Annotated in this window: 40 protein-coding genes (1 of these 40 cut by a window edge); 25 read left to right on the plus strand and 15 right to left on the minus strand. The window is 72.4% G+C overall.

From position 1 onward, the window contains the following. The 4 genes from OERS_RS04675 to OERS_RS04690 form a co-directional block, all read left to right on the plus strand. A protein-coding gene (locus tag OERS_RS04675) for a bifunctional acetate--CoA ligase family protein/GNAT family N-acetyltransferase (RefSeq protein WP_068624816.1) crosses the window boundary here: on the plus strand, positions 1-551 show its 3' end. The gene continues 2,320 nt to the left of window position 1, outside the view; the window shows 551 of its 2,871 coding nt (coding positions 2,321-2,871); its start codon lies beyond the left edge, outside the window; it ends in the stop codon at positions 549-551. A gap of 87 nt (positions 552-638) precedes the next feature. Then, entirely contained in the window at positions 639-1,241 is a 603-nt protein-coding gene (locus OERS_RS04680; RefSeq protein ID WP_056650182.1) for a DUF5998 family protein, read from the plus strand. Then, entirely contained in the window at positions 1,238-2,410 is a 1,173-nt protein-coding gene (locus tag OERS_RS04685; protein ID WP_068624818.1) for an alkaline phosphatase family protein, read from the plus strand. Before OERS_RS04680 ends, OERS_RS04685 begins: the two co-directional genes overlap by 4 nt. Before the next feature lie 84 nt (positions 2,411-2,494). After that, complete coding sequence (locus OERS_RS04690) at positions 2,495-3,157, plus strand: thymidine kinase (protein WP_068624820.1); 663 nt, start codon at positions 2,495-2,497, stop codon at positions 3,155-3,157. 89 nt (positions 3,158-3,246) lie between these two features. On the opposite strand, the gene sepH is transcribed toward OERS_RS04690, so the two are convergent. Beyond that, positions 3,247-4,548, minus strand: coding sequence for a septation protein SepH (gene sepH, locus OERS_RS04695; RefSeq protein ID WP_068624822.1), 1,302 nt, complete (start codon positions 4,546-4,548; stop codon positions 3,247-3,249). Between the two features lie 134 nt (positions 4,549-4,682). On the opposite strand from sepH, the gene OERS_RS04700 reads away from it, so the two are divergent. The 3 genes from OERS_RS04700 to OERS_RS04710 all read left to right on the plus strand — a co-directional run bounded on the left by OERS_RS04700 (position 4,683) and on the right by OERS_RS04710 (position 6,722). Beyond that, positions 4,683-5,333, plus strand: coding sequence for a trimeric intracellular cation channel family protein (locus OERS_RS04700; protein ID WP_322788279.1), 651 nt, complete (start codon positions 4,683-4,685; stop codon positions 5,331-5,333). Positions 5,334-5,336: 3 nt separating this feature from the next. Beyond that, positions 5,337-6,188 (plus strand): inositol monophosphatase family protein, encoded by an 852-nt coding sequence (locus OERS_RS04705; protein ID WP_282956061.1) that lies wholly within the window; start codon positions 5,337-5,339, stop codon positions 6,186-6,188. Positions 6,189-6,422: 234 nt separating this feature from the next. Then, positions 6,423-6,722, plus strand: a complete 300-nt coding sequence (locus tag OERS_RS04710; RefSeq protein ID WP_056650168.1) for a DUF4193 domain-containing protein — start codon at positions 6,423-6,425, stop codon at positions 6,720-6,722. Between the two features lie 100 nt (positions 6,723-6,822). Here the strand turns inward: OERS_RS04710 and OERS_RS04715 are convergent, their stop codons facing one another. Beyond that, entirely contained in the window at positions 6,823-7,302 is a 480-nt protein-coding gene (locus OERS_RS04715; protein WP_068624826.1) for a DUF3093 domain-containing protein, read from the minus strand. Positions 7,303-7,385: 83 nt separating this feature from the next. Between OERS_RS04715 and dut the strand changes: the two genes are divergently transcribed. The 4 genes from dut (at position 7,386) to OERS_RS04735 (ending at position 10,101) form a co-directional block, all read left to right on the plus strand. Further along, a complete protein-coding gene (dut, locus tag OERS_RS04720; RefSeq protein WP_248948353.1) occupies positions 7,386-7,889 on the plus strand; it encodes a dUTP diphosphatase in 504 nt (167 codons plus the stop codon). A 150-nt stretch (positions 7,890-8,039) separates the two neighbouring features. Next, positions 8,040-8,792, plus strand: a complete 753-nt coding sequence (locus OERS_RS04725) for a DUF3710 domain-containing protein (protein ID WP_068624829.1) — start codon at positions 8,040-8,042, stop codon at positions 8,790-8,792. 6 nt (positions 8,793-8,798) lie between these two features. After that, positions 8,799-9,167, plus strand: a complete 369-nt coding sequence (locus OERS_RS04730) for an OB-fold nucleic acid binding domain-containing protein (RefSeq protein ID WP_056763556.1) — start codon at positions 8,799-8,801, stop codon at positions 9,165-9,167. Positions 9,168-9,201: 34 nt separating this feature from the next. Then, positions 9,202-10,101 (plus strand): DUF3159 domain-containing protein, encoded by a 900-nt coding sequence (locus OERS_RS04735; protein WP_083201221.1) that lies wholly within the window; start codon positions 9,202-9,204, stop codon positions 10,099-10,101. 95 nt (positions 10,102-10,196) lie between these two features. Here the strand turns inward: OERS_RS04735 and OERS_RS04740 are convergent, their stop codons facing one another. Together OERS_RS04740 and OERS_RS04745 are read right to left on the minus strand one after the other, a co-directional pair. Beyond that, the gene (locus OERS_RS04740; protein ID WP_056650156.1) at positions 10,197-10,910 is read right to left on the minus strand and encodes a potassium channel family protein; all 714 of its coding nucleotides are present in this window, start codon (positions 10,908-10,910) and stop codon (positions 10,197-10,199) included. Further along, positions 10,910-11,563: a potassium channel family protein gene (locus OERS_RS04745; protein ID WP_068624903.1), complete on the minus strand. Its 654-nt coding sequence runs from the start codon at positions 11,561-11,563 to the stop codon at positions 10,910-10,912. The genes OERS_RS04740 and OERS_RS04745 overlap by 1 nt, the downstream gene beginning before the upstream one ends. Before the next feature lie 125 nt (positions 11,564-11,688). On the opposite strand from OERS_RS04745, the gene OERS_RS04750 reads away from it, so the two are divergent. The 6 genes from OERS_RS04750 (at position 11,689) to acnA (ending at position 23,005) form a co-directional block, all read left to right on the plus strand. Then, positions 11,689-13,701 carry an APC family permease gene (locus OERS_RS04750; protein WP_068624832.1) on the plus strand — a complete coding sequence of 671 codons (2,013 nt, stop codon included), beginning with the start codon at positions 11,689-11,691 and terminating at the stop codon, positions 13,699-13,701. 78 nt (positions 13,702-13,779) lie between these two features. Next, positions 13,780-15,057, plus strand: a complete 1,278-nt coding sequence (locus OERS_RS04755; protein WP_068624839.1) for a class I SAM-dependent RNA methyltransferase — start codon at positions 13,780-13,782, stop codon at positions 15,055-15,057. A 163-nt stretch (positions 15,058-15,220) separates the two neighbouring features. Next, on the plus strand, positions 15,221-16,354 hold the full coding sequence (locus tag OERS_RS04760; RefSeq protein ID WP_068624842.1) for a glycosyltransferase: 1,134 nt from the start codon (positions 15,221-15,223) through the stop codon (positions 16,352-16,354). Positions 16,355-16,486: 132 nt separating this feature from the next. Beyond that, positions 16,487-17,503: a magnesium and cobalt transport protein CorA gene (locus OERS_RS04765; RefSeq protein WP_056650144.1), complete on the plus strand. Its 1,017-nt coding sequence runs from the start codon at positions 16,487-16,489 to the stop codon at positions 17,501-17,503. A gap of 66 nt (positions 17,504-17,569) precedes the next feature. After that, complete coding sequence (locus OERS_RS04770; RefSeq protein WP_248948347.1) at positions 17,570-20,023, plus strand: HAD-IC family P-type ATPase; 2,454 nt, start codon at positions 17,570-17,572, stop codon at positions 20,021-20,023. Positions 20,024-20,236: 213 nt separating this feature from the next. Then, positions 20,237-23,005: an aconitate hydratase AcnA gene (gene acnA / locus OERS_RS04775; RefSeq protein WP_068624844.1), complete on the plus strand. Its 2,769-nt coding sequence runs from the start codon at positions 20,237-20,239 to the stop codon at positions 23,003-23,005. Positions 23,006-23,141: 136 nt separating this feature from the next. On the opposite strand, the gene OERS_RS04780 is transcribed toward acnA, so the two are convergent. The 5 genes from OERS_RS04780 to guaB1 form a co-directional block, all read right to left on the minus strand. Then, the gene (locus OERS_RS04780; protein WP_068624846.1) at positions 23,142-23,588 is read right to left on the minus strand and encodes a DUF1801 domain-containing protein; all 447 of its coding nucleotides are present in this window, start codon (positions 23,586-23,588) and stop codon (positions 23,142-23,144) included. A 49-nt stretch (positions 23,589-23,637) separates the two neighbouring features. Then, positions 23,638-24,336, minus strand: a complete 699-nt coding sequence (locus OERS_RS04785; RefSeq protein WP_068624849.1) for a DUF4241 domain-containing protein — start codon at positions 24,334-24,336, stop codon at positions 23,638-23,640. Between the two features lie 63 nt (positions 24,337-24,399). Beyond that, positions 24,400-25,308, minus strand: a complete 909-nt coding sequence (locus OERS_RS04790; RefSeq protein WP_068624851.1) for an aminoglycoside phosphotransferase family protein — start codon at positions 25,306-25,308, stop codon at positions 24,400-24,402. Continuing rightward, positions 25,308-26,045: an NUDIX hydrolase gene (locus tag OERS_RS04795; protein ID WP_248948349.1), complete on the minus strand. Its 738-nt coding sequence runs from the start codon at positions 26,043-26,045 to the stop codon at positions 25,308-25,310. The genes OERS_RS04790 and OERS_RS04795 overlap by 1 nt, the downstream gene beginning before the upstream one ends. Next, a complete protein-coding gene (gene guaB1 / locus OERS_RS04800; protein ID WP_068624853.1) occupies positions 26,042-27,490 on the minus strand; it encodes a GMP reductase in 1,449 nt (482 codons plus the stop codon). The genes OERS_RS04795 and guaB1 overlap by 4 nt, the downstream gene beginning before the upstream one ends. Before the next feature lie 152 nt (positions 27,491-27,642). Between guaB1 and dxs the strand changes: the two genes are divergently transcribed. Beyond that, the gene (gene dxs / locus OERS_RS04805) at positions 27,643-29,550 is read left to right on the plus strand and encodes a 1-deoxy-D-xylulose-5-phosphate synthase (RefSeq protein WP_056763569.1); all 1,908 of its coding nucleotides are present in this window, start codon (positions 27,643-27,645) and stop codon (positions 29,548-29,550) included. 114 nt (positions 29,551-29,664) lie between these two features. On the opposite strand, the gene OERS_RS04810 is transcribed toward dxs, so the two are convergent. Beyond that, positions 29,665-30,798: a carboxylate-amine ligase gene (locus tag OERS_RS04810; protein WP_068624856.1), complete on the minus strand. Its 1,134-nt coding sequence runs from the start codon at positions 30,796-30,798 to the stop codon at positions 29,665-29,667. A 545-nt stretch (positions 30,799-31,343) separates the two neighbouring features. Here OERS_RS04810 and pflB point away from each other — a divergent pair. Both pflB and pflA read left to right on the plus strand, forming a co-directional pair. Then, positions 31,344-33,626: a formate C-acetyltransferase gene (pflB, locus tag OERS_RS04815; protein WP_068624858.1), complete on the plus strand. Its 2,283-nt coding sequence runs from the start codon at positions 31,344-31,346 to the stop codon at positions 33,624-33,626. A 20-nt stretch (positions 33,627-33,646) separates the two neighbouring features. After that, the gene (gene pflA, locus OERS_RS04820; protein WP_082618414.1) at positions 33,647-34,657 is read left to right on the plus strand and encodes a pyruvate formate-lyase-activating protein; all 1,011 of its coding nucleotides are present in this window, start codon (positions 33,647-33,649) and stop codon (positions 34,655-34,657) included. A gap of 60 nt (positions 34,658-34,717) precedes the next feature. On the opposite strand, the gene OERS_RS04825 is transcribed toward pflA, so the two are convergent. Continuing rightward, entirely contained in the window at positions 34,718-35,710 is a 993-nt protein-coding gene (locus OERS_RS04825; protein ID WP_068624909.1) for an alpha/beta fold hydrolase, read from the minus strand. A gap of 135 nt (positions 35,711-35,845) precedes the next feature. Between OERS_RS04825 and OERS_RS04830 the strand changes: the two genes are divergently transcribed. The 5 genes from OERS_RS04830 to OERS_RS04850 all read left to right on the plus strand — a co-directional run bounded on the left by OERS_RS04830 (position 35,846) and on the right by OERS_RS04850 (position 40,771). Continuing rightward, positions 35,846-36,289, plus strand: coding sequence for a RidA family protein (locus OERS_RS04830; RefSeq protein ID WP_068624861.1), 444 nt, complete (start codon positions 35,846-35,848; stop codon positions 36,287-36,289). 37 nt (positions 36,290-36,326) lie between these two features. After that, a complete protein-coding gene (locus OERS_RS04835) occupies positions 36,327-37,076 on the plus strand; it encodes a PIG-L deacetylase family protein (protein ID WP_068624863.1) in 750 nt (249 codons plus the stop codon). A 110-nt stretch (positions 37,077-37,186) separates the two neighbouring features. Continuing rightward, complete coding sequence (locus OERS_RS04840; protein ID WP_068624866.1) at positions 37,187-38,704, plus strand: MFS transporter; 1,518 nt, start codon at positions 37,187-37,189, stop codon at positions 38,702-38,704. A 151-nt stretch (positions 38,705-38,855) separates the two neighbouring features. Continuing rightward, positions 38,856-40,328, plus strand: a complete 1,473-nt coding sequence (locus OERS_RS04845; protein ID WP_056650110.1) for an APC family permease — start codon at positions 38,856-38,858, stop codon at positions 40,326-40,328. After that, positions 40,325-40,771: a hypothetical protein gene (locus OERS_RS04850; protein ID WP_068624868.1), complete on the plus strand. Its 447-nt coding sequence runs from the start codon at positions 40,325-40,327 to the stop codon at positions 40,769-40,771. The genes OERS_RS04845 and OERS_RS04850 overlap by 4 nt, the downstream gene beginning before the upstream one ends. Before the next feature lie 3 nt (positions 40,772-40,774). Here OERS_RS04850 and OERS_RS04855 read toward each other — a convergent pair whose 3' ends face one another. From OERS_RS04855 to OERS_RS04870, 4 genes are all read right to left on the minus strand, one after another. Then, positions 40,775-43,069, minus strand: coding sequence for an SNF2-related protein (locus OERS_RS04855; RefSeq protein ID WP_068624870.1), 2,295 nt, complete (start codon positions 43,067-43,069; stop codon positions 40,775-40,777). A gap of 216 nt (positions 43,070-43,285) precedes the next feature. Next, entirely contained in the window at positions 43,286-45,412 is a 2,127-nt protein-coding gene (locus OERS_RS04860; protein ID WP_068624872.1) for a 3-hydroxyacyl-CoA dehydrogenase NAD-binding domain-containing protein, read from the minus strand. A 3-nt stretch (positions 45,413-45,415) separates the two neighbouring features. Next, positions 45,416-46,672, minus strand: a complete 1,257-nt coding sequence (locus tag OERS_RS04865) for a thiolase family protein (protein WP_068624874.1) — start codon at positions 46,670-46,672, stop codon at positions 45,416-45,418. Between the two features lie 206 nt (positions 46,673-46,878). After that, positions 46,879-47,812, minus strand: a 934-nt coding sequence (locus OERS_RS04870; RefSeq protein ID WP_068624876.1) for a lipid II:glycine glycyltransferase FemX, incomplete at its 5' end; no start/stop codon positions are given.

The raw sequence follows: 47,812 nt of genomic DNA on the forward strand, positions 1-47,812 counted from the left end.
GCCTCGACATCGGCGACGAGGACGAGCTGCGCGACGACGTGGAGCAGATGCGCCAGACGCTCGCGGCCGTGCTGCCGGGAGCTTGCAGCACCGGGACCGGTGACGACGAGCAGGGGGACTCGGACGGCCCTGCACCCTTCGAGGTCCAGCGCATGGCCGACGCGGGCGTCGCGTGCGTCGTGCGCTCGACCGAGGACCAGCTCTTCGGCCCGGTCGTCTCGTTCGGCCTCGCGGGCGACGCGGTCGACCTCCTGGGCGACGTCAGCTACGGCGTGCCGCCCCTCACGGACGTCGACGTCGCGACCATGGTCCGCTCGATCCGCGCCGCGCCCCGCCTGTTCGGGTACATGGGCGCGCCCGTCGCGGACACCGCGGCCCTCGAGGACCTGCTGGCCCGCGTGTCGCTCATGGCCGACGAGCTGCCCGAGCTGCGCAGCGTCGAGATCTACCCGGTCGTGGTCGCCGAGCGCGGCGCGGCGGTGCTGGGCGCCCGCGTCCAGGTCGCTGGGGCCCAGCGCGCCGACACCCTGCGCCGAGCCCTGCCGGGCTGAGGCGTCCACAGGCCCCCGCGGGGCCGAGGCGCCCACAGCCCGGGGGCGGACTGGCCCCGCCGCGTCGAGCGGTGGGAGAATGCGCGGGTGCCATCTGCTGAATCTGCCTCCCGGACCGACCTGACCTCCCAGCTGCGCCGTGCGGGCTACTACCCCGAGCTGGTCCAGGACGTCCTCGACGTCGCGATCGCCGGCGAGGAGCTCGTGTCCCACCTGGTGTACGTCGAGACGACGTTCGACACCGAGGTCCGTCGCCACCTGACCGTCCTGGTCCTGACCCCGACGCGCCTCATCACGGCCCACGTCGACGACCACCCCGCGGACAGCGAGAACCCCTCGGCCTCCGCAGCCGCGACCACCGAGTCCGTGCCGATCACCGAGCTGCGCTCGGTCTCGCTCACGCACGTCGTCCTCGACCCCGAGAAGCACCGCAGCGGCACCCCCCCCATCGAGGTCACGCTCGCGATCGGCTGGGGCGCCGTCTCGCGCGTCGACCTCGAGCCCGCCCAGTGCCCCGACCCGGGCTGCGAGGCCGACCACGGCCTGACGGGCCAGATCACTCCCGACGACATCGTGGTGCGCGTGAGCGCCGAGGCGGAGGGCCGCGACGCCGTCCGCAACGCGCTCGCGTTCGCGCGCGAGCTCTCGACGGCCACGGCCCGCCGCGACGCAGGCCGGGCGAGCCGGTGACGGTCCTGCCCGAGGTCCTGCCCGACGGCCTGCTCGCCCCCCGCTACGACGGGCTCGCGCTCAGCTCGGTCCTGCCCGCGGCCGCGGGCGCGCTCGGGGTCGACCTGACGACCGCCACGGGGACCCGCTCGACCCAGGCGCGCACCGACCTCGCGCTACCCGCCGCTGACCGTGTGTGCGTCGTCCTGGTCGACGGGCTCGGCCACACCAACCTCACCGAGCGCGCGGGGCACGCCCCGTTCCTGCGCTCGCTCCTCGCGTCCTCGCGCGTGCTCACCTCGAGCTTCCCCAGCACGACCGCCGCGGCGATCGGGACCTTCGGCACGGGGACCTCGCCCGGGCGGACGGGCATGCTGGGGTACACCCAGCGCAACGCCGCCACGGGGCGTCTGGCCAACATGGTCTCGTGGGAGGGAGCGGCCCCGCCCCAGGAGCTCCAGCAGGAGCCGCCCGTCCTCGAGCAGGTCGCGGCCACAGGCCGCGAGGTCCTGTCGGTGGGCCCCGCGCGCTTCGCGGGCTCGGGCATGACCGTGGCCGCCCTGCGCGGCGCGCGCTACGTCGCGGCCGAGTCCATCGCGGACCGCGTCGACACGGTCTCCTGGGAGCTCACGGCCCCCGGCCTGGTGTACCTGTACTGGGGAGACGTCGACAAGGCGGGCCATCACCACGGCTGGCGCTCGCGGCAGTGGGGCGACGCGCTCTCCGACCTCGACCGCGAGCTCGGACGCCTGGCCCGGTCGCTGCCCCACGGCACGCTGCTGCTCGTCACGGCCGACCACGGGATGGTCGACGTCGACCGCTCGCAACGCTGGGACGTCGCCAGGACGCCCGCGCTCGGCCGCGGGGTCGCGCTCGTGGGCGGCGAGCCGCGCGCCGTGCACGTCTACACGCACGCGGACCAGGCAGCGGCCGTGGCCGGGCGCTGGTCCGAGGTCCTCGGGGACGCGGCCCTCGTCGCGCTGCGCGAGGACGCGGTCGCCGCGGGGTGGTTCGGACCCGTCGCGGAGCACGTGCTGCCCACGATCGGCGACGTCGTGGTCGCGATGCGCGGCCGCGCCACGGTCGTGGACTCGCGGACCCAGACGCCGGCCTCGATGCAGCTCGTCGGGGTCCACGGCTCCCTCACGCGCACCGAGATGCAGGTCCCGCTGCTCGTCACGACCACCTGAGCACGACGCCTCCGCCCGGGCGTCGCGAGCACCCGGTCACCTCCTCCTGGGGACCTGTTCCCCCGCACCGAAAGGTCCACGACCGTGGCTGAGCTCGTCTTCTTCTCCGGGACGATGGACTGCGGCAAGTCCACCCTCGCCCTCCAGCTCGACCACAACCACACCGCGCGGGGTCGTTGCGGACTGATCTTCTCGCGCAACGACCGTGCCGGGACCGACCGACTGTCCTCGCGCCTGGGACTCGAGGTCGCCGCGCACGAGGTCCGCGACGACACCGACTTCTGGACCTTCGTGGTCGACGAGCGCATGCGCGGCACCACGGTCGACTACCTGATCTGCGACGAGGCCCAGTTCTACTCGACGACCCAGGTCGAGCAGCTGGCCCGCCTGGTCGACGAGGTCGAGATCGACGTCTACGCGTTCGGCATCACGGCCGACTTCCGCACGCACCTCTTCCCGGGCTCGGCGCGGCTCATCGAGCTCGCCGACCGCGTCGAGGTGCTCCAGGTGCAGTCGCTGTGCTGGTGCGGGGCGCGTGCGACGCACAACGCGCGCACGATCGACGGCTGGATGGTCGTCGAGGGGGCCCAGGTCGTGGTCGGCAACACGGGCGAGAGCGCGAGCGAGGTCGCGTACGAGGTCCTGTGCCGTCGGCACCACATGCGTCGCATGACCTCGGCGTCCGCGCGGCTGCGCTCGACGACCGCGGACGGGCTCGCGCTCGACCTGCCGGGGGCCGCGGGGTAGGAGCACGGCCCAGGTCCCCACGCGCCGCCGGGCGCCCCGGAGGGCACGCCCGGCGGAGAGCGCCGTCGACCCGTGCGGGGGAGAGCCGGTCAGTGCTCGGGCTTGGCGCCGAACACGATCTCGTCCCACGAGGGGACGCTGGCCCGCGTCTTGCGCGGGCGACGCGGTTCGCCCGTTCGCGGTGCGGGGCGTTCGCCGTGCTCACCGGTCGCGTCGGGTTCGTCGCGCTCGCTCCGCAGGGTCCCGACGACGTCGCGTCCTCCGTGCGCGGGCGCGCCCGGACGGGAGGTGCTCGCCTCGGCGGCCCCGTCCCGGCCCGGGTCAGCGTCGGCCGCGCCACGGTCGTCGTCGGTCTCGTGGGGCCCGCGGTGGCCCGTGCCCGCAGGGTGCCCCGTGCCCCGGTGCGACGACGACGCGTCGGCCGCTCCGTCGTCGGGCGCCGGACGCTGCTCCTTGCGGCTCGCCTTGCTCAGCGAGAAGACCTTGGCCCCCGCGGGCTCATCGTCCTCCGGTGCCTCGTCCCGGCGCCCCGAGCGCTCGCCGAGGTCGAACGTCTGCGGAGGCCCGAACCCCTCGAACGGGGCCGAGGGCTCGTCGCGGTGCTGGCGGACGCCGCGACGCTGGCTGAGGTCGTCGAGCATCGACGAGGTCGAGTCGGTCTCCTCGTGCAGCGGGGACGGCGCGTCGTCGTGGTCCGCCGGTTCCGCGGGCGACGAGGCGGACGGTGCCGACCGGGCTGTCGACGGCGACGGGCCTGCCGAAGCCTGCCCGCCCCGGGCCGAGTGGTCGAACAGCGCGCCGCGGACCCCGCGGACGGGCTCCTCGGCGACGTCGGTGCCCGACAACCAGCGAGCCTCGTCCTCGAGCGCGTGCAGCGTGCGGTTCTGGGGGTCGTACGACCAGCGCGCGCTGCGCGCACGGTCACCGATGAGGAAGAGCGCCGTGACGGTCCACGGGCCCGCGTGCGTGCGCGCGGCGGACCACTCGACGTCGTCCTCGGCGACGCCCCGTGCCGTGAGGCGCTCGGAGACCACCTCGCCCAGCGTGGGGGAGTCGTCGTCGTGGCCCGCGCGGTTCTTGAGCACCTGACCCACGACGTACTCCTGCTCGGCGAGCACGGGGCCCTCGAAGCGGTGGACCTGCTCGATCGGGATGCCGGCCTTCTCGGCCACCTCGCGGGCACTGAGCCCTGCGCGCAACTGTGCCTGGATCTCGCGCACGGGCAGCACGTCGGGGGACTGCGAGCGCAGGTGTTCGAGCTGGGCGCGGTCGCGGCGCATGGCGGCGCGCAACGCGTCGTCGACGGGCAGGGTGAAGCGCGCACCGTCCGGTCCGGCGAGGACGAGATGCTCCCCGTCCTCGTGCACCCTCACCAGCTCAAGCTCACTCATGAATCCTCCAACGACGTCGCAGACCGGCTCGTCGCCGGTGGGCCTGCACTCCCGAGAGTGCCACCCCGGCGCGCCGGGACGGCGCAGGCGGCTCGGTGTGCCGCCCGGTGAGGTCTGCTGGGATGATTCTCCCCGTGATCGAGTTCCCCCTGGACGACGTCCTCGAACTGGGCGCGGTGTTCTGCGCCGCGCTGTCCGGAGGGCTGGCCGCGATCCGCAAGTCCTTCGACATCTTCGGGGTCCTGGTGCTCGCCTGGGCGACCGGGCTGGGCGGCGGGATGCTGCGCGACGTGCTCATCGGCGCCATACCCCCCGTCGGGATCTCGAGCTGGAGGCTCGTGGTCGCGGCGCTCGCGGCCGGCGTCGTCATCTACTTCTTCCACCCACGCCTCGAACGCATGCGCCGCGGCATCATCGTGCTCGACGCCGGTGCGCTCGCGCTCTTCGTCGTGGTCGGGACGACCAAGGGCCTCGACTACGGCGTCGGGATGATGGCCGCGGTCATCGTGGGGACGCTCACGGGGATCGGGGGCGGGATCCTGCGCGACCTGCTGAGCAGCGAGGCGCCGCTCATCCTCCAGGACCGCCAGCTCTACGCGGTCCCCGCGATCGTCGGGGCCGCGATCACGGCCGTGCTGTGGCACGAGGGGTGGCTCACGCTCTGGAGCCAGCTCGCGACGATCGCCCTGGTGTTCGGCTTCCGGCTGGTCTCGCTCCGGCTCCGGTGGACCGTCCCGGGGCCGTGGTCGGGTCGTCGCGGGGGTGCGGGGTCGGGCAGGATGTGAGCCGTGACCTTCTTCATCGATGACCCCCGCCTGCCCGACGACGTCACGATCGCCGCTCTGCGCGCGCTCGCCGAGAGCATGGCCAGGGAGGCGGGAGCGCTCGTGCGCGAGGGCCGCCCCGAGCACGTCGAGGTGGCCGCGACCAAGTCGAGCGCGGTCGACGTCGTGACGGCCATGGACGCCGAGTCCGAGGCCCTGCTGCGCCGGATCATCGCGCGGGAGCGGCCCGACGACGCCATCCTCGGCGAGGAGGAGGGGGCCTCCGAGGGGACGTCGGGCCTCACCTGGGTCATCGACCCGATCGACGGCACCGTCAACTACCTCTACTCGGTGGCCTCGTACGCGATCTCGGTCGCGGTCGTCGTGGGCCCCCCGGACCCCGCGCAGTGGACCGTGCTCGCTGGGGCGGTGCACTCGATCGTCGACGGCCGGACCTGGACGGCGGGGCTCGGGGCGGGCGCGACGCTCGACGGCGAGCCCGTACGCGTCAACCCGGCGGGACCGCTCGCGACCTCGTTGGTCGGCACCGGGTTCGCGTACGACGCCGAGCGGCGCCGTCACCAGGCCGAGGTCCTGACGACGGTCCTGCCGCAGGTCCGCGACATCCGCCGGCTCGGGTCCGCGGCGATCGACCTGTGCCTGGTCGCGACCGGGAGCCTCGACCTGTACTACGAGCGCGGGCTGAACCCGTGGGACCTCGCGGCCGGGGCCCTCGTGGCCCAGGAGGCCGGAGCGCTCGTGACCGGCCTGCGGGGACGCCCGGCCGGAGCGGACATGACGGTCGCCGGACCGCCCGCCGCGGTCGACGCGCTGGTCGCGATCCTCGAGTCGGCGGGAGCCGATTCGGGGGTCTGATCCTCGGGCCGCCGCAGGGGTGACGAGGAACACCCCGCGCTGAGGGTGCGCTCGCGCGGTATTTGGTGCAGAATCCGGGGGCCACCGGGAACAATTCCGGGTGGCGGAGCATTACACCGCGTACACCAGTCAGGACGTCTCGCGAAGCGTCCTACGGAGTGCCAGTTCGACGGCCTTCGCCGGACCGAACGACCCCCATGTTCGACCACGACGTTCCGGAGTGTGACCCCACAGATGGCAACTGACTACGACGCCCCCCGCAAGAGCGAAGAGGATCTCAGCGAGGACTCGATCCAAGAGCTGCAGGCTCGTCGCTCCGACAAGAGCTCGGGCGTTGTGGACGAGGACGAGACCGAAGCAGCCGAAGGGTTCGAGCTCCCGGGCGCGGACCTGTCCGGCGAAGAGTTCTCGGTCCGTGTGCTTCCTCGGCAGGCTGACGAGTTCACCTGTTCGAGCTGCTTCCTCGTGCACCACCGCAGCCAGCTCGCGTACGAGAAGAACGGGCAGCAGATCTGCTCGGAGTGCGCGGCCTGAGCGCCGAACCCTCTCACGACGAACGGCCGTCACCCCTCGGGGTGGCGGCCGTTCGCGCGTGCAGGGGGCCCCGGCGGGGGGCGCCCCGGGGGCCGGTGGCTCAGGCCGACGCGGACCGCGCCGAGGCCGTGATCGCGGCGGCGAGCGCGGGGGCGTGGCGCGTGGAGACGAGCCAGTACGGCGTCGGGTCCGCCGGGTCGTCGACCTCGACACGGACGCCCGTGCGGGCCCAGGCCCGCAGGCACACGTACGCGCGCGCGTCGAGCCCCGGACCGAGCTCGTGCGTCATCGCCTCGCGGTCCAGGACCGTGACGTCGCGCAGCAGCGAGGTGGGGATGACGGCTCGTCCGGCCCGCAGGTGGGGCGTGCCGTCGGTGCCCGGCGCCACCGCGACCACGGGCGACGTCCACCAGAGCAGGCCCACGAGGACCACCAGGGCGATGCCCGCGGTGGCGTAGGACAGGACCTCGTCCACGGGCCACAGGGCGATGCCCAGGATGACGGCGAAGGCGAGGGCGGCGGACCAGCCGCCGGGTCCGGGCAGGAGGCGTTCGCGGTAGGCGGCGTCAGGCTGAGGCATGGGTTCATCATCCCAGGTCCGCGAGGTGCCCCGTGGCGATGTTCGCCGCCCCGCCCGTCGAGCACTAGGCTCTGCGGGTGCCCATCGAAGAACCTGCGCCCTCGCGCGTGCCCGTGCCCTCGTCCGCCCGCCCGGGCGACGTCGAGGTGCTCGTCCAGCTGCTCGACGACGTCGCGGCGGTCCCGTCGTACGCCCACCCGGGAGATGCCGGGGCGGACCTCGTGACGACCGTGGACGTGGTGATCGCGCCGCAGGGCCGGGCGACCGTGCCCACGGGGCTCGCGATCGCGCTCCCGGACGGGTATGCGGCGTTCGTGCACCCGCGCTCGGGCCTCGCGGCTCGGCACGGCCTGACGATCGTCAACGCGCCCGGGACCGTCGACGCGGGGTACCGCGGCGAGATCAAGGTGATCCTGCACAACACCGACGCGTCGGAGCCGGTCGTCCTGCACCGCGGCGACCGCATCGCGCAGCTCGTGATCCAGAAGGTCGAGCACGCGCGCTTCCTCCTGGCGGAGAGGCTGCCCGGGTCGCACCGGGGCGAGGGCGGGTTCGGCTCGAGCGGCGGGTGGGCCACCGGGCAGTGAGCCCGGGTGCCCGCCGTGTTCGCTCGTGGCCGAGGGCGGTCACGGGAGCGGCGCGGCGGTCTAGTGTGGTGGGGACGGGGATCGGTGCACGCCGTCCCGTACGAGTCGCTGTCGATGGTCGACGCGGCGAAGAGCTGAAGGAGAGCTTCCGTGGGTTTGTTCCGGCGTAGTGCGTCGCAGCAGTCGAGCGACGAGGCGGTCGTCGCCGAGGGCTCCGAGTCCGTGGAGGCTCCGGCGGGTGCGGACGAGAGCTCGGCACCCGTGGCCCCGGCCGCGGGCACCCGTGGCCCGTTCGACTCCTCCCAGGTCAGCGAGCTCGGTGCCCGTGCGGACCTCGGAGCCATCTGGCTCCCGGGCGTCCCGGGCATGGAGCTGCGCATGGAGGTCGACAAGAAGACCCAGAAGATCACGGGGGCCGCCGCGGCGGTCAACGGCTCGGCGCTGCAGGTCCAGGCATTCGCCGCCCCCAAGACCATGGGCATCTGGGACGAGATCCGCGAGGAGATCGCCGAGTCCGTGACCCAGCAGGGCGGGACGGTCGACGACATCCCCGGTCCGTTCGGTCGCGAGCTGCTCGCGAAGCTCCCGGTCACGGGACCGGACGGCCAGCGCGGCTTCCGTGCTGCCCGGTTCGTGGGCGTCGACGGTCCGCGCTGGTTCCTGCGCGGGGTCCTCACGGGCAAGGCCGCCGTGGACCCGGAGGCGGCACGCCTGCTCGAGTCGGTCTTCGCCAACATCGTCGTGGTCCGCGACAACAACGCCCGGCCGCCGCGCGACCTGCTGGCCATGCACCTGCCCGGTCAGGCGCCGCGTCCCGCGGCCGCCGCCCCCGACGGCGCGGCCCCGTCGCTCCCGGCCTTCGACCCGCTCACGCGCGGGCCCGAGATCACCGAGAGGCGCTGACCCGAGATGTCGCTGCGTCAGGCGCTGCACGCGGTGCTGGCCTCCCAGGAGGAGATCGCCGCGGACGAGGAACGTCACGAGGCGTCCCGGCAGACGGGGTGCTCGGCGGTCGCGGACCTCGCGAACCGCAAGCGGGCCCACGTCTCGGGGGTCCTGCGCTCGGTGATCCTGCGGCCCCGTGAGGGTGTGCCGACGGTCGAGGCCGAGCTGTACGACGGCTCGGGCTCGCTCGACCTGGTCTGGCTCGGTCGTCGGCGCATCGCCGGGATCGAGCCGGGACGTCGCGTCCGTGTCGAGGGCCTGGTCTGCGAGATCGCGGGCCGGCGCACCATGTTCAACCCCCGCTACGAGCTGCGCCCTCGCGCCGGCGAGTGAGCCCGTGACCCACCCCGCAGGCGAGAGAGACGACATGACGCACGAGCACCCTGCCGCCCCCGAGCCGCTCGCCCGGGAGGTGGAAGAGGTCGCGGACGCGATCGACGACGTCGTGCCCCCGGACGAGGGCGCCGCCCGGGGTGTGCGCGCCCTGACGGGGGACTCGTTCTCGCTCGCCGACTCGATCGGCGGGGTGCGCGGGCTCGTGGAGTCCATGGCCCCGGGGCTCGTGTTCGTGGTCGTGTTCATCGTCACGGGCAACACGCTCCAGCCCGCGCTCATCGCGTCGGTCGCGGTGGCGCTCGTGGCCGTGGCGGCGCGGCTGGTCCAGCGCACGCCCATCACGCAGGCCTTCGGAGGGTTCCTGGGGGTCGCGATCGGCGTCCTGTGGGCCTGGAAGTCGGGCGAGGCCCAGAACTACTACGCCGCAGGACTGCTGACGAACGCGGCGTACCTGGTCGCGATGGCGGTCTCGGTGCTGGTGCGCTGGCCCGTGGTCGGGCTCGTCGTCGAGGCGCTGCGCAGCGGGTGGACGGACGGGGACAAGGTCAAGGCCGCGGTCGCGTCGAGCGACGAGCCCGACGCCGGAGCGACCTCCGCAGCACCCGTCGCGGCGGGCGAGGCGCAGGTCCCGCGCGAGGGCGACGAGCCCGCCCCGGGGGCCTTCACGGCGTGGGCCCGTCGCTGGCGCGGGGACGCGGATCTCATGCGTCGCTACGCGCTCGCGACGTGGCTCTGGGTCGGCATGTTCGCGCTGCGGCTTGCCGTGCAGGTCCCGCTGTTCATGGCGGGCGAGGACGCGGTCGCCTGGCTCGGCACGGCCCGGCTCGTCATGGGCATCCCGTTGTGGGCGCTGACGCTCTGGGTGACCTGGCTGCTGGTCCGTCGCCCGCGGGTCGCGGACGAGGGGCCTGCTGCCCCTGCGTCGGCCTGAGCCGAGCTGCTGCAGCGCCTCGCGAGCCGGTCCGCGCACCTGGCCCGAGTCGACCCACGCCCGGGCGGACCGGGGCGCGGGTCGGCGACCCGTGGTCAGACGGGCAGGCCCGTGGTCTCGTCGACGATGCCGGTGCTGCCGTCGTCGGTCGGGTCGACCAGCACCTTGAGGAGCGCAGCCTCGTCGACGTCCCGACCCGTCACGATGAGCAGCTCGTCGCCCACCTCGAGGGTGTCGTCGATGCTCGGCGTGATCGGCTGGGTCCCGCGCACGATCGCCGCGAGGACCGTGTCCTGGGGCCACGCGACCTGACCGACCCGGGTGCCGATGAGCGGTGAGTCCGGGGGCAGCGTGAGCTCGAGGATGTCCGCGCCCGACTGGTGGAACGTGAAGATCCGCACCAGGTCGCCGACCGCGACGGCCTCCTCGACCATCGAGGTCATGATGCGCGGGGTCGACACGGCGACGTCCACGCCCCACGACTCGTCGAACATCCACTCGTTCTTGGGGTTGTTGACGCGGGCGACCGTGCGCGGCACGCCGAACTCGGTCTTGGCGAGCAGCGACACGACGAGGTTGACCTTGTCGTCTCCCGTGGCGGCGACGATCACGTCGCACTCGTCGACCTTGGCCTCCGACAGGGTCGAGAGCTCGCACGCGTCCGCGAGGAGCCAGTCCGCGTCGGCCACCTGCGCGACCCGCATCGCCGCGGGCTGCTTGTCGATGATGGTGACCTCGTGGTCATGGCTGAGCAGCTCGCGGGCGATCGAGCGCCCGACAGAGCCTGCTCCGACGACGACGACGCGCATCAGTTCTCCTTGAGTGAGGGGGCGTGCGTGAGGACGCGCTCGACCGTGGGGGCGTCCGCGCTGCGCATGAGGACGTGCAGCACGTCGTTCTCCTGCAGGACGGTGCTGGGGGTCGCCAGGACCCCCTCGCCGAACCGGCCGAGGAACGCGACCCGCGCGCTGGTCGCCGACTCGATGGTCCCGACCGCGTGACCGACCCAGCCCGGGTGGAAGTCGGTCTGCGCGAGGCGGACCTGGCCCGAGGGGTCGCGGTACTCGTCGGTCGCGCCGAGCGGGAGCATGCGGCGCAGGACCTGGTCCGAGGTCCAGCGGACGGTCGCGACCGTCGGGATCCCGAGGCGCTGGTAGATCTCCGCACGGTGAGGGTCGTAGATGCGGGCCACGACGTTGTCGACGCCGTACGTCTCGCGCACCACGCGCGCGGCGAGGATGTTCGAGTTGTCGCCGTCGGAGACCGCGGCGAACGCGTAGGCGTCCTCGATGCCCGCCTGGACGAGCGTGTCCCGGTCGAACCCGAGGCCCGTGACCTTCTTGCCGGAGAACTCCGCGGACAGCCGTCGGAAGGCGTCGGGGTTCTGGTCGACCACGGCCACCGAGTGGCCGCGGTTCTCGAGAGACTGGGCGAGGGTGGCGCCGACACGGCCACATCCCATGATCACGAAGTGCACGAGCGAAACGCTACCGCGACGGCGTCACGTCCACGTACAGGAGCCGGGCGACGAGACCGGTCGGGCCGTGGAGGGGTCAAGGGCCCCCAGAGGGCCTAGCATGGGCCAACGTGTCGGATATCGCTGATGCCGCCAAACGATTGCTGCTCGGACGTCCCGTCCGCAGCGACGACCTGGGGCACACCCTGCTACCGAAGCGCATCGCGCTCCCGGTCTTCGCCTCGGACGCGCTCTCGTCCGTCGCGTACGCCCCGGACGAGATCCTGCTGACCCTCTCGATCGCCGGCCTCGCGGCCACGACCATCTCCCCGTGGGTGGGGCTGGCGGTCGTCGTCGTCCTGCTGACCGTGGTGGCGTCGTACCGCCAGAACGTGCACGCCTACCCCTCGGGCGGCGGGGACTACGAGGTCGCCACCGTCAACCTGGGGCCGACCGCGGGCGTCGGCGTGGCGTCGGCGCTCATGGTCGACTACGTCCTGACGGTGGCCGTCTCGATCTCCTCGGGTGCGCAGTACGCCGCGGCTGCGCTGCCGTTCCTGCGGGGCCACGAGGCGGCGTTCGCGATCACCCTGGTCGTGCTGCTGACCCTGGTCAACCTGCGCGGGGTCAAGGAGTCGGGCTCGTTCTTCGCGATCCCCGTGTACCTGTTCATGTTCGCGATCGGGATGACGGCCGTCGTCGGGTTCGTCCGGTACGCCACGGGCACCCTGCCCATGGCCGAGAGCTCGACCTACGAGCTCGTCGCGGAGAGCCATTTCGACCAGGGGCTGACCGGGCTCGCGGGAGCGTTCCTCGTGGCGCGCGCCTTCGCGTCGGGCTGTGCCGCCCTCACGGGTGTCGAGGCGATCAGCAACGGCGTGCCGGCGTTCAAGAAGCCCAAGTCGCGCAACGCGGCCACGACGCTCGCCCTGCTCGGGTCGATCTCGGCCTTCATGATCATGGCGATCCTCTTCCTGGCCCAGAAGACCGGCGTGCACTTCGCCGAGAACCCGACCGAGCAGCTCACGATCAACGGTCAGCCCGTGCCCGACGACTTCGTGCAGGACCCGGTCATCGGTCAGCTCGCCCAGGCGGTGTTCCAGGGTGTCCCGATCGCGTTCTACCTCGTGGCCGCCGTCACGGGCCTCATCCTGGTCTTCGCGGCCAACACCGCGTTCAACGGCTTCCCGGTCCTGGCCTCGATCCTGGCCAAGGACGGATACCTGCCGCGCCAGCTCCACACGCGCGGCGACCGCCTCGCGTTCTCGAACGGCATCGTGACCCTCGCGGTCGCGGCGATCGCCCTCATCTGGGCGTTCGACGCCCAGGTCACGCGACTGATCCAGCTCTACATCGTGGGCGTGTTCGTGTCCTTCACGCTGTCTCAGCTCGGGATGATCAAGCACTGGACCCGCGAGCTGCGCACCACCCCGGACCCGCGGTTCCGGACCAAGATGAAGCGCTCGCGCGTCGTCAACACGATCGGGTTCGGCATGACCGGGACCGTCCTGGTCATCGTGCTGCTCACCAAGTTCACGCACGGGGCCTGGATCGCCATCCTCGCGATGGCCTTCGTGTTCGTGCTCATGCGGGCGATCCGCAAGCACTACGACTCGGTGCGCGACGAGCTCACCCTGGGTGAGGACCCCGCGGCCGCGCGCGCGCTGCCGAGCCGGGTCCATGCGCTCGTCCTGGTCTCCAAGCTGCACAAGCCCACCATGCGGGCCCTGGCCTACGCCCGCGCCTCGCGGCCCTCGGTGCTCGAGGCCGTGACGGTGGGCGTCGACGCGGACGAGGTCGCCGAGTTCACCGCGGAGTGGGAGGCGCTCGACATCCCGGTCCCGCTGCGCGTCCTGGACTCGCCGTTCCGTGAGATCACCCGACCGATCCTGTCCTACGTGCGTTCGATCCACCGCGAGAGCCCGCGCGACCTGGTCGTGGTCTACATCCCCGAGTACGTCGTGGGGCACTGGTGGGAGCACCTCCTGCACAACCAGAGCGCGCTGCGCCTCAAGGGGCGGCTCCTGTTCACCCCGGGCGTGGTCGTGGCATCGGTGCCGTGGCAGCTCTCCTCGACCAAGGGGCAGACGGGCCTCGAGAAGGAGGGCTTCGCGGCGCAGAAGCGGATCAACCGCCGCTACTGAGCCGGACGTGTGCGGCCCCACGTGACGTCGGGCATCGGATCGGGGACGAAGTCCGTCCGCGTCCGGGATACTAGGGGGGTGTCTGAAACCCTGAACTCCACTCCCACCGCCCCTGAGTCTCAACCTCTGGTCGAGCTCGAGGTCGGGCCGGTCGCGCACGGTGGCCACTGCGTCGCGAGGCTCGACGGGCGGGTCGTCTTCGTCCGGCACGCGCTGCCGGGGGAGCGGGTGCTCGCTCGTCTCACCGAGGAGGGCGACACCGCGAAGTTCTGGCGGGCCGACGCGATCGAGATCCTCGAGCCCTCGCCGGACCGCGTTCCCGCGGCCTGGCCCGCAGCCGGTGCCGGCGGCGCAGGGGGCGGCGAGCTCTCGCACGTCTCCCTGCCGGCCCAGCGTCGCTGGAAGGCCGCGGTCCTCCAGGAGCAGCTCAAGCGGCTGGCCAGCCTTGACCTTCAGGTAGAGGTTGAGGGTGCGCCGGGCGACGACGAGCGCGGTGGCCTCGGCTACCGCACGCGGATCGACCTGGTCGCGGACGACAAGGGCCGTGCCGGCATGCGCGTCTTCCGCTCGCACGACGTCGTCCCCCTCGACGAGATGCCGCTCGCGACCCCGGAGGTCGCGGCGCTCGCCGAGGCCGAGGAGGTCTTCACCCGACGCTGGCGTCCGGGCACCCGGCTCGAGCTCGTCGCCCCTGCCGGCGGCACCGACCCGATCCTGCTCGTGGACGGGGTCGTGTGGCACTCGGGCCACATCGACCGCCGTCCCCACGCGCGCCGCGCCGTGACCGAGACCGTCACGGTCGCGGGCACCGAGCACACCTTCCGCGTCGCGGCCGACGGGTTCTGGCAGGTCCACCGCGAGGCGCCCGCGCTGCTCGCGGAGGCCGTGCTGGCCGCCGCAGGTCCGCTCGAGGAGGCGACCGTCGTCGACCTGTACTCGGGGGCTGGGCTCTTCACGCTCCCGCTCGCCGACGCCGTCGGCGAGACGGGGCGCGTCGTCGCGATCGAGGGCGACGAGCGGGCCGTCAAGGACGCGCGTCGCAACGCGTTCGAGAAGCCCCAGGTCGAGCTCCACCACGGCCCGGTCGAGAAGGTGCTGGCGGCCAAGGACCACGCGGCGCCCACTGCCGACGTCGTGGTGCTCGACCCGCCGCGGACCGGCGCGGGCCGCAAGGTCGTCGACGCGGTCGCCGCGCTCCAGGCCCCGCGCGTCGTGTACGTCGCGTGCGACCCCGCCGCGCTCGCACGCGACATCGCCTACTTCGCGAAGCACGGCTACACGGTCGAGTCCGTCACGGGCTACGACCTGTTCCCGCACACCCACCACGTCGAGGCGATCGCGGTCCTGACGCGCTGACCCGTCCCGGGCGGGCTGCACAGGGGACGTACAGGCACGGCCCAGGTCCGCCCGGGACGCTGGTCTCGCAGCAGGCGGTTCACCTGTCGCCCGGAGAGGATCCGGGCGACGATGGACTGATGTGCCGGGAGCCACCGGCGATGGGCGGAGCGGAAGAGGGCGCATGCAGGTCACCGTGGTCGTGCCGACGTTCAACGAGGGACCGAACGTCGAGGAGCTCGTGGGGCGGCTCGCCGTCGCAGTCGAGGGGATCGACGCGGAGGTGCTGTTCGTCGACGACTCGACCGACGACACCCCCGTGGTCGTCGCGCGCGTGGCCGGGTCGTCGAGCCTGCCGGTCCGGCTGCTCCACCGCGACGAGCCGGTCGGCGGTCTGAGCGGCGCTGTCGTCGAGGGCCTCGGCGAGGCCCGCGGGGAGTGGGTCGTGGTCATGGACGGCGACCTGCAGCACCCGCCGGAGATGGTGCCGGTCCTGCTCGAGACCGCGGCCTCCACGGGGGCCGACATCGTGGTCGCCTCGCGGTACACGGGCAACGGCGACGCGGGCGGCCTCGACGGGCGGTGGCGGCACCTGGTCTCGTCGGCCTCCTCGCTGCTCGCACGCTCGATGTTCCCGGTGCGGCTGCGCAACGTGACCGATCCCATGACGGGGTTCTTCGCGGTCCGCACGACCGCGATCGACGTCGCGGCGCTGCGCCCGCGGGGGTTCAAGATCCTGCTGGAGATCCTGGCGCGCAACAAGGTCGAGGTCGTCGAGGAGCCGTTCGTGTTCGGGGAGCGGTTCGCGGGGGAGTCCAAGGCGACGTTCGCGAACGGTCTGCGCTACCTCCAGCAGCTCACCGCGCTGCGGTTCGGGCGGATGTCCACGTTCGCGCTCGTCGGGGCGTTCGGTGCCGTGATGAACCTGGCGATCATGTGGGGCCTCGAGCAGCTCGGGGTGCACTACATGCCCGCCGCGGTGGTCTCGGCGGCCGTCACGATCGTGACGAACTTCCTGCTGCTCGAGCACTTCGTCTTCCACGACCTGCGCGACGAGGGGCGCAACGTGTGGAAGCGCGCGGCGCAGTCGTTCACGTTCAACGGCATCGAGGCCGCGGTACGTCTGCCGTTCCTGCACTGGCTCGTGGTGCTCACGGGCATGCCGCCGGTCCTCGCCCAGGCACTGACCCTGGTCGTCGCGTTCCTCCTGCGCTTCGTCTTCCACGCCCAGGTCGTCTACCGGCCCCGCAAGAGCGAGCCGGAGCCCGTCGTCCCGCTCACGGGGGAGAAGGCGGCCCCCGCGACCGACGAGGACTGAGCGCGCCGCTCCGTCCGGCGTCCCAGGGCGCGCCGCCCGCCGGAGGGGCCGTCCGTGCGGCCCCGCCTGGGCTGTCATGATGGTCGCCGCGGCCGGCTCCCCGGGCGCGACGACCGGAGGAGGGCCACCAGCATGGGCATCGTCGACAACGCGGTCTACGTCGACGGGCGGCGCACGGCCAACCCGTCGAGCCTCGACGAGACGTTCGAGACCATGCGCGAGCGGCACGGGCTCGCGTGGGTCGGTCTGTACCGGCCGAGCGAGGCCGAGATCCGCGCGGTCGCCGAAGAGCTCTCGCTGCACCACCTCGCGGTCGACGACGCGATCGCGGCCCACCAGCGCCCCAAGCTCGAGCGCTACGACGACAACCTCTTCGTGGTCCTGCGCCCGGCCCGCTACCTCGACGCCGAGGAGCGCGTCGAGTTCGGCGAGCTGCACGTCTTCGTGGGCCCCGACTTCGTCGTCACGGTCCGGCACGCCGAGTCGCCGGACGTGGGGGCCGTGCGCCGCCGGCTCGAGTCCACGCCCGAGCTCCTGCGGCTCGGTCCCGAGGCCATCCTCTACGCGGTGCTCGACCAGGTCGTCGACGAGTACGCCCCCGTGGTCGCGGGGCTGCAGAACGACATCGACGAGATCGAGGACCAGCTCTTCAGCGGGGACCCGGCCGTCTCGCGGCGCATCTACGAGCTCTCGCGCGAGGTCATCGCCTTCCAGCGGGCCACCCATCCCGTCGTGGGCATCCTTCAGTCGCTCGAGCGCGGCTCGGAGAAGTACGGCGTCGACATCGAGCTCCAGCGCAACCTGCGCGACGTGCTCGACCACTCGCTGCGCCTCGCCGAGCAGGCCGACTCCTTCCGGGTCCTCCTGCAGAACGCCCTCATGGTCCAGGCCACGCTCGTGGCCCAGCACCAGAACGAGGAGATGCGACGGCTGTCCGAGACGAGCCTCGCCCAGGGCGAGGAGGTCAAGAAGATCTCGTCCTGGGCGGCGATCCTCTTCGCGCCCACGCTCGTCGGCACGATCTACGGCATGAACTTCGAGCGCATGCCCGAGCTCGGCTGGGGCCTCGGCTACCCGGCGGCCGTCGCGGCGATGGTCGCCATGGGGTTCGCGCTCTACCTGATCTTCAAGCGGCACAAGTGGCTCTGACCCACCCAGGCGGACTGCACCCCGCTCCGACAGGGCAGAACTGCTGCTGACGGGCACAATCGACAGGTGAGCACCTCTGCCGACGACGGCGCCCCCGCGACCGGACCCGACCGCCCGCCGGGCGCCGCGTCGTCGGGCACCGTGACCGCCGGGCCCCGCGGGCTGAGCGCCCAGGAGGTGGCCGCGCGTGTCGAGGCCGGGCAGACCAACCGGACCTCGCAGGCGACCTCGCGCTCGCTCAGCGCGATCCTGCGGTCCAACGTGTTCACGCTCTTCAACCTGATCCTCGCGATCGCCGTGACCCTCGTGCTCCTCACGGGCCGGTGGCCCGACGCGGTGTTCGGGTTCGTCGTGGTCATCAACGCGGGGATCGGGATCGTGACCGAGTACCGCGCCAAGCGGACCCTCGACCGGCTCTCGATCCTCACCGCCCCCTCGGCCCGCGTGGTGCGCGACGGGACCGAGCAGGAGGTCGCGCTCGACGGGGTGGTGCTCGACGACGTGCTGCTCGTGAGCATCGGCGACCAGGTGCCGGCCGACGCCCAGGTGCTCGAGGTCACGGGGCTCGAGGTCGACGAGTCCATGCTCACGGGCGAGTCGCGCCCCGTGCACAAGGCCGTCGGCGACGAGGTGCTCTCGGGCTCGTCCGTGGTCGCCGGGCACGCGGTGTGCCGCGTGGCCCGCGTGGGCGAGGCCGGGTACGCCCAGCGCATCACGGCCGAGGCCAAGAAGTTCTCGGTCGTGCGCTCGGAGCTGCGCGAGGGGGTCGACAAGATCCTCAGGGTCGTCTCGATCGGGATCGTGCCCATCTCGCTCCTGCTGTTCTGGAGCCAGCTCTACTACACGGGCGGCGTGCGCGAGTCGATCGCGGACGGGACGTGGCGCGACGGCGTCGTCGCGGCCGTGGCGGGCGTCGTCGGGATGATCCCCGAGGGGCTCGTCCTGCTGACCTCGCTCAACTTCGCGATCGCCGCGATGCTGCTCGCGCGCCAGAAGGTCCTGGTCCAGGAGCTGCCCGCGGTCGAGATCCTGGCGCGCGTCGACGTGCTGTGCCTCGACAAGACGGGCACCATCACCGACGGGCACGTGGCCCTGACCGAGCTGCGCGCGCTCGAGCAGGTCGAGGGAGCCCGGGAGGCGCTCGCGGCCGTCGCGGCCGACCCCGAGGGCAACGCGACGTCGCAGGCTCTCGCCGAGGGGCTCGCGGACGTCGAGGCCGCAGCCGTGCGCGAGTCGGTCCCGTTCTCCTCGGCCCGCAAGTGGAGCGCGCTGCGCACCGACGCGGGCGCGTTCGTGCTGGGTGCCCCCGAGATCCTGCTCGCGGGGCGGGCGGACGCCCCGGCGACCACGGCGCTCGCGGAGGTCCGCGAGGCAGCGGACACGGGCGCGCGCGTGGTCCTGCTCGCGCACGCCCCGACGGGCCTCCCGCCGACCGAGGCGCCCCTCCCGGAGGACCTCGTGCCCGCGCTGCTCGCGGTGCTGGGCGAACGCATCCGCCCCGACGCGGCCCAGACCCTCGAGTACTTCCGCCGCCAGGGTGTCCGGGCCAAGGTCATCTCAGGCGACAACCCCGACACGGTCGCGGCGATCGCGACCAAGGTCGCGCTGCACGGCGAGGGCGAGCGGGTCGAGGGCTTCGACGCGCGCCGGCTCCCCGACGACCCGGCCGAGCTCGCCGAGGTCGTCGACGCGCACGACGTCTACGGGCGCGTGACGCCCGAGCAGAAGCGCGCGATCGTGCACGCGCTCCAGTCGCGCGGTCACGTGGTCGGCATGACGGGCGACGGGGTCAACGACGCCCTGGCGCTCAAGGACGCGGACCTCGGGATCGCGATGGGCAACGGCGCCCCGGCGACCAAGGCGGTCGCGCGCGTGGTGCTGGTCGACGGGCGGTTCGCGACGCTGCCCGGGGTCCTGGGCCAGGGGCGCCGGGTCATGGCCAACATGGAGCGGGTCGCGAGCCTGTTCCTCGCGAAGACGACGTACGCGGCGATCCTCGCGGTGGCCGTGGTGCTGCTCGTGTGGCCGTACCCGTTCCTGCCGCGCCACATGACCATCGCGGGCTCTCTCACGATCGGCATCCCGGCGTTCTTCCTCGCGCTGCCGCCCAACAACCGGCGCTACCTCGCGGGCTTCCTGCGCCGGGTGCTGAGCTTCGCGGTCCCCGCGGGGGTCGTGATCGGGGCCGTGATCCTGCTCGTGTACGGGTACCTGCGGCCGCTCGTGGGCACGGGCGACGCCCGGTCGGCCTCGACGCTCGTGCTGATCGGGGTCTCGCTGTGGGTCGTGGGCATCCAGGCGCGGCCGCTCAACGGGTGGAAGCTCCTCCTGATCGCCGCGCTCGCGGCGTGCGCGGCGCTCGCGGTGGCGGTCCCGTGGGTCCGCGACTTCTTCGCGCTCCAGGTCCCGACGGCGCAGGAGGCCGTGGTCATCACCGTCGCGGTGCTCGTGGGCTGGGTCGCGATCGAGGCCGTGTACCGGTTCTTCGTCCCGTGGATCCTGCGGTGGCACCGCGCGTGAATATCTTGACGTCAAGATAAATGCGGTATGCTGTGTGTCGGCGGCATTTCGGTGCGTCGCCCGGCCCGGCGTACGCTGGGCAAAGCCCCCAGAACCATCTTGATCGTCATCCGACGACCTGCCACGTCGGGCGTGCGACGTGGGCCACAGAGCCCGCGCGGTGCCCCAGGCGAGGTGGTCGTCACCCACCCTCGCCAGGTAGAAGGAGCAACCGTGAGCAGCGTCGACACGTTCGGGTCGAAGGGAACACTGGAGGTCGGTGAGAACTCGTACGAGATCTTCCGCCTCTCCGCGGTAGAAGGCGCCGAGCGCCTCCCGTACAGCTTGAAGATCCTCGCCGAGAACCTCCTGCGCACCGAGGACGGCGCGAACATCACCGCGGACCACGTGCGGGCGATCGCCGCCTGGGACCCGGACGCGCAGCCCGACACCGAGATCCAGTTCACGCCGGGTCGCGTCATCATGCAGGACTTCACGGGCGTGCCCTGCGTCGTGGACCTCGCGACCATGCGCGAGGCCGTCGCCGACCTCGGTGGCGACCCGTCGCGCATCAACCCGCTGGCTCCCGCCGAGATGGTCATCGACCACTCGGTGCAGATCGACGTCGCGGGTCGCCGCGACGCGTTCGAGCGCAACGTCGAGTTCGAGTACCAGCGCAACCACGAGCGCTACCAGTTCCTGCGCTGGGGCCAGACGGCGTTCGACGACTTCAAGGTCGTCCCCCCGGGCACCGGCATCGTCCACCAGGTCAACATCGAGTTCCTGGCGCGCACCATCATGACGCGTACCGTGAGCACTGCCGGCGGGGACGTCTTGAGGGCCTACCCCGACACGTGCGTCGGCACCGACTCGCACACGACCATGGTCAACGGCCTGGGCGTGCTCGGCTGGGGCGTGGGCGGCATCGAGGCCGAGGCAGCGATGCTCGGCCAGCCCGTCTCGATGCTCATCCCGCGCGTCGTCGGCTTCAAGCTCAGCGGCCAGATCCCCTCGGGCGTCACCGCGACCGACGTCGTCCTCACGATCACGCAGATGCTGCGCCAGCACGGCGTGGTCGGCAAGTTCGTCGAGTTCTACGGCGCCGGTGTCGCGGCCGTGCCGCTGGCCAACCGCGCCACGATCGGCAACATGAGCCCCGAGTTCGGCTCGACCGCCGCGATCTTCCCGATCGACTCGGTCACGGTCGACTACCTGCGCCTGACGGGCCGTTCCGAGGAGCAGCTCGCGCTCGTCGAGGCCTACGCCAAGGAGCAGGGTCTCTGGCTCGACCCGACCGACCCGAGCTACGTCGAGCCGGTCTTCTCCGAGTACCTCGAGCTCGACCTCTCGACGGTCGTCCCCTCGATCGCCGGCCCCAAGCGTCCCCAGGACCGCATCGAGCTGTCGAACGCCAAGTCCGCGTTCGCCCGCGACCTGCCGACCTACGCCCCCGAGGTCGTCGACATGGTCGACGAGGCCGAGAAGGAGTCCTTCCCGGCCTCCGACTCGCCCGCGATCCACGCCAACGGCCGCCGGACAGTCCCGGTCACGGACACCAACGGCAAGCAGTTCGACCTGTTCCACGGCGCGGTCGCGATCGCCTCGATCACGTCGTGCACCAACACGTCGAACCCGTCCGTGATGCTCGCTGCGGCGCTGCTCGCGAAGAAGGCCGTCGAGAAGGGCCTGGAGGCCAAGCCGTGGGTCAAGACCTCCATGGCACCGGGCTCGCAGGTCGTCACGAACTACTACGAGAAGGCGGGCCTGTGGCCCTACCTCGAGAAGCTCGGCTTCCACCTCGTGGGCTACGGCTGCGCGACCTGCATCGGTAACTCGGGCCCGCTCGACGAGAAGGTCTCCGAGGCCGTCAACGAGCACGACCTGTCGGTCGTCTCGGTGCTCTCGGGCAACCGCAACTTCGAGGGTCGCATCAACCCCGACGTCAAGATGAACTACCTGGCCTCCCCGCCGCTGGTCATCGCGTACGCCCTCGCGGGCACCATGGAGTTCGACTTCGAGCACGACCCGCTGGGCCGCAACGAGGACGGCTCGCCGATCTTCCTGCGCGACATCTGGCCCACGCCGGAAGAGGTCCAGGCGACGATCGACTCCTCGATCGACCGCGCGATGTTCACCAAGGACTACGCGGACGTCTTCACGGGTGACGAGCGCTGGCGCGCACTGTCGACCCCCGAGGGCAACACGTTCGAGTGGGACGAGCAGTCCACCTACGTCCGCAAGCCCCCGTACTTCGAGGGCATGTCGGCGCAGCCGTCCCCGGTCACCGACATCTCGGGTGCCCGCGTGCTGGCGAAGCTGGGCGACTCGGTCACGACCGACCACATCAGCCCTGCCGGGTCCATCAAGGCGGACTCGCCGGCCGGTGTGTACCTGGCCGAGCACGGCGTCGAGCGTCGCGACTTCAACTCCTACGGCTCGCGCCGCGGGAACCACGAGGTCATGATCCGCGGCACGTTCGCGAACATCCGCCTGCGCAACCAGCTCCTCGACAACGTCGAGGGCGGCTTCACGTTCAACTTCGTGAAGAACGCTCAGGACACCATCTACGACGCCGCGCAGGACTACGCCGCGGCCGGCACGCCGCTCGTGATCCTCGGCGGCAAGGAGTACGGCTCCGGGTCGTCGCGCGACTGGGCCGCCAAGGGCACCGCGCTCCTGGGCGTCAAGGCCGTCATCACCGAGAGCTTCGAGCGCATCCACCGCTCGAACCTGATCGGCATGGGCGTCCTGCCGCTGCAGTTCCCGGCCGGGGAGTCCGCGGGCTCGCTGGGTCTGGACGGCACCGAGACGTTCGACATCTCGGGCGTCACGGCGCTCAACGAGGGCACGACGCCCTCGACGGTCAAGGTCACCGCGACCAAGACCGACGGCACCTCGGTCGAGTTCGACGCGGTCGTCCGCATCGACACCCCCGGAGAGGCCGACTACTACCGCAACGGCGGCATCCTGCAGTACGTGCTGCGTTCGCTCGTCAACGACTGACGAGCGTCGGCCGCGGTGGGCGGCGTCGTCGGGCCCGGGATCTCCCGGCTGCCCGACGGCGCCGCGCACCCCGCCCAGGACGCACGACGACGGGGCGTCTCACCTTCGGGTGGGGCGCCCCGTCGTCGTTCTCCGGTCAGGACGAGGACTCGCGTGCCCGCTGCGTGAACGTGCCCGCCGTGACGGCTGCGTAGGAGCGGCGCACGATCTCCTCCAGGACGTCGAGGTCGTTGGTCTGCAGGTCCTTGAGGTACACGCACACGAGTCCGGTGGTGTGCGGCCCGAGGCGCGCGAGCAGGTCCTCGTGGGCCCCCGTCCCGTCGGGCAGGTAGACCGTGGACGCGGCCTTGCGCGGGGAGAAGCCGGCCGCCCCCGCGTCGCCCTGGCGCCCGCTCGCGTACTCGTAGTGGTAGTGGCCGAACCCGATGATCGACGGACCCCACATCACGGGCGGCTCGCCCGTGACGCGCTGCATGAGCGCGACGAGCGTGTCCGCGTCGCGGCGGCGGACCGTGTGGGTCACGGTCGCGAGGAACGCGTCCACGTCGCCGTCGTGCGGGCGGGTCTTCGCTTCGGTAGCCATGCGAGCCAGTATCGCGCGGCGGGGGGCCGCGTGCCCGGGACGGGCGCGGTCAGGCGGCGTCCTCGTCGTCCTGCTCCTGCTCGCCCGCGACGAGGAGGTCGATGTGGACCCCCAGGAGCGTGCCGTCGGCCGCGTACGAGCCGAGGACCGGGTACCACCCGTCTCCCCAGCCCGAGTGCGCGAGCACGAGGTTCTCACCGGCCGTGGTGAGCGGCAGGACGATGTTCGCGCACCCCGCCCGCAGGTGCGCGGGATCGTCCATGCGCGCGAACCAGCTCGACTCCGTGCCGTCGTCGAACAGGTCCTCGTACCAGTCGCCCTCGGGCATCGAGGTCTTGACGGCCCGAGCGTCCGCGAACGCGACGGTGCCCGCGTCGACCCCGACGCCGTGGAGCCGCTCGTCGTCCTCACGGTCGTTCGCGTCGGCATCGGCAGCGCCCGAGACGCCCTCGGGCACCATGCCCTCGACGCGCGAGACCTCGCCGTCGGCCAGGACGAGGCTCAGGTAGGCCTCGCGCAGGTGGCTGCCGTCCTGCGCGTCCGAGACGTCGGCCACCGTGACCCGCACCGGGTAGGTGCCCGCGGGGACGGTGACGACGAGCGACTCGCCCAGCGACACGAACGGGTCGCTCGCCTCGAGACGACCGCTGGGCAGGACCAGGTGCCCCAGGTCGTGGACCGTCTGGGCGTACGGCGTGCCCTGGGGGCGACCGGAGGACAGGGCGAAGAACGAGTCGGTGCGTGTCATGCGGCCCACCTTAGGAGCCGCCACTCACAGAGCATCGACGAGGTCGCGGACTCCTCGAGCGGCTCAGTCGTCGCCGAGCACCTGCGCGAGCGTGTGCGCGCCCAGGTCGGCGAACGCCGGGTCGTCGTCCGAGTGGGCCGCGAACGCGGTGCCGAGGACGAGCGCCCAGCCCCGCGCCCGGGCCCACGTCGCGTCGTCGGTCCCGCGACGGGCCGTGACGGCCTCGCGGAACGCGTGGCGTCCCACGGCGTCGAACGTGATCCAGGCGGTCGCGAGGTCCGTGGCGGGGTCCCCGCTGGTCATGTCCCCGAAGTCGACCACCGCCCCCAGGCGGTGGTCACCGGGGGTGAGCACCAGGTTCGCCGGGTGCAGGTCGCCGTGCAGCCACAGCGCCGGCCCGTCCCACGCGGGGACCTCGACGAGGCGGGACCACAGGTCGAGGAGCGCTCCGTCGTCGGGCACCTGGCCCGACGTGAGGCGGCCCCGGACCGACTCGTCGCGCGCAGCCAGGGGGCCGCCGCGGAACGGGTTCGCGGGCGCCTGGGGCGGCGCGGGGACGTGCAGGGCCACGAGGAACGCGGCGAGGTCGCGGGCGAACGCGCGGCGCAGCGCGGGGTCGACCGCGAGGGCGCTCAGCCCGTCGAACCACGGGACGATGCTCCACGACCAGGGGAAGGAGGGGTCCGCAGACCCGTCGGAGGGAAGCCCGACCCGCACGGGAGCGGGGACCGGTACCGGGAGGTGCGGTGCGAGCACCGGGAGCCACTCCTGCTCGTGGCGCACGAGCGCGGCCGCGAGCTCGCGGCGCGGGACCCGCACCGCGAGCTCGTCGCCCAGGCGCAGCACCACGTTGTCCCAACCGTTCGCGACGACCTCCAGGGGCAGGCCGGCCAGGTCGGGGTGCTGGGCGGTGAGCAGGGCGCGCACGAGGTCGGCCGTGACGTCGACCTCCGCGGCGGGCCGCAGTGCCACTAGACCGGCACCTCGACCGTGCGCGCCGCGTCCCACGGCTCGGCCCAGCCGAGCCGGTCCAGGAGCGCGTCGAGGATCGCGCCCGTGAACCCCCACACGAGGTGCTCGCGCCCGTCCGCGGACACCAGGAAGGCGGGGCTCTTGTGCGTGCTGCGTCCCCGGCGCACGACGGCGGTGCGCCGGTTCGCGGGGTCCGTCAGGTCCGCGACGGGCACCCGGAAGACGTGCGCAGACTCGGCCGAGTCGACGACCGCGACCGGTGTGGGCCGAGCCCACCACCCGATCACGGGGGTCACGAGGTGGTTGCTCACGGGCAGGGGGAGCGGGGAGAGCGCGCCCAGGACCTCGACGCCGTCGCGGTCCAGCCCCGTCTCCTCGACGGCCTCGCGCAGGGCCGCGTCGACCAGGTCCGTGTCCGAGTCGTCGAGCCGTCCCCCGGGGAACGAGACCTGGCCCGGGTGGTGGCTGAGCGTCGAGGCGCGGGCGAGCAGCAGCACGTCGAGGTCGGCGGGCACGGGCGAGGCGGGCGCGTCGTCCGTCGGGTCCTGCCCGGACGTGTCACGAGCGGCCAGGACGTCGTCGAGCACGCCGAACAGGACCAGGACCGCGGCCTGCCGCACGCGCGACTCGTCGAGCGTCCCGATCGCGTAGCGCCACGGGCGGGGCCACGGCGAGCCGTCCTGGGCGAGGGCCGCGAGCCCGGCGCGCGCCGAGCCTGCGGTCGGCGGGACCGTCACCAGCCCGCGGGCAGCGGGCGCCCCTCCTCGTAGCCGGCCGCGGACTGGATACCGACCACGGCCCGCTCGGCGAACTCGGTGAGCGAGGCCGCTCCCGCGTACGTGCACGAGCTGCGCAGGCCCGCGGTGATCTCGTCGATCAGGTCCTCGACGCCCGGGCGGACCGGGTCGAGGTACATGCGGGACGACGAGATGCCCTCCTCGTACAGGCCCTTGCGCGCCTGCTCGAACGGGGACCCGCCCGCGCCACGGGCCGCGACCGCTCGGGCCGAGGCCATGCCGAACGACTCCTTGTAGAGGCGACCCGTGCCGTCGTCGTGCAGGTCGCCCGGGGACTCGTGCGTCCCGGCGAACCACGAGCCGATCATGACCTGGGACGCGCCCGCCGCGAGGGCGAGGGCGACGTCGCGCGGGTGGCGCACGCCGCCGTCGGCCCACACGTGCTTGCCCAGCTCGCGGGCCGCGGCCGCGCACTCGAGGACGGCAGAGAACTGGGGACGGCCCACGGCCGTCATCATGCGCGTGGTGCACATGGCGCCCGGCCCGACGCCGACCTTGACGATGTCCGCCCCCGCGGCCACGAGGTCGCGCACGCCCTCGGCCGTCACGACGTTGCCCGCGACGATCGGGACCTGCGGGTCCAGGGACCGCACGGCCTCCAGGGCCTGGAGCATCTTGACCTGGTGACCGTGGGCCGTGTCGACCACGAGCACGTCCACGCCCGCGGCGAGGAGCTCGGCGGCCTTGGCCTTGACGTCGCCGTTGATGCCCACGGCCGCCGCGATGCGCAGGCGCCCCTGGGCGTCCAGGGCGGGGGAGTAGACGCTCGAGCGCAGCGCGCCGCGACGCGTCAGGACGCCCACGAGGCGCCCGTCGCGCACGACCGGGGCGACCTTGCGTCGCGAGCGGTGCAGCTCGTCGAACGCGGCCTGCAGACCGCCCGGACCCGACACGACCGACGCGTCGACGGTCTGCGGCTGGGCCGACATGACCTGCTGGACCTGCGTGAAGCGGTCGACGCCCAGGCAGTCCGCCTCGGTCACGACCCCCACGGGGCGGTCGCCGTCGAGGACCACGGCCGCGCCGTGCGACCGCTTGCCGATCAGGGTCAGCGCGGTGTGCACGGTGTCGGTGGGGGAGACCACGACCGGGGTCTCGATGACCGGGTCCTTGCCCTTGACGTCGGCGACCACGTCCGCGACGACGTCGGTGGGCACGTCCTGCGGGATCACGACGATCCCGCCGCGTCGTGCGACGGTCTCGGCCATGCGGCGGCCCGCGACCGCCGTCATGTTGGCCACGACGAGCGGGATGGTGGTGCCCGTGCCGTCGTCGGACGCGAGGTCGACGTCGAAGCGCGAGGTGATCTCGGAGCGGGACGGGACGAGGAACACGTCGCCGTAGGTCAGGTCGGTGGTGGGCTGCTGGCCCGGCAGGAAGCGCACCCCAGCAGTCTACGGAGGCTGTCGAGAGAGCGAGCGCGGATCGGGTGCCCAGCGCGTGGAGAGGTCGTGATCCGGCCGCTCCGGGCGCGAGCACCCGCCCGGAGCGCCTAGAGTTGTCGGGCTAGTCGAATGGCAGGCGGAACGGAGCGGTTATGACCCTGTTGAGCAGCATCACGTCACCGGAGGACCTCCGGCGGCTGACCCCCCAGCAGGTGGAGACCCTCGCAGCGGAGATCCGCGAGTTCCTCGTCTCCGCCGTGTCCCGCACGGGCGGGCACCTCGGGCCGAACCTCGGCGTGGTCGAGCTGACGCTCGCGATGCACCGCGTCTTCGACTCGCCCAAGGACTCGTTCGTGTTCGACACGGGCCACCAGGCCTACGTGCACAAGCTGCTCACGGGCCGCCAGGACTTCTCCGCGCTGCGCAAGCGCGACGGCATGTCCGGGTACCCCAGCCGTGCCGAGTCCCCGCACGACATCGTCGAGAACTCGCACGCGTCGACCGCGCTGAGCTGGGGCGACGGGATCGCCAAGGCCAACGTCGTGCGCGGCCTGCGCGACCGGCACGTCGTCTCGGTCATCGGCGACGGCGCGCTCACGGGCGGCATGGCCTGGGAGGCGCTCAACAACATCGCCGAGAGCCAGGACCGGCGCCTGGTGATCGTGGTCAACGACAACGGCCGCTCCTACTCGCCGACCATCGGCGGCATGGCGCACCACCTGTCGACGCTGCGCACCACGCGCGGCTACGAGAACTTCCTCGACTGGGGCAAGCGCACGCTCTCGCGCTCGGGCGCCCCCGGCCGGTTCGCGTACGAGTGGCTGCACGGGCTCAAGAAGGGCCTCAAGGACGTCGTCGCACCCCAGGGCATGTTCGAGGACCTGGGCATCAAGTACGTCGGCCCCGTCGACGGCCACGACATCGAGGCGCTCGAGCACGCGTTCGTGCGGGCCCGCTCGTACGGGGCGCCCGTGATCGTGCACGTCATCACCGAGAAGGGTCGCGGGTACACCCCGGCCGAGCAGGACGTCGCCGACCGCTTCCACGCGGTGGGCCAGATCCACCCGGAGACCGGGCTGCCCGTCGCGCCCTCGCGCTTCGGCTGGACCTCGGTGTTCGCCGACGAGATCGTGAAGATCGGCCGACGCCGTACCGACGTCGTCGCGATCACCGCGGCCATGCTGCACCCCGTGGGCCTCGCACCCTTCGCCGAGGCGTTCCCCGAGCGCACGTTCGACGTGGGCATCGCCGAGCAGCACGCCGCGACGTCGGCCGCGGGCATGGCCTTCGCGGGCCTGCACCCGGTCGTCGCGGTCTACGCGACGTTCCTCAACCGTGCGTTCGACCAGGTCCTCATGGACGTGGCGCTGCACAAGGCGGGCGTGACGTTCGTGCTCGACCGTGCGGGGATCACGGGCGAGGACGGCGCGAGCCACAACGGCATGTGGGACATGGCCATGCTGCGCATCGTCCCGGGCCTGCACCTGGCGGCCCCGCGCGACGAGGCCACGCTGCGCGAGGCCCTGCGGCACGCGGTCGACATCGACGACGCGCCCTCGGTCGTGCGCTACCCCAAGGGCGCGGTCGTCGCGCCGATCCCCGCGATCGAGACGCTCGACGGCGTGGACGTGGTCGCCCGCCACGACGCGGTGCCCGCCAAGAAGACCAAGGCTGCGGCCGGCGCGCCCCGCAAGGTCCTGCTCGTGGGCGTCGGTTCCATGACCGGTACCGCGATGGCCGCGGGCGAGGCGCTCGCGGCCCACGGCGTCGAGGTCACGGTCGCGTCCCCGACCTGGGTCCTGCCGCTGCCGTCGGCGCTCGTCAAGCTCGCGGGCGAGCACGACCTGGTGGTCACGATCGAGGACGGCATCGCCGACGGCGGCGTGGGCTCGCTCCTGGGCCAGCGCGCGGTCGAGGCCGGGATCACGGTCCCCGTGGTCCCGCTGGGCCTGCCCACGGTCTTCCTGGACCACATGACGATCGACCAGGTGAGGACGACGCACCGCCTGACGGCGCAGGACGTCACGCGGGACGCGCTCACGGCGCTCGCGCTGCTCTGACGCAGCGGGTCGAGACGCAGGACGGGGCACGGACCGCGCGGTCCGTGCCCCGTCCTGCGCCCTGGGTCGGCTCGACCCCGGGCGGAGCCGGGCCGAGCCCGGCCGCGCAGGGACTCAGGCGAGCGTCGCCTCCGCGGCACGCTCGATCACGGTGCGCGGGTCACCCGACGTGGCGAACCATGCGCGCTGCCGTGCGGCGCCCCCGCCCGTCGACCACAGCCGCCCGAGGAGCTCGGTCACGGCGTCGAGGTCGCCCGCGTCGACGAGCGCCTCGCGCACGTGCGCGACGAGCTGCCCCACGACGTCGTGCGCGGTCGCGGGCTTCCAGGTGAGCGGCGAGACCAGGTCGCCGGAGATCCCCGACCGGCCTGCACGCCACGACGCCGTGCGCAGGAGCTCGGGATGGAGCATGGGCGCGGCCGCGCCCGCCGCGGCCTCGCGAGCGGCGGTCTCCACCAGCCCGCGGGCCAGGGCCGCGAGCAGGGTCGCGGTGTCGGCGTCGAGGCACACGTCCGCGACGCGGATCTCGACGGTCGGGTAGGACGCCGAGAGCCGGGCGTCGAAGTAGATCATCGCGGTGTCGAGGATGGTCCCGGTGCCGACCAGTGCGTCGACCGTGGCGCGGTACGCCTCGGGCGTGCCGAACGAGGGCGCGGGGCCCGCCGTCGGCCACCGTGACCACACCTGGGAGCGGAAGCTCGCGTACCCGCTGTCCTCGCCCTGCCAGTAGGGCGAGTTGGCGCTCAGCGCGAGGAGCGGGGCGAGCCAGGGCCCGATCCGGTCGAGGACCGCGACGCCCTCGGTGTCCGAGGAGACCGCGACGTGGACGTGGCAGCCGCCCGTGAGCTGCTCGCGGGCCGTGAGGCCGAACGCGGCGCGTGCCTCGAGGTAGCGGAGCTTCCCGACGGTCGTCGGGGACACGGGCACGGGTGAGGTGCCGAGCGCGACGATGCGCGCGTCGCGCTGCTCGGCCGCCTTGTTGGCCCGGATGCGCCCGTCGCGGATCTCCTGGGCCAGCTCGGACAGGTCCGCGCAGGGGTGCGTGCCGGTCTCGAGCTGCTCCTCCATGAGCTCGAGCTCGAGGTCGCCCCCGGGGGCGTCGCCGGCCTGGTCCGGGCGCGAGCCGCCCGACGCCCCGAGCCCGGCCTCGGTGGGCCGGCTCGTGCCGGCTGCTTCGATGACCTCGGCCGCGACGGCGCTCGGGACGCCGTCCGGTCCGACGAGGAGGAACTCCTCCTCCACTCCCATGGTTCGCATCGAGGAAGTCTCACACGTGGCGGGGGCCGCTCGCACGCAGGGGGCCCGACGGCGGCGCGCGCCCCGGGCGAGAGGGCGGCGGTCCGGGGCGGGGGAGGTTGCGGGCGCCGACGCCGAGAATGGTCGGTGCGGAAATGCCGGGCCGTTGTTCGCTGCGTATCGTGGATGCTCCTGGCAAGGCGGGAGAAAAAAGCAACCCGGACGCATTCCGCAAGGGACTTTGGTCCCGAGTAGTCACTCGTCGAACGCCCAAGGAAGGGTCATGTGAAGACTGTCACAAGCGGGAATGCTCGGCCCTGCGGAGGTGTTCCAGTAGCCAGAAAGGTTGCAATCTCGCGGTTCTGCCGAGCGTGGCTCAACATCCGACGGTTCACCCTGTGAGCCAGGTGACAGCGTCTTGACCACCCCCGGACCCTCTCGGGGTCGTAGCCTGAAAGGGCGAAGGAGAACGGCAGGACGGCACGGATTTCCCGCGTCGACCAAGGTCTTTACCCCCGCCGCGCAGGCTGCGCGGCGTGGACGTCGAGGAGAGTGATATGACCAGCATTTCCGAGGCTCGCAGCACCACTGGCGGCCAGGACGACGCGACCGTCCCCGCTTGGGCCGGCTTCACCGCGGGTCCCTGGCAGGACACGGTCGACGTGCGCGACTTCATCCAGCGCAACTACACCCCGTACGAGGGTGACGACTCCTTCCTCGCCGGACCCACGGAGCGCACCACAGGCATCTGGGCCAAGCTCTCCGAGATGTTCCCCGCCGAGCGCGAGAAGGGCATCTACGACGTCGACCCCCACACGCCCGCGGGCATCACGGCCCACGCGCCCGGGTACATCGACAAGGACGCCGAGGTCATCGTCGGCCTCCAGACCGACGCCCCGCTCAAGCGCGCGATCATGCCGAACGGCGGATGGCGCATGGTCGAGGGCGCCCTGGAGACCTACGGCTACCCGGTCGACCAGGAGCTCAAGAAGGTCTTCAGCGAGTACCGCAAGACCCACAACCAGGGTGTCTTCGACGTCTACCCGCCCAACGTCCGTGCCGCCCGCAGCTCGCACATCATCACGGGCCTGCCCGACGCCTACGGCCGCGGCCGCATCATCGGCGACTACCGCCGCGTCGCGCTCTACGGCGTCGACCAGCTCGTCACCGCCAAGAAGCTCGACAAGCTCGACCTCGACACGCAGCCGTTCAGCGAGAAGATCGTGCGCGAGCGCGAGGAGCACGCGGAGCAGATCCGTGCGCTCGGCGAGCTCAAGGCCATGGCCGCCTCGTACGGCTACGACATCTCGGGTCCGGCCACCAACGCCCGCGAGGCCGTGCAGTGGCTCTACTTCGGCTACCTCGCCGCGGTCAAGGAGCAGAACGGCGCCGCGATGTCGCTGGGCCGCACCTCGACCTTCCTCGACGTGTACCTCGAGCGCGACCTGGCGAACGGGGTCATCACCGAGGAACAGGCGCAGGAGATCATCGACGACTTCGTCATCAAGCTGCGGATCGTGCGCTTCCTGCGCACCCCCGAGTACGACTCCCTGTTCTCGGGCGACCCGACGTGGGTCACCGAGACCATCGGCGGCATGGGCGACGACGGTCGCCCGCTCGTCACCAAGAACTCGTTCCGCTTCCTGCAGACGCTGTACAACCTGGGCCCGGCTCCCGAGCCCAACATGACCGTGTTCTGGAGCCCGCGCCTGCCCCAGGGGTTCAAGGACTTCTGCGCCAAGGTCTCGATCGACACCTCGGCCGTCCAGTACGAGTCGGACGAGCAGATCCGTCCGGCCTGGGGTGACGACGCCGCGATCGCGTGCTGCGTCTCGCCCATGGCGGTCGGCAAGCAGATGCAGTTCTTCGGTGCCCGCGTGAACCTGGCCAAGACCCTCCTCTACGCCATCAACGGTGGCAAGGACGAGGTCACGGGCAAGCAGGTCTCGCCGGTCGTGGCGCCCGTGCCCGAGGGCCAGCCCCTCGACTACGACGACGTCCGCGCCCGCTTCGACAAGACCATGGACTGGCTGGCCGAGACCTACGTCGAGGCGCTCAACTGCATCCACTGGTCGCACGACAAGTACGCGTACGAGCGGCTCGAGATGGCCCTCCACGACAAGGAGGTGCTGCGGACCATGGCCTGCGGCATCGCCGGCCTCGCGGTCGCGGCGGACTCGCTGTCGGCCATCAAGTACGCCAAGGTCACGCCCGTCTTCGACGAGCGCGGCATCGTCGTGGACTACGTGACCGAGGGCGAGTACCCCGCCTACGGCAACGACGACGACCGGGTCGACGCGATCGCGGTCGAGCTCGTCGAGTCGTTCATGGCGAAGATCCGCTCGCACAAGATGTACCGCGACGCGCTGCCCACGCAGTCGGTCCTGACCATCACGTCGAACGTCGTCTACGGCAAGGCCACGGGCAACACGCCCGACGGTCGTCGTGCGGGCGAGCCGTTCTCCCCGGGTGCCAACCCGATGAACGGCCGCGACACGCACGGCATGCTCGCCTCGGCCCTGTCGGTCGCGAAGCTGCCGTACAACGAGGCGCAGGACGGCATCTCGCTGACCAACACGGTCGTCCCGAGCGGCCTCGGCCGCACCCGGGAGGAGCAGGTCGCGAACCTCGCGGGTCTGCTCGACGCGTCGGTCGGTGGCGACGGCTACCACATGAACGTCAACGTGCTGGTGAAGGAGACCCTCGAGGACGCCATGGAGCACCCCGAGAACTACCCTCAGCTCACGATCCGTGTCTCCGGGTACGCCGTGAACTTCGTGCGGCTCACCCGCGAGCAGCAGCTCGACGTCCTCTCGCGGACCTTCCACGGCGCTCTCTGAGCGCAGATCGGCGGAACATCATGACGACTCTCTCGACGCCCGCAGCCGGCCAGGTGCCCGCGCGTGCCGCCGCCCGCTACGGGGTCGACGGGGTCGCCTCGGCTCCGCTGCCGTGGCGGACCTCCGGTGACGCCCTGGGCCACGACAGTGACCTGGACGCACCGGAGGCCCCCCGCCGCCGGACGGGGGCCGGGGTCTCCGGCCTCTCGACGGCCGAGGACCTCGACCGGCACGACAAGCTCGCGATGATGCGCTCGGGCGAGCTGGGCTCGGTCCACTCGTGGGAGCTCGTGACCGCGGTGGACGGGCCGGGCACGCGCCTGACGGTCTTCCTCAACGGGTGCCCGCTGCGGTGCCTGTACTGCCACAACCCCGACACGCTGCAGATGAAGGACGGCGAGCCGGTCACGGCCGACGAGCTGCTGGCGCGCGTCAAGCGGTACCTGCCGGTCTTCCGTGCCACCAAGGGCGGTCTGACGCTCTCGGGCGGCGAGGTGCTCATGCAGCCCGCGTTCGCCGCGCGCATCCTGGCGGGCGCCAAGGAGATGGGCGTGCACACCACGCTCGACACCTCGGGCTTCCTCGGGGCGAACCTGAGCGACGAGATGCTCGCGAACACCGACCTGGTGCTCCTGGACGTCAAGTCGGGCGACCCCGCGACCTACGAGAAGGTCACGGGTCGTGCGCTCGAGCCCACCCTGACGTTCGGGCGACGGCTCGCCGAGTCGGGCCTGCCCGGCGGGGTCACGGCCGAGCACCCGGTCGAGGTCTGGATCCGCTACGTGCTGGTCCCGGGCCTGACCGACCAGGCCGAGCACGTCGACGTCGTCGCGGACTACGCGGCCTCGCTCAACGAGATCCGGCCCGGCACGGTCACGCGCGTCGAGGTCCTGCCCTTCCACCAGATGGGCCGGGACAAGTGGGAGACGCTCGGGCGCGAGTACGAGCTCACCGACACCCCCGCTCCCGACGTCGAGCTGGTCGACCGCGTGCGTGACCAGTTCCGTGCGAAGGGCCTCACGGTCTACTGACCGTTCGGACCCCGAGACGTGAGCTGTGGCCCCTGGATCGAGCGATCCAGGGGCCACAGCTCACGTCTCGGCGAGGGTGGACGCGAGCCACGGTCCCAGCACGGGCAGCACGGCGTCCGGCTGCATGGCACGGGTGTGGTCGAGCCCGTCGAGCAGCTCCACGTCCCAGCCCGCAGCGCGCAGCTCGGCGGCGTGCGCTGCGAGCGCGCCACCGATGCTCACGTGCACCCCGCCCCACCTCTCGCCGTACTCGATCTCGTCGGCCGTCCCCGCGAACACGAGGCGCGGGCACGTCACGCGGTCCAGCGCGCCTCGGTCGTCGAAGGTGTCGAGGGCCTCGTAGAGCGTCACGAACTGGCGCGTCTGCTCCTCGCCGAGCGTCATGTCGAAGCTCTCCCAGTCGAAGTCCTCGGGGTCCGCCGCCGCGTCGCCCCCGGCGCCGGGAGAGGCGTCCGTCGACTGCGCGCGCTCCTCCTGCCCGACGGCGTCGCTCGTCTCGAGCGGCGCCGTCGGGCCGTCCGTGGGCGCGGTAGGCATCGCCGCGGGGGACGCTGACGTCATGCCGTGCGTCGCGCGCGTGACGGCGAGCATGCCCGCGTACGGGCCCTCGAGCGGCGGGAAGCCGCCCATGGCCAGAGCGGTCAGGCGATCCGTGCGCAGCGCGAGCTGGAGGCCGCTCAGGGCGAGCCACGAGTAGCCGTAGTACGCGAAGGTCTCGGCGCCCGCGGCGTCGGCGATCGCGAGCAGGTCGGCCGTGACGTTCTCCGGGGTCAGCGTGCCCGCCGCCGGGTGGGACATGCGGTGGCCCTCGTAGTCGGCGGCGACCACGCGGAACGTGGGGGACAGGGCGTCGATCAGCGTCCGGCCGAGCGCAGGGTCGACGCCCCACGTCCGGAGCTCGTCCGCCGAGGGCCCCGTGGCCGGGACGGGGTTGACCGGGAGCAGGACCGCCGGGCCGGTGCCGGTGACCTCGACCGTGAGGGTGCTGCCGTCGTGGAGGGTCGCGGTGGCCTCGCGGGACGTGGAGGTGGGTGTGCTCGGTTCGAGGGGCATGGCGAGGTCCTTCCGACGCTGCGCGAGGTGGACGACCACGCTATCGCGCACGCCGGGACGCCGGACCGAAATGCCTGGATCCCCGGCGGCAGATGGTCGAGGATCGGGGGACACCCGTCGACCCGAGGAGAACCCGTGCCTGCTGTCCCCGCCGCCCCGTCCAGCGCTGAGCCGTCGACCCCCGCCGCGCGACTCGTGCGCAGCCCCCGCCTGTCCGACGTCGCCGAGTACGCCTACGCGGCGGTCGTGCCGTCGGGCGTGCGGCTCGTCTACGCCGCAGGCGCGTGCCCGCTCGACGACGACGGCGCGACCGTGGGGGCAGGTGACGTCCGGGCACAAGCCGCCCGGACCATGGCGAACCTGCGGATCTCGCTCGAGGACGCGGGCGCGACCTTCGCGGACCTCGTCAAGACGACCGTGTACGTCGCCTCGACCTCCCAGGACGACCTCGTGGCCGCGTGGGAGGTCGTGCGCGACGCGCTCGCCCCGCACGACCCGCCGAGCACGCTGCTCGGCGTCGCTGCGCTCGGCTACGACGACCAGCTCGTCGAGGTCGAGGCCGTCGCGGCGGTCCGCTGACCTGCCGGCCCGGGCGCCCGGGCATACCGTGGGAAGCATGGACCACCCACCGCAGGCGCCCCTGACCCCGCTGACCGAGGACTGGACGCGGGCGCTCGCGGTCGTCGCTCATCCCGACGACATGGAGTTCGGGGCGGCGGCCGCGGTCGCGCGCTGGACCGGGCAGGGCAAGACCGTGGTCTACACCATGGTCACGAGCGGCGAGGCCGGGATCGACGGGCTGGCCCCCGAGGAGGCGCGCGGCGTGCGCGAGGCCGAGCAGGTCGCGTCGGCCGCGGTCGTCGGCGTCGACGAGGTCGAGTTCCTGGGCCTGCCCGACGGCGTGCTCGAGTACGGTCTGCCGCTGCGGTCGGCCGTCGCGGCGGCGGTCCGGCGGCACCGCCCCGAGGTCGTGATCACGGGCAACTACCGCGAGACCTTCCCGGGCGGGATGCTCAACCAGGCGGACCACATCGCGACCGGTCGCGCCGTCGTCGACGCCGTGCGAGACGCCGGGAACCGGTGGGTCTTCCACGACCAGGTCGAGGCGGGTCTGGAGCCCTGGGGAGGCGTGCGGCAGGTCTGGGTCGCCGGATCCCCCGACGCGGCCCACGGCGTGGACGTGACCGGGACGTTCGACGCGGGCGTCGCCTCGCTCCGGGCGCACGCCGCGTACATCGCCGGACTCGGGTGGGAGCACTTCGACCCGGCCGAGTTCCTCGCGACCATGAGCCGGGCGGGCGGGGCCCGCATGGGCGTCGAGCACGCCACGGCGTTCGAGGTGCTGAAGATGGGCTGGGACGACTAGCGCCGCACCGTGCCCCGCCGGGTCGCGCGTTCGACAGGAGCGCCGCGATCATCTGCCCTACCGTGTGTGAGGGGTACCCGCCCCGAGCCGGTCACGGGAAGGGCAGTGCGATGAGCGACGCTGCGAAGGTTGGTGGGCAGGTCGGTGCCAGGACGGGCGGGGTGCTCGCGGCCACGTGCATCTCGACCCTGGTGGTGAACGCGAACACGTCGGCCGTCAGCATCCTGCTCCCGGCGATCTCCGAGGACACCGGGACGTCCGTGACCACGCTGCAGTGGGCCGTGACCGGATACTCGCTGGTGGGTGCGGCGGTCATCGTCACGTCGGGCTCGTTGGGCGACGTGTTCGGCCGTCGGAGGGTCTTCCAGCTGGGGCTGCTGCTGTTCGTCGCGTCCTGCGTCATGATCGCGCTCGCCGGTTCCGGGGGCATGGTCATCGCCGGGCGCGTGATCCAGGGGGCGGCGGGGGCGACCATCCTGGCCTGCGGGCTCAGCCTCCTCTCGGTCGCGAACTCGGGAGACGCCCAGCTCCGGGCCGTCTCCTTGTGGGGCGCGGCGGCTGCCGTGGGCGCGGCGGCCGGTCCGCTGGTCGGCGGCGTGCTCGTCGACGTGACCGGATGGCAGGGGCTGTTCTGGATCGACGCCGGGATCGCGGTGCTCTGCATGGTCCTCACGGCGCTGACGGTCGCCGAGTCGAGGGATCCGGACCGGCCGAGGACGATCGACTACGCGGGCACCGTGCTCATCGCGCTGACGCTGACCCCGCTCATCCTGGGTGTGACCAAGAGCGGCGACTGGGGCTGGTTCTCGGTGGCCACGCTGGGGTGCTTCGCGATCTCTGTCGGGGCGGCCGTCGCGTTCGTCGTCGTCGAGGGGCGGGTGGCCGTCCCGCTCGTTGACCTCGCGCTGCTGCGCAACCGCGTGCTCGTGGGTTCGACCATCGCGATCCTCATCGGGGCGGGCACGATCAACGGCCTGATGTACCTCCTGAGCCTGTACTTCCAGGACCCCGCCACCTTGGGCTTCAGCCCGCTCCAGGCGGGGCTCGCGACGCTCCCGGCGACCGTGGGGCTCGTGGTGATCGCCCCGCTCGTGCCGCGGCTCGCGGCGAAGATCGGCGGACGGCAGACGATCGGGCTCGGGTTCGCCCTGACCACGGCCGGCTTCGTGCTCGTGGGCTTCGTCGACGCGTCGTGGCTCTACCCCGCATTCCTGCTGCCGTTGGTCGCGATCGCGGTCGGCATGGGCCTGTCCAACGGCCCTGCGTCGGCAGCGGCCACGGCAGCGGTGCCCGAGAACCAGGTGGGAGGAGCGTCCGGGATCTCCAACATGGCCCGGTACGTCGGCGCAGCGGTCGCGACGGCGCTGGCAGCCACCATCTACGGCAACGTGATCGCGTCCCGGACCGCGGCCGGGGCCGTGCAGGGTGACGCGCTGGCCTCGGGGTTGGCTGCCGCCGCGTGGATGATGGCGATCTTCAGCCTCCTCGGCGTGCTCATGGCGGTCGTGATGGGCCGCCACCGCGCGGCGAAGGGGACGCTCGACGACGCCGCCGCGGCGGCCGCAGCGGTCTCCTTCACGTTGCCCACCTCGGCGACCGCGGGACAAACCGGGTCGGACCGGGGCTGAACGGTCGTGCCGGCTCCTCGTCGGCGACTGCGGTTCACGCGATGTGAATGACGTGTGAAGGGTTCCCCGGGCTGCACACTCGAACAAAGGCCTGACCGACGGAGTCGACGGAGGCAGTCATGACCACGCACACCCCCCTTCAGGAAGCGCGATGAGCGCCGCGGACGTCCCCGCGGACGTACCCGTCGACGGTGCGGCGGCGGTCCCGGCCGCCCGCGCCCGCGCGACGAACACCCAGTGGATCTCGTGGGTCGCGCTGGCGATGATGACGACCAGCTCGGTCGCCAGCCTCCGCGCGGCGCCGACGATGGCCGTCTACGGCCTGGCCTGCGTGTTCCTCTATCTGCTGCCCGCGGTCGTCTTCCTGCTGCCGACCTCGCTGGTCTCCGCCGAGCTCGCCTCGGGCTGGACCGGTGGTATCTACAAGTGGGTCTCCGAGGGCATCTCCAAGCCGATGGGCTTCCTCGCGGTGTGGTGCCAGTTCGCGATGACGATCTTCTACTACCCGAGCCTGCTCGGGTTCGTCGCGAGCACGCTCGCCTACGTCATCAACCCCGCTCTCGCGAGCAGCGGGGTGTGGACGGCCGCGGTGATCATCGTCGTGTACTGGTCCGGCGTCTGGGTCTCCTCGCGCGGCACCAAGGGGGTCGCCGGTCTCGCGAGCGGCGGGCTCATCATCGGGACCCTGATCCCGGGGGTCGTCCTGGTGACGCTCGGTGTCGTCTTCCTCGGTCAGGGGAACGAGTCCGCGGCGCCCATGACCGCCGACAACCTGCTGCCGGCCTGGGCCGGGCTCTCGAGCCTCGTCCTCATCGTCAACAACTTCCTGTCCTACTCCGGGATGGAGATGAACGCGGTCCACGTGTCGTCGCTGAAGAACCCCGGGAAGCAGTTCCCGAAGTCGATGTTCCTCGCGATGGGCATGGTGCTCGCGATCTTCATCCTTCCCGCGCTGGCGATCAGCTGGATCGTGCCGGCCGAGGAGCTCTCGCTCACGGCCGGCGTGATGCAGGCCTTCGACGCGGTGTTCGCGAACTTCGGGTGGCAGTGGCTGACCCCGATCGTCGGGATCATGCTGGTCACGGCGTCGCTCGGTGGCATGCTCACCTGGCTGGCCGGTCCCTCCAAGGGCCTGCTGCTCATCTCCCGACAAGAGGGGTACCTCCCACCGTTCCTGCAGCGGCTCAACAAGAACGGCGTCCAGCAGAACATCCTGGTGGTCCAGGGGATCGTGACCACCGTGATCGGCCTCGCCTACGCGTTGATCCCCGACGTCTCGAGCGCCTACTGGATCTTCTCGGTCATCACGACGCAGGTGTACCTGATCATGTACCTGCTGATGTTCGTGGCCGCGATCAAGCTGCGTCGCAAGCAGCCCGACCACCCGCGAGGGTTCCGGGCCCCGATGCTCGTCAGCATGTGCGGCGTCGGCTTCGCGGCCTCCCTGGCGGCCCTGCTGGTGGGGTTCATCCCGCCGTCGCAGTTCTCCTCCGGCAGCCCGCTGGTCTACTTCCTCATCGTGGGCGGCGGGGCCCTGGGCCTGGGCCTGTTCGTGCCGTTCCTGTTCTACCGGTTCCGCAAGCCGTCCTGGAAGCAGGCCGAGTCGACGGAGGTGGCCTCGTGAGCACACCGGCGGAGAACCAGCCGCGACACGAACGCCGATGGATCTACGTCGGCGCGTGCGTGATCCTCGTCGCCATGGGCGTGTGGGCGGTGCTCGCCTTCAGCGTCGTCCGGGAGACGGCACGTGCGCAGGACAAGGCCGACGAGCTGATCGCCGCGCTCGAGGACGCCGGCGCACGCACCCCCGACAAGGACCAGATCGTGCGCGTCCTCGGCGAGGACGGCGGCGCGACCTGCGCGAACCCGAACGAGGCGCTCAGCCGGGCGACGCTGCTCGCGCAGCTGGCCAACGGGGCCACCGGTCCCGGGGCCAGGCCCGTCATCGCCGACAGTCGTGTGGTCCAGGGGCAGCTGCTCATCATCGAGATCTACTGCCCCGAGGAGCTCGACGAGTTCCAGGCGTTCGTCGACGACCTCAAGACCGACGCGGTGACGGGGACCTGACCGTCAGACGTCGGTGCTGCCCTCGCCCCACGGCGCGTCGACCGGCGCGTCCTGCACGTCGGGGTCCAGCACCTCGCCGTCCGCCACGAGCCCTCGGGCCACCGTCGCCCCGGCGGCGCCTGCCACGACCGGCTCCCCGCCCAGCCACCGTGCCTGTTCGGCCGCGACGATCGTCTGCGCGAGCCGGGCCTCCGACACGTCGACCGCGCCGGGCAGCGCGTCGGCCAGGACGCTGCGTCGCGCGTAGGCGTCGAACAGCCGGGCCTTGGTCCCGAGGATCTCGACCATGCGCTCGTCGACCGTGTCGGCGACGAGCAGCCGGTGGACCTGCACGGTGCGCACCTGACCCATGCGGTGGGCGCGTGCGACGGCCTGGGCCTCGGTCGTGGGCTTGACCTGCGGCTCGCACAGGATGACGACGGACGCGGCCTGGAGGTTGACGCCGACCCCGCCCACGTCGATCTGGCTCACGAGCGCCCGGGGCGCGGGCGAGGCCGTGAAGTCGTCGAGGATCGTCTGGCGGGCGCTCGCCCCCACGGACCCCGTGAGCGGTCCGGCGGCGAGGTCGCCCAGCGCGCGCACCACGAGGTCGACGACGTCGCGGAAGTACGTGAACACCACGACCTTGCGGCCGTTCCCCGTGGCCTCCTCGACGAGCTCGACGAGCCGGCGCACCTTGGCCGAGTCCTCGGGGTGGTCGACCGCGTACGCGGCGCGGCGCATGGCCATGAAGCTGCCCTCGCGCACGGCGGCACGGTAGGCGGCGCCGTCGGCCGGACCGAACGACTCCCACTCCTCGACCTGGACGAGCTCGGGCAGCTCCTCGAGCACGTCCTCCTGGTTGCGCCGGAGGTACACGGGTGCCACGGCGAGGCGGAACCTCTCGGCCCCCGCGGCGCCGTGCGCGGCGCTGACCTGCTCGGCGACGTCGGGCTGGAGGTAGGCCACGAGGCGTCGGAACTCCTCGACGCGGTTCTCCATGACCGTGCCGGTCAGGAACAGCACGTGCTCGGTGCGTCCCGCCCAGGCGGCCACGGCCTGCGACCTCCTGGCCTCGGGGTTCTTGACGTAGTGCGCCTCGTCGACCACGAGCATCGCGGGCGTGGGCAGGTCGAGCGGCAGGAGCCCGACCTGCTCGAACGTCGTCACGGCCACACCCCCCTCGCGCGCCCACTGCGCGGCCTCCTCGGCACGCTCGGGGCCGTGGACGTCGAGCGAGCGCAGCGTGCTGTGCCGCCCGACCTCGCGCACCCAGCTCGTCATGACGCTCGCGGGGCACACCACGAGGAAGTGCGTCGCGCCGCCCGCGGCGAGGTGCGCCATCGCGGCGATGGCCTGCACGGTCTTGCCGAGGCCCATCTCGTCGCCCAGGATCGTGCGTCGCTGGGCGAGGGCGTAGCGCGCCCCGAACACCTGGTACCCGCGCAGGGACGCGGTCAGGAGGGACTGGTCGAGCGGCTGCTCGTTCACACGGGCCAGGAGCTCGGGCGGCAGGTGGCCCTCGGTGGCCTCGAGGTCGCGCCCGATGTCCACGACGTCGTCGAGCAGCGCGTAGTACGTCGCCGAGCGTGCCCGGAAGTCCGTCCACGCCTCGAAGGCGTCGACGGGCTCGGCCTGGAGGGCGCCGACGCGCCCTGCGGCCGCGACGGCCCCGGACTGCTCGGCGTCCCGGGTGAGCCGCGCAAGGTCGCGCACGGCGTCCGCTGCCCGACGGCGCCGCGCGGGCAGCGAGAAGAAGGACCGGACCGCGCGGGTCGCCTCCTGGGCCGCGGCACGGTGCTCCGTGTGCCCCTCGAGGAAGGTGACGATCACCTGCCGGTGGACCGTGGCGGCCGCGCGCGCGGCGTCGAGCCCAGCGAGGGCCTGGACGAGTCCGGTCGTGAACGGGTCGCCCGGGGCGTCGTCGATCCGGAACCGCAGGGTCTCCTGGACGGCCTGCGCGATCTGCGCCGCGGCCGCGAGGCAGTGCGTCGCGGTCTGCGGCCCGATCCCGGGCAGCCGTTCGAGCCCGGCGGGTCCCGCGCGCAGCACGGCTCCGACGGTCGTGATGCCGCCGTCGACCAGGCGACCGACGCGCAGCCGCTCACCGCTGACCTCGCGCAGCCGCTCGATCCCGATCGCCGAGAGCTCGCCCAGGACCTTGTCCTCCTGGCTCGACCCGAACGCGGTGCGCACGTGCTCGCGGAACCGGGCCGGCGCCCCGGCGAGACCCGAGAGCAGCGCCGCGACCTCGTCGGCGAGCGCGACGACCTCCCGTGCCTGCTCGGGCGTCGGGCGGGGAGCGTCGGGCGCGGTCATCGGGCGGGAACTCCTGGGGGCGTCGGCGGGGAGCACGGACTCTCGACGAGGATCGGCGGTCGCGGTGCCACGGATCGAGAGGCTCCGTGACGCTATCACCGCGTCGCATCACCTCCGCTCCCTGCGACCCGGCTGGCAGACGACGAACCCGAGGGGGTCGGGCAACTCGGAGTTGCCCGACCCCCTCGGGTTCGGCAGTCAGTGGCGAGCTGCGCGTCAGGCGACCTGCGCCGGGACGTTCGCGACGCCGTCGGGCAGGAGACGGCGGCCCAGGACCTTCTCCGTGTAGCCCGTCCGGTCCAGGTACGGCGTGATGCCGCCGTCGTGGAACGGCCAGCCCGCACCCAGGATCATGCAGAGGTCGATCTGCTCGGGGCCCTGGACGACACCCTCGTCGAGCATGTGGCCGATCTCTGTGGTCAGGGCCACCAGGACGGCGTCGAGCACGCCTGCTTCGTCGAGCGCGCCCGGTCCGCAGGCCTCGCCCGTGCCGAAGTACGCCTGGATCGACGGGTCGACGCTCGCGGGGATGCCGCGCGCCGGGGCCGGCAGGACGACCTTGGTGCCCTCGGCCACGAGCTTCTCGAGCCCGGGGGAGGACGGGAAGCGGTCGCCCAGGTCCTCGCGCAGCGAGGTCAGGACGTGCAGGCCCACGGCGGGGCCCACGAGGTCGAAGAGCGCGAACGGACCCATGGGCAGGCCCAGGGGACGCAGCGCACGGTCGGCGACCTCGACCGAGGTGCCGTTCTCGACGGCCTCCACGATCTTGCCCAGGAGCAGCACGAGCAGGCGGTTGACCACGAAGCCCGGGCGGTCGGCGACGCCCACCGCGGTCTTGCGCAGGGCCTTGGAGACCGCGAAGGCCGTGGCGAGGGCCTCGTCCGAGGTCTTCTCGGCCCGGACGACCTCCACGAGCGGCATCTGCGCGACGGGGTTGAAGAAGTGCAGCCCCACGACCCGCTCGGGGTGTGCCAGGTCCGCGGCCATCTCGGTCACGGACAGGGCCGAGGTGTTGGTCGCGAGGATCGTGTCGGGGCCGATGATGCCCTCGAGCTCGGCGAAGACCTTCTTCTTGAGCCCCAGGACCTCGGTCACCGCCTCGATCACGAAGTCGCAGCGCGAGAACTCGGTGATGTCCGTGGTCCCGTGGACAGAGGACAGGACCTTGGCCCCCGTGTCCTTGCTCATCCGGCCCGTCGTGACGAGCTTCTCGACCGTCGTGCGGACGTAGTCGAGCCCATGCTGCACGCGCTCGGCGTCGAGGTCGCGCATCGTCACGGGCACGCCCAGGCGCTGTGCGAACAGCAGCGCGAGCTGAGCCGCCATGAGCCCCGCGCCCACGATCCCGACCGAGGTGACCGGGCGGGCGAGCTTCGGGTCCGGGGCGCCCGCGGGGCGCTTGCCGTGCGAGACGAGCTGGAACGCGTAGACGCTCGCACGCATCTCGTCGGACATGATGAGGTCCGCCAGGGCCTCGTCCTCGGCCGCGAAGGCCTCGTCCTTGGTCGCGGTGCGTGCCGCAGCCAGGAGGTCGAGCGCCCGGTAGGGCGCGGGCCGCGACCCGTGCACGACGGCGTCGAGCTGCTTGCGCGCACCGGCGACGACCGCGTCCCACACCGGGACCGGGTCGAGCTCGCGGCGCTCGACGACCGTGGTGCCGCGCACGACGTCGGCGGTCCAGCGGATCGAGGACTCGAGGAAGTCCGGCGCCTCGAACAGCGCGTCGGCCAGGCCGATCTCGAAGGCCTCCTTGGCCTTGAACGGCTTGTTGGCGCTCGGGCGCGTGAGGATGACGTCCATGGCCTTCTCGATGCCCACGAGGCGTGGCACGAGGTAGGCGCCGCCCCAGCCCGGGACCAGGCCGAGGCCGACCTCGGGGAGCGCGAGCGCGGGGGCGTCGGTCGCGACGGTGCGGTAGTCGCAGTTGAGCGCGACCTCGAGGCCGCCGCCCAGGGCCAGGCCGTTGACGTAGGCGAACGTCGGGACGCCCATCTCTCCGAGCCGGCGGTAGGCCGCGTGGCCGCTGCGGCCCAGCTCGAGGGCCTCCTCGCGCGTGCGGACGCCTGCGACCTGCGTGAGGTCGGCGCCCGCGGCGAGGAAGTAGGGCTTGCCCGTCACGGCGACGGCCGCGATCTCGCCGCGCGCCGCGCGGGCCTGGAGCGCGGTCAGCGCTGCCGTGAGCTCGGCGATGCCCTCGGGCCCGAGCGTCGTGGGCTTGGTGTGGTCCAGGCCGTTGTCGAGCGTCAGGAGCGCGAGCGTGCCCGCGCCGCCCGGCAGCTCGACGTCGCGGACGAGGGAGTGGGTCACGCGCTCGGCACGGGGCGTGGTGGTCTGGGTGCTCATGGGTCAGTTCTCCCCGTCGGTCGTCGTGTGGCCGGAGTAGTCGGCGTGGTGCGGGTTCTCCCAGACGACCGTGCCGCCCATGCCCAGGCCCACGCACATCGTGGTCAGGCCGTAGCGGACCTCGGGGTGCTGCTCGAACTGGCGCGCCAGCTGGGTCATGAGGCGCACGCCCGACGCCGCGAGGGGGTGACCCACCGCGATCGCGCCGCCGTACTGGTTGACGCGCTCGTCGTCGTCGGGCATGCCGAAGTGGTCGAGGAACGCCAGGACCTGGACGGCGAAGGCCTCGTTGATCTCGAACAGGCCGATGTCCTCGATGCTCAGGCCGGCCTGGGCCAGGGCCTTCTCGGTCGAGGGGATGGGCCCGATGCCCATGACCTCGGGGTCCACGCCCACGTACGCGAACGACACGAGACGCATGCGGGCCGGCAGGCCGAGCTCGGCCGCGACGTCGCCCGCCGCGAGGAGCGAGACCGCCGCGCCGTCGGTCAGCGGGGACGCGTTGCCCGCGGTGACCTTGCCGCCGGGACGGAACGGTGTCTTGAGGTGCGCGATGTCCTCGACCGTGGTGCCCGGGCGGGGCAGCTCGTCGGCCGTGGCCAGGCCCCAGCCCTGCTGCGGGTCGCGCAGCGCGATCGGGACGAGGTCCGGCGTCACGTCGCCGTTGGCGAGCGCCTTGGCGTACTTGGCCTGGCTCGCGACGCCGTACGCGTCCGCGCGCTCCTTGGTCAGGTGCGGGAAGCGGTCGTGCAGGTTCTCGGCGGTCGCACCCATGACCAGGGCCGTCGAGTCGACGAGCTTCTCGGCGACGAAGCGCGGGTTGGGGTCCGCGCCCTCGCCCATGGGGTGGTGGCCCATGTGCTCGAGGCCGCCCGCGAGCGTCACGTCCTGGGCGCCGATCGCGATGGCCGACGCGGTCGTGGTGACCGCGGTCATGGCGCCCGCGCACATGCGGTCGATCGCGAAGCCCGGGACGGACTTCGGGAGGCCGGCCAGCACGGCCACGCTCCGGCCGAGCGTCAGGCCCTGGTCGCCCGTCTGGGTCGTCGCGGCCAGCGCCACCTCGTCGATGCGCTCGACCGGGAGCTCGGGGCGGCGACGCAGCAGCTCGCGCACGGCCTTCACGGCGAGGTCGTCGGCACGGGTGTCGGCGTAGATGCCGTCGGGACGGGCCTTGCCGAACGGCGTACGCACCCCCTCGACGAAGACGACGTCGCGGACGGTCCGGCGCGAGCCCGAACCCTTGCTGGCCACAGTCATGGCATCTCCTGATCTGGACGGCGGTGTCCCTGAGCGTCACCGCTCAGCGTTGGTACAGGCTACCCACGGTACCGGGAAAATGCACGAAAGCGTGAGACCGAGTATCTGCAACGGCCGACGGACCCGCTCAACCAGAGGGGTCGAGGCAGGTCCGTCGGGGAAATCAGGGGCGATCTGGGCGATACGCAGTCTCGCCCGTGGAGAGGTCAGTGGCCTCCGCGGAGCTTGCGCACGACCCTCTTGGCGGTCGGCAGGCCCTTGTTCCAGGCGGTGTACCACATCGAGAACGGCACGTCGATGCTCCCGATCAGCTCGTCCTCGTGGCTCGCGAAGCCGCGCTTGAACGTCGAGATCCCGTCGTTGAGCAGACCGTTGACGTCGTAGCGCAGCACGCCGCGCTCACGCATCGCGTTGATCGCGTACCACTTGAGACCGTAGTTGGCGCGCAGCCGCTGGCCCTCCTCGTCCATGCCGCCGTACAGCTCGAACGACGTGCGCGCCGAGGCCGCGAACCACACGAACGAGACCGGCCGGTCGTGCGGGCCGCCCTCGCGCGAGCGGGCGAAGGCCGCGAAGACGGGCGAGTGCTCGCCGAGCTGGTCGAACACGAGCTCGTAGTAGGAGTCCTCGTGCAGGCCGAACCCGGCCCGCTCGGCGGTCTGGCGGTACAGGCGCAGGCACGCCGAGAGCTCAGCACGCGTGGTGACCGGCCGGAACTCGAGGTCCTCGCGCTCGGACTTGCGGATGTACTGGCGGGTCTTCTTGGCCATGTCGGCCATGAGCTCGTCGGGCGTCTTGCGCAGGTCCAGGATCAGGGTCGTCGGGTAGAGCACGGGGTTGACCGCGGGGGCCGCGCCGTCGAGCTCGAGCGAGGTCCCCGCGTCCCAGTCCGGCTCGAGCGTGATGCCCACGCCGCCGACGTTCTCGCGGCACCAGCCCACCACGGCCTCCGTGACGCCCGACCGGGTCGCGGGGTAGCCCGTGCCGTCGGGCATGACGACCGGACCACGGGGCACGTAGCTCAGCGCCTTGAACTGCGCGGGCAGCGAACGGACCAGGACCTGCGCGAGGCCAAGGACCGTGCCGTCCGAGCCCGCGACCTGCAGGCGGCGAGGCGTCCAGGCCCCGGCCCCCTTGACC

It is taken from the genome of Oerskovia enterophila, assembly GCF_001692445.1.
GTDB lineage: Bacteria > Actinomycetota > Actinomycetes > Actinomycetales > Cellulomonadaceae > Oerskovia > Oerskovia enterophila.

What these genes read in the sequence shown, in the direction of transcription:
- sepH (WP_068624822.1), bottom strand. Translation starts at nt 4,548, where the DNA reads ATGAGTGAGCTTGAGCTGGTGAGGGTGCACGAGGACGGGGAGCATCTC.
- OERS_RS04710 (WP_056650168.1), top strand. Translation starts at nt 6,423, where the DNA reads ATGGCAACTGACTACGACGCCCCCCGCAAGAGCGAAGAGGATCTCAGC.
- OERS_RS04715 (WP_068624826.1), bottom strand. Translation starts at nt 7,302, where the DNA reads ATGCCTCAGCCTGACGCCGCCTACCGCGAACGCCTCCTGCCCGGACCC.
- OERS_RS04730 (WP_056763556.1), top strand. Translation starts at nt 8,799, where the DNA reads ATGTCGCTGCGTCAGGCGCTGCACGCGGTGCTGGCCTCCCAGGAGGAG.
- OERS_RS04735 (WP_083201221.1), top strand. Translation starts at nt 9,202, where the DNA reads ATGACGCACGAGCACCCTGCCGCCCCCGAGCCGCTCGCCCGGGAGGTG.
- OERS_RS04740 (WP_056650156.1), bottom strand. Translation starts at nt 10,910, where the DNA reads ATGCGCGTCGTCGTCGTCGGAGCAGGCTCTGTCGGGCGCTCGATCGCC.
- OERS_RS04745 (WP_068624903.1), bottom strand. Translation starts at nt 11,563, where the DNA reads ATGGGATGTGGCCGTGTCGGCGCCACCCTCGCCCAGTCTCTCGAGAAC.
- OERS_RS04760 (WP_068624842.1), top strand. Translation starts at nt 15,221, where the DNA reads ATGCAGGTCACCGTGGTCGTGCCGACGTTCAACGAGGGACCGAACGTC.
- OERS_RS04765 (WP_056650144.1), top strand. Translation starts at nt 16,487, where the DNA reads ATGGGCATCGTCGACAACGCGGTCTACGTCGACGGGCGGCGCACGGCC.
- OERS_RS04780 (WP_068624846.1), bottom strand. Translation starts at nt 23,588, where the DNA reads ATGGCTACCGAAGCGAAGACCCGCCCGCACGACGGCGACGTGGACGCG.
- OERS_RS04785 (WP_068624849.1), bottom strand. Translation starts at nt 24,336, where the DNA reads ATGACACGCACCGACTCGTTCTTCGCCCTGTCCTCCGGTCGCCCCCAG.
- dxs (WP_056763569.1), top strand. Translation starts at nt 27,643, where the DNA reads ATGACCCTGTTGAGCAGCATCACGTCACCGGAGGACCTCCGGCGGCTG.
- OERS_RS04810 (WP_068624856.1), bottom strand. Translation starts at nt 30,798, where the DNA reads ATGGGAGTGGAGGAGGAGTTCCTCCTCGTCGGACCGGACGGCGTCCCG.
- pflB (WP_068624858.1), top strand. Translation starts at nt 31,344, where the DNA reads ATGACCAGCATTTCCGAGGCTCGCAGCACCACTGGCGGCCAGGACGAC.
- pflA (WP_082618414.1), top strand. Translation starts at nt 33,647, where the DNA reads ATGACGACTCTCTCGACGCCCGCAGCCGGCCAGGTGCCCGCGCGTGCC.
- OERS_RS04825 (WP_068624909.1), bottom strand. Translation starts at nt 35,710, where the DNA reads ATGCCCCTCGAACCGAGCACACCCACCTCCACGTCCCGCGAGGCCACC.
- OERS_RS04835 (WP_068624863.1), top strand. Translation starts at nt 36,327, where the DNA reads ATGGACCACCCACCGCAGGCGCCCCTGACCCCGCTGACCGAGGACTGG.
- OERS_RS04840 (WP_068624866.1), top strand. Translation starts at nt 37,187, where the DNA reads ATGAGCGACGCTGCGAAGGTTGGTGGGCAGGTCGGTGCCAGGACGGGC.
- OERS_RS04845 (WP_056650110.1), top strand. Translation starts at nt 38,856, where the DNA reads ATGAGCGCCGCGGACGTCCCCGCGGACGTACCCGTCGACGGTGCGGCG.
- OERS_RS04855 (WP_068624870.1), bottom strand. Translation starts at nt 43,069, where the DNA reads ATGACCGCGCCCGACGCTCCCCGCCCGACGCCCGAGCAGGCACGGGAG.
- OERS_RS04860 (WP_068624872.1), bottom strand. Translation starts at nt 45,412, where the DNA reads ATGAGCACCCAGACCACCACGCCCCGTGCCGAGCGCGTGACCCACTCC.
- OERS_RS04865 (WP_068624874.1), bottom strand. Translation starts at nt 46,672, where the DNA reads ATGACTGTGGCCAGCAAGGGTTCGGGCTCGCGCCGGACCGTCCGCGAC.